This window comes from Amycolatopsis marina (assembly GCF_900111885.1).
Lineage (GTDB): Bacteria > Actinomycetota > Actinomycetes > Mycobacteriales > Pseudonocardiaceae > Amycolatopsis > Amycolatopsis marina.
Genome location: NZ_FOKG01000009.1, coordinates 1 through 57,671, shown reverse-complemented (window position 1 = coordinate 57,671; position 57,671 = coordinate 1). Strand labels below are relative to the sequence as shown.

The 57,671-nt window shown below is 69.7% G+C and carries 51 protein-coding genes (1 of these 51 running past the window's edge); 30 read left to right on the top strand and 21 right to left on the bottom strand.

Annotated features, from left to right (window positions below; genetic code table 11):
* Window positions 1-672: the 3' portion of an aldo/keto reductase family protein gene (locus tag BM199_RS16210; RefSeq protein ID WP_091674070.1), read on the top strand. The gene continues 318 nt to the left of window position 1, outside the view; the window shows 672 of its 990 coding nt (coding positions 319-990); the start codon falls outside the window, past its left edge; its stop codon occupies window positions 670-672.
* 6 nt (window positions 673-678) lie between these two features.
* Here the strand turns inward: BM199_RS16210 and BM199_RS16205 are convergent, their stop codons facing one another.
* Entirely contained in the window at window positions 679-1,395 is a 717-nt protein-coding gene (locus tag BM199_RS16205; protein WP_091674252.1) for an IspD/TarI family cytidylyltransferase, read from the bottom strand.
* Between the two features lie 71 nt (window positions 1,396-1,466).
* Between BM199_RS16205 and cobT the strand changes: the two genes are divergently transcribed.
* Entirely contained in the window at window positions 1,467-2,546 is a 1,080-nt protein-coding gene (gene cobT / locus BM199_RS16200; protein WP_091674251.1) for a nicotinate-nucleotide--dimethylbenzimidazole phosphoribosyltransferase, read from the top strand.
* Between the two features lie 3 nt (window positions 2,547-2,549).
* On the opposite strand, the gene BM199_RS16195 is transcribed toward cobT, so the two are convergent.
* Window positions 2,550-3,653, bottom strand: coding sequence for a branched-chain amino acid aminotransferase (locus BM199_RS16195; protein WP_091674069.1), 1,104 nt, complete (start codon window positions 3,651-3,653; stop codon window positions 2,550-2,552).
* A gap of 101 nt (window positions 3,654-3,754) precedes the next feature.
* Here BM199_RS16195 and BM199_RS16190 point away from each other — a divergent pair, with 101 nt between their 5' ends.
* On the top strand, window positions 3,755-4,057 hold the full coding sequence (locus BM199_RS16190; protein WP_091674250.1) for a hypothetical protein: 303 nt from the start codon (window positions 3,755-3,757) through the stop codon (window positions 4,055-4,057).
* 40 nt (window positions 4,058-4,097) lie between these two features.
* Here the strand turns inward: BM199_RS16190 and BM199_RS16185 are convergent, their stop codons facing one another.
* Complete coding sequence (locus BM199_RS16185) at window positions 4,098-6,899, bottom strand: AfsR/SARP family transcriptional regulator (protein WP_143101841.1); 2,802 nt, start codon at window positions 6,897-6,899, stop codon at window positions 4,098-4,100.
* Window positions 6,900-7,059: 160 nt separating this feature from the next.
* Here BM199_RS16185 and BM199_RS16180 point away from each other — a divergent pair, with 160 nt between their 5' ends.
* Window positions 7,060-7,467 carry a peptidase inhibitor family I36 protein gene (locus tag BM199_RS16180; protein ID WP_091674067.1) on the top strand — a complete coding sequence of 136 codons (408 nt, stop codon included), beginning with the start codon at window positions 7,060-7,062 and terminating at the stop codon, window positions 7,465-7,467.
* A gap of 59 nt (window positions 7,468-7,526) precedes the next feature.
* Entirely contained in the window at window positions 7,527-8,396 is an 870-nt protein-coding gene (locus BM199_RS16175) for a hypothetical protein (protein ID WP_091674066.1), read from the top strand.
* 88 nt (window positions 8,397-8,484) lie between these two features.
* On the opposite strand, the gene BM199_RS16170 is transcribed toward BM199_RS16175, so the two are convergent.
* Window positions 8,485-9,162 carry a ribonuclease FAU-1 family protein gene (locus BM199_RS16170; protein ID WP_425425533.1) on the bottom strand — a complete coding sequence of 226 codons (678 nt, stop codon included), beginning with the start codon at window positions 9,160-9,162 and terminating at the stop codon, window positions 8,485-8,487.
* A 54-nt stretch (window positions 9,163-9,216) separates the two neighbouring features.
* On the bottom strand, window positions 9,217-10,185 hold the full coding sequence (locus tag BM199_RS16165) for a hypothetical protein (RefSeq protein WP_091674065.1): 969 nt from the start codon (window positions 10,183-10,185) through the stop codon (window positions 9,217-9,219).
* 108 nt (window positions 10,186-10,293) lie between these two features.
* Here BM199_RS16165 and BM199_RS16160 point away from each other — a divergent pair, with 108 nt between their 5' ends.
* A complete protein-coding gene (locus BM199_RS16160) occupies window positions 10,294-11,799 on the top strand; it encodes a leucyl aminopeptidase (RefSeq protein ID WP_091674064.1) in 1,506 nt (501 codons plus the stop codon).
* A gap of 11 nt (window positions 11,800-11,810) precedes the next feature.
* On the top strand, window positions 11,811-12,899 hold the full coding sequence (locus BM199_RS16155; RefSeq protein WP_091674063.1) for an SMI1/KNR4 family protein: 1,089 nt from the start codon (window positions 11,811-11,813) through the stop codon (window positions 12,897-12,899).
* Window positions 12,900-12,991: 92 nt separating this feature from the next.
* On the opposite strand, the gene BM199_RS16150 is transcribed toward BM199_RS16155, so the two are convergent.
* Window positions 12,992-13,354 carry an oxidoreductase gene (locus BM199_RS16150; protein ID WP_177242650.1) on the bottom strand — a complete coding sequence of 121 codons (363 nt, stop codon included), beginning with the start codon at window positions 13,352-13,354 and terminating at the stop codon, window positions 12,992-12,994.
* Window positions 13,355-13,566: 212 nt separating this feature from the next.
* Here BM199_RS16150 and lpdA point away from each other — a divergent pair, with 212 nt between their 5' ends.
* From lpdA to BM199_RS16115, 7 genes are all read left to right on the top strand, one after another.
* Window positions 13,567-14,940, top strand: coding sequence for a dihydrolipoyl dehydrogenase (gene lpdA / locus BM199_RS16145; protein WP_091674061.1), 1,374 nt, complete (start codon window positions 13,567-13,569; stop codon window positions 14,938-14,940).
* 50 nt (window positions 14,941-14,990) lie between these two features.
* Window positions 14,991-16,835, top strand: coding sequence for a 2-oxoglutarate dehydrogenase, E2 component, dihydrolipoamide succinyltransferase (gene sucB, locus BM199_RS16140; RefSeq protein ID WP_091674060.1), 1,845 nt, complete (start codon window positions 14,991-14,993; stop codon window positions 16,833-16,835).
* A 69-nt stretch (window positions 16,836-16,904) separates the two neighbouring features.
* Window positions 16,905-17,789 carry a TIGR01777 family oxidoreductase gene (locus BM199_RS16135; RefSeq protein WP_091674059.1) on the top strand — a complete coding sequence of 295 codons (885 nt, stop codon included), beginning with the start codon at window positions 16,905-16,907 and terminating at the stop codon, window positions 17,787-17,789.
* Window positions 17,786-18,436: a phosphatase PAP2 family protein gene (locus BM199_RS16130; protein WP_091674058.1), complete on the top strand. Its 651-nt coding sequence runs from the start codon at window positions 17,786-17,788 to the stop codon at window positions 18,434-18,436. The genes BM199_RS16135 and BM199_RS16130 overlap by 4 nt, the downstream gene beginning before the upstream one ends.
* Before the next feature lie 19 nt (window positions 18,437-18,455).
* Window positions 18,456-19,220 carry a lipoyl(octanoyl) transferase LipB gene (gene lipB / locus BM199_RS16125; RefSeq protein ID WP_091674057.1) on the top strand — a complete coding sequence of 255 codons (765 nt, stop codon included), beginning with the start codon at window positions 18,456-18,458 and terminating at the stop codon, window positions 19,218-19,220.
* A 362-nt stretch (window positions 19,221-19,582) separates the two neighbouring features.
* The gene (locus BM199_RS16120) at window positions 19,583-20,470 is read left to right on the top strand and encodes a hypothetical protein (RefSeq protein ID WP_143101840.1); all 888 of its coding nucleotides are present in this window, start codon (window positions 19,583-19,585) and stop codon (window positions 20,468-20,470) included.
* A gap of 396 nt (window positions 20,471-20,866) precedes the next feature.
* Window positions 20,867-21,850: a hypothetical protein gene (locus BM199_RS16115; RefSeq protein WP_091674055.1), complete on the top strand. Its 984-nt coding sequence runs from the start codon at window positions 20,867-20,869 to the stop codon at window positions 21,848-21,850.
* Between the two features lie 81 nt (window positions 21,851-21,931).
* Here the strand turns inward: BM199_RS16115 and BM199_RS16110 are convergent, their stop codons facing one another.
* From BM199_RS16110 to BM199_RS16090, 5 genes are all read right to left on the bottom strand, one after another.
* A complete protein-coding gene (locus BM199_RS16110; protein ID WP_091674054.1) occupies window positions 21,932-22,585 on the bottom strand; it encodes a winged helix-turn-helix domain-containing protein in 654 nt (217 codons plus the stop codon).
* A gap of 62 nt (window positions 22,586-22,647) precedes the next feature.
* Window positions 22,648-24,306: a right-handed parallel beta-helix repeat-containing protein gene (locus tag BM199_RS16105; RefSeq protein ID WP_091674053.1), complete on the bottom strand. Its 1,659-nt coding sequence runs from the start codon at window positions 24,304-24,306 to the stop codon at window positions 22,648-22,650.
* On the bottom strand, window positions 24,306-25,040 hold the full coding sequence (locus BM199_RS16100) for a helix-turn-helix transcriptional regulator (RefSeq protein WP_091674052.1): 735 nt from the start codon (window positions 25,038-25,040) through the stop codon (window positions 24,306-24,308). The genes BM199_RS16105 and BM199_RS16100 overlap by 1 nt, the downstream gene beginning before the upstream one ends.
* Window positions 25,037-26,299 carry a type VII secretion protein EccE gene (locus BM199_RS16095; protein WP_245788396.1) on the bottom strand — a complete coding sequence of 421 codons (1,263 nt, stop codon included), beginning with the start codon at window positions 26,297-26,299 and terminating at the stop codon, window positions 25,037-25,039. The genes BM199_RS16100 and BM199_RS16095 overlap by 4 nt, the downstream gene beginning before the upstream one ends.
* A 10-nt stretch (window positions 26,300-26,309) precedes the next feature.
* Entirely contained in the window at window positions 26,310-27,809 is a 1,500-nt protein-coding gene (locus tag BM199_RS16090; RefSeq protein WP_091674051.1) for an AfsR/SARP family transcriptional regulator, read from the bottom strand.
* 62 nt (window positions 27,810-27,871) lie between these two features.
* Between BM199_RS16090 and BM199_RS16085 the strand changes: the two genes are divergently transcribed.
* The 6 genes from BM199_RS16085 (at window position 27,872) to BM199_RS16060 (ending at window position 36,112) form a co-directional block, all read left to right on the top strand.
* Window positions 27,872-28,570, top strand: coding sequence for a response regulator transcription factor (locus BM199_RS16085; RefSeq protein ID WP_177242641.1), 699 nt, complete (start codon window positions 27,872-27,874; stop codon window positions 28,568-28,570).
* Window positions 28,567-29,823, top strand: a complete 1,257-nt coding sequence (locus BM199_RS16080) for a sensor histidine kinase (RefSeq protein WP_091674050.1) — start codon at window positions 28,567-28,569, stop codon at window positions 29,821-29,823. Before BM199_RS16085 ends, BM199_RS16080 begins: the two co-directional genes overlap by 4 nt.
* Before the next feature lie 70 nt (window positions 29,824-29,893).
* Entirely contained in the window at window positions 29,894-31,813 is a 1,920-nt protein-coding gene (locus BM199_RS16075; RefSeq protein ID WP_091674049.1) for a fibronectin type III domain-containing protein, read from the top strand.
* A complete protein-coding gene (locus BM199_RS16070) occupies window positions 31,810-32,769 on the top strand; it encodes an AAA family ATPase (protein ID WP_091674048.1) in 960 nt (319 codons plus the stop codon). Before BM199_RS16075 ends, BM199_RS16070 begins: the two co-directional genes overlap by 4 nt.
* Window positions 32,770-32,792: 23 nt before the next feature.
* Window positions 32,793-33,938: a DUF58 domain-containing protein gene (locus BM199_RS16065; RefSeq protein ID WP_091674047.1), complete on the top strand. Its 1,146-nt coding sequence runs from the start codon at window positions 32,793-32,795 to the stop codon at window positions 33,936-33,938.
* The gene (locus tag BM199_RS16060; protein ID WP_091674046.1) at window positions 33,935-36,112 is read left to right on the top strand and encodes a transglutaminase TgpA family protein; all 2,178 of its coding nucleotides are present in this window, start codon (window positions 33,935-33,937) and stop codon (window positions 36,110-36,112) included. Before BM199_RS16065 ends, BM199_RS16060 begins: the two co-directional genes overlap by 4 nt.
* 48 nt (window positions 36,113-36,160) lie before the next feature.
* On the opposite strand, the gene BM199_RS16055 is transcribed toward BM199_RS16060, so the two are convergent.
* Window positions 36,161-36,727 carry a TetR/AcrR family transcriptional regulator gene (locus tag BM199_RS16055; protein WP_091674045.1) on the bottom strand — a complete coding sequence of 189 codons (567 nt, stop codon included), beginning with the start codon at window positions 36,725-36,727 and terminating at the stop codon, window positions 36,161-36,163.
* Between the two features lie 96 nt (window positions 36,728-36,823).
* Here BM199_RS16055 and BM199_RS16050 point away from each other — a divergent pair, with 96 nt between their 5' ends.
* Window positions 36,824-37,243, top strand: a complete 420-nt coding sequence (locus BM199_RS16050) for a TIGR03618 family F420-dependent PPOX class oxidoreductase (RefSeq protein WP_091674044.1) — start codon at window positions 36,824-36,826, stop codon at window positions 37,241-37,243.
* Between the two features lie 117 nt (window positions 37,244-37,360).
* On the opposite strand, the gene BM199_RS16045 is transcribed toward BM199_RS16050, so the two are convergent.
* The 4 genes from BM199_RS16045 to eccCa form a co-directional block, all read right to left on the bottom strand.
* Window positions 37,361-38,776 (bottom strand): serine/threonine-protein kinase, encoded by a 1,416-nt coding sequence (locus BM199_RS16045; RefSeq protein WP_245788395.1) that lies wholly within the window; start codon window positions 38,774-38,776, stop codon window positions 37,361-37,363.
* Window positions 38,777-38,869: 93 nt separating this feature from the next.
* Window positions 38,870-40,237 (bottom strand): WXG100 family type VII secretion target, encoded by a 1,368-nt coding sequence (locus tag BM199_RS16040; RefSeq protein ID WP_091674043.1) that lies wholly within the window; start codon window positions 40,235-40,237, stop codon window positions 38,870-38,872.
* A 2-nt stretch (window positions 40,238-40,239) separates the two neighbouring features.
* Complete coding sequence (locus BM199_RS16035) at window positions 40,240-40,566, bottom strand: hypothetical protein (protein ID WP_091674042.1); 327 nt, start codon at window positions 40,564-40,566, stop codon at window positions 40,240-40,242.
* 14 nt (window positions 40,567-40,580) lie between these two features.
* Window positions 40,581-44,552 (bottom strand): type VII secretion protein EccCa, encoded by a 3,972-nt coding sequence (eccCa, locus tag BM199_RS16030; RefSeq protein ID WP_091674245.1) that lies wholly within the window; start codon window positions 44,550-44,552, stop codon window positions 40,581-40,583.
* Window positions 44,553-44,743: 191 nt separating this feature from the next.
* Here eccCa and BM199_RS16025 point away from each other — a divergent pair, with 191 nt between their 5' ends.
* The 6 genes from BM199_RS16025 to BM199_RS16000 all read left to right on the top strand — a co-directional run bounded on the left by BM199_RS16025 (window position 44,744) and on the right by BM199_RS16000 (window position 48,801).
* Window positions 44,744-45,226 (top strand): WXG100 family type VII secretion target, encoded by a 483-nt coding sequence (locus BM199_RS16025; protein ID WP_342741714.1) that lies wholly within the window; start codon window positions 44,744-44,746, stop codon window positions 45,224-45,226.
* Window positions 45,227-45,282: 56 nt separating this feature from the next.
* Complete coding sequence (locus tag BM199_RS16020; protein ID WP_091674040.1) at window positions 45,283-45,573, top strand: hypothetical protein; 291 nt, start codon at window positions 45,283-45,285, stop codon at window positions 45,571-45,573.
* A 171-nt stretch (window positions 45,574-45,744) separates the two neighbouring features.
* Window positions 45,745-47,409, top strand: coding sequence for an SPOR domain-containing protein (locus BM199_RS16015; RefSeq protein ID WP_091674039.1), 1,665 nt, complete (start codon window positions 45,745-45,747; stop codon window positions 47,407-47,409).
* 37 nt (window positions 47,410-47,446) lie between these two features.
* The gene (locus BM199_RS16010; RefSeq protein ID WP_091674038.1) at window positions 47,447-48,076 is read left to right on the top strand and encodes a hypothetical protein; all 630 of its coding nucleotides are present in this window, start codon (window positions 47,447-47,449) and stop codon (window positions 48,074-48,076) included.
* Window positions 48,077-48,079: 3 nt separating this feature from the next.
* Complete coding sequence (locus BM199_RS16005; RefSeq protein WP_091674037.1) at window positions 48,080-48,463, top strand: YbaB/EbfC family nucleoid-associated protein; 384 nt, start codon at window positions 48,080-48,082, stop codon at window positions 48,461-48,463.
* On the top strand, window positions 48,460-48,801 hold the full coding sequence (locus BM199_RS16000; protein WP_091674036.1) for a hypothetical protein: 342 nt from the start codon (window positions 48,460-48,462) through the stop codon (window positions 48,799-48,801). Before BM199_RS16005 ends, BM199_RS16000 begins: the two co-directional genes overlap by 4 nt.
* A gap of 213 nt (window positions 48,802-49,014) precedes the next feature.
* Here the strand turns inward: BM199_RS16000 and mycP are convergent, their stop codons facing one another.
* From mycP to BM199_RS15975, 5 genes are all read right to left on the bottom strand, one after another.
* The gene (gene mycP / locus BM199_RS15995; protein ID WP_091674035.1) at window positions 49,015-50,316 is read right to left on the bottom strand and encodes a type VII secretion-associated serine protease mycosin; all 1,302 of its coding nucleotides are present in this window, start codon (window positions 50,314-50,316) and stop codon (window positions 49,015-49,017) included.
* 79 nt (window positions 50,317-50,395) lie between these two features.
* The gene (gene eccB, locus BM199_RS15990) at window positions 50,396-51,808 is read right to left on the bottom strand and encodes a type VII secretion protein EccB (protein ID WP_091674034.1); all 1,413 of its coding nucleotides are present in this window, start codon (window positions 51,806-51,808) and stop codon (window positions 50,396-50,398) included.
* A gap of 1 nt (window position 51,809) precedes the next feature.
* Window positions 51,810-53,192, bottom strand: coding sequence for a type VII secretion integral membrane protein EccD (gene eccD / locus BM199_RS15985; protein WP_091674033.1), 1,383 nt, complete (start codon window positions 53,190-53,192; stop codon window positions 51,810-51,812).
* Between the two features lie 137 nt (window positions 53,193-53,329).
* Window positions 53,330-54,265, bottom strand: coding sequence for an LLM class F420-dependent oxidoreductase (locus BM199_RS15980; RefSeq protein WP_091674032.1), 936 nt, complete (start codon window positions 54,263-54,265; stop codon window positions 53,330-53,332).
* On the bottom strand, window positions 54,256-54,897 hold the full coding sequence (locus BM199_RS15975) for a TetR/AcrR family transcriptional regulator (RefSeq protein ID WP_091674031.1): 642 nt from the start codon (window positions 54,895-54,897) through the stop codon (window positions 54,256-54,258). Before BM199_RS15975 ends, BM199_RS15980 begins: the two co-directional genes overlap by 10 nt.
* A gap of 164 nt (window positions 54,898-55,061) precedes the next feature.
* Between BM199_RS15975 and BM199_RS15970 the strand changes: the two genes are divergently transcribed.
* The 3 genes from BM199_RS15970 to lipA all read left to right on the top strand — a co-directional run.
* Entirely contained in the window at window positions 55,062-55,589 is a 528-nt protein-coding gene (locus BM199_RS15970; RefSeq protein ID WP_091674030.1) for a hypothetical protein, read from the top strand.
* Between the two features lie 62 nt (window positions 55,590-55,651).
* Window positions 55,652-56,629, top strand: a complete 978-nt coding sequence (locus BM199_RS15965; protein WP_091674029.1) for an oxidoreductase — start codon at window positions 55,652-55,654, stop codon at window positions 56,627-56,629.
* 44 nt (window positions 56,630-56,673) lie between these two features.
* On the top strand, window positions 56,674-57,671 hold a 998-nt coding region (gene lipA / locus BM199_RS15960; protein ID WP_091674244.1), incomplete at its 3' end, for a lipoyl synthase.

Sequence of the window (57,671 nt, the reverse complement as noted above, 5' to 3'; positions counted from 1 at the left end):
TCACTGAAGCGCCTGCAGACCGACTACATCGACCTCTACCAGGCCCACCGGTTCGACCGGAGCGTGCCGCTGGAGGAAACCTTCCTCGCCTTCGCCGACCTGGTCCGCCAGGGCAAGGTGCTCTACATCGGTGTCTCCGAGTGGAACGCCGAGGAGATCACCCGCGGCGCGGCGATCGCCCGTGAGCTCAAGGTCCCGTTCATCTCGAACCAGCCTCAGTACAACGCCCTATGGCGGGTCATCGAGTCGCAGGTCATCCCGGCGTCCGAGCGGGAGGGCTTGAGCCAGATCGTCTGGTCGCCGATCGCCCAGGGCGTGCTGACCGGCAAGTACAAGCCGGGCCAGCCCCTGCCGGAGGGCTCGCGCGCCACCGACGAAAAGGGCGGTGCGAACTTCGTCAAGCGGTTCCTCAACGACGACGTGCTCGAGCGCGTGCAGCGGCTGGAGCCGCTGGCCAAGCAGGCTGATCTGACGCTGGCACAACTGGCGGTCGCCTGGGTGCTGCAGAACCCGAACGTGGCCTCCGCGATCATCGGCGCCTCACGCCCCGAGCAGGTGCACGAGAACGTCAAGGCCGCGGGCGTGAAGCTCGACGCCGACCTGCTGGAGCAGATCGACGCCGTTCTCGAGGACGTCGTCGAGCGCGACCCGATGCAGACCAAGAGCCCCTGAGGGACCTCAGCGGTGGCCGAGCACACGCTCGGCCACCGCGAGATCGTGGGCATATGTGATCTTGAAGTTCTCCTGCTCACCCGGGATCCACCGCACCCGCACCGAGGAGAATTGCTCCATACAGGACGCGGTGTCGGTGCCGGCGAAGTGCGCTCGCTCCGCCTCCTCATAGGCGGCCAGGAGCGGGCCCGCGCGAAAACCCTGCGGTGTCTGCACCCGCACCAGTTCACCCGCCGGTCTCCCCGTCAGCCTGCTACCGTCCGCGGTAGCGGCATGAATGTCTACTCCGGACAGACCGGGTACCGCTCCCCCGTGTTCCCGCGCGACTTCCAGCACCGCGGTAACGAGTCGTGGGGTGACGAGTGGACGCGCGCCGTCGTGCAGCAGGACGACGTCGATGGAACCGTCGGCGATCCGCCCGGCCAGGTGGCGCAGCGCGTTGAGTTCGGACTCCTGCCGTGTCGCACCGCCGTGCACGACCTCGATCCGTGCCCCGGGATGGTCCGCCCGTACCCGCTCGACCAGTTCGCCGTCCTGTGGCCGCGTGACCAGCAGCAGGACGCCGATCGACGGCACAGACGCGAACGCGTCGAGCGACCAGGAGACGAGCGGGCGCCCGGCGAGTGGCAGGAACACCTTGTTCAGGCTCGCTCCAACCCGTGTCCCCGCGCCGCTGGCCAACACGACTCCTGCGGCGAGCGGGGCTGTTTCGGTCTCCGGCACGGCGGCGATCTTACGGCCGGTCGGCGTGGCCGTCGCTCGCTCCCGGTAGCGTTCCACCCGTGAACGCGGAAATCGGATCACCGGACCCTGACCGCTCTCTCGCCGACCTCTCGTTCGACCAGGTCGCGCAGCCCGACGAACTCGCCAGGGCGGAAGCACTGCGGCGGCACAGCATGCTGGTCAAGCCGCCGGGCTCGCTGGGGCGGCTCGAGGAACTGGGCGCGTGGATCGCCGCCTGCCAGGGCAGGCCGACGCCGCGCCCGTTCACCAGGGCCAGGGTGATCGTGTTCGCCGGCGACCACGGGGTCGCCGCCCGAGGAGTTTCGGCCAATCCGCCCGAGACGACCGGTGAACTGCTCGGCACCGTGCTGGCCGGCGGCGCGGCGATCAACGTGCTGGCTTCGACGGCGGGTGCGACTGTCCGGGTGGTCGACATCGCGGTGGACACCGACGGCGCGGAGTCCGCCGTTTCGGAGTTCAAGGTGCGGCGAGGCAGCGGCAGCATCGACCGCGAGGACGCGTTGAGCGACGCCGAGGTGCACGCGGCTCTGCTGGCGGGCAGGCAGATCGCCGACGCCGAGGTGGACGGTGGCGCCGATCTGCTCGTTGCCGCCGATCTCGGGGTCGGGGGGAGCACGGTGGCCTCGACCCTGGTCGCGGCACTGACCGGTGCGGAACCGGTGGCCGTGATCGGGCGCGGGTCGGGTGTGGACGACAACGGGTGGATGCGCAAGGCCGCCGCCGTACGCGACGCCCTGCGCCGGGCCCGTGCGGTGCTCTCCGACCCGGTCGCCCTGCTGCGCACCTCCGGCGGCGCGGACGTGGCCGCGATGGCCGGTTTCCTGGCGCAGGCGGCCGTCCGCCGCACCCCGGTGCTGCTGGACGGGCTCACTGTCGGCGCGGCGGCGCTGGTCGCCGAGGAACTCGCGCCCGGCGCCCGCTCCTGGTGGGTGGCCGCCCACCGTTCCAGCGAACCCGCGCACGCCATGGTGCTCGAACACCTCGACCTGGAACCGTTGCTGGACCTGGACATCCGCCTCGGGGAAGGGGCCGGTGCCGCCGCGGCGCTGCCGCTGCTGTTCATGTCGGCCAGGCTGCTGGCGGAGGTGGCGACCCGCGAGCAGGCAGGCGTCCCCGACCCCGAGGCGTAAAGATCAGCTGAGGGGCTGCATCCAGTTGTGTGGATCCGGGCGGGTGCCCTCCTGGATACCGGTGAGTTCGTCGCGCAGCTTCATGGTCAGCTCGCCGGGCTCGCCGCCGCCGATGGTGAATCCGCCGCCCGTGTGCTTGACCCGGCCGACCGGCGTGATCACCGCGGCGGTGCCGCAGGCGAACACCTCGGTCAGCTCGCCAGAGGTCGCGGCCTTCTCCCACTCCTCGGTCGAGATCCGGCGCTCCTCCACGGAGTGCCCGAAGTCCGCCGCGAGCTTGAGCAGCGTGTCCCTGGTGACACCCGGCAGCAGCGACCCGGTCAGCTCCGGGGTCACCACGCGAGCGTCGGAGCCGGACCCGAAGACGAAGAACAGGTTCATCCCGCCCATCTCCTCGACCCAGCGGCGTTCCACGGCGTCCAGCCAGACCACCTGGTCGCAGCCCTGATCCACGGCCTGCGCCTGGGCAACGAAGGACGCGGCGTAGTTGCCGGCGCACTTCGCGAACCCGGTGCCCCCGGGGGCGGCACGGACGTACTCGGTGGACAACCACACGCTCACCGGCTTCACCCCACCGGCGAAGTAGGAGCCCGCGGGCGACGCGATCAACGAGTACAGGTAGGAGTTCGCCGGACGGTTCACGCCGAGTCCGGCCTCGGTGGAGATCATGAACGGCCGCAGGTACAGCGTCTCGCCCTGCTTCGTGGGCACCCAGCGCTCGTCCACGGCGAGCAGTTCACGAATCGACTGCAGGAAGACCTCGTCCGGCAGTTCGGGCATCGCGAGCCTGCGGGCGGAGTTGCGGAACCGGGCCGCGTTGGCGTCCGCCCGGAACGACGCGATCGAACCGTCCGGTTGCCGGTAGGCCTTGAGGCCTTCGAAGATGGCCTGTCCGTAGTGCAGGACGGAGGTGGCTGGATCGAGGGTGAACGCCTCGTACGGTCGGACCTCGGCGTGGTTCCAGCCCTGTTCGGCGTCCCACTTCACGGTCACCATGTGGTCGGTGAAATGTGTGCCGAAGCCCGGCGCGGCCAGTACCTCCGCCACGCGCTCCGGCGTAGCCGGGTTCGTGTTGGTGACATGGGCGAAGGGCATCGGTTTCGTCATGAGCAGAGGGTAACTCTTTGTAGGACGTCATAACATTCCCAGCCCCCGTCGGACGCATCGTGCACAACCGCCCATCCACGAACCTGCCCTACGATGGTCGTGTGACCTACCAACCCGCCCAGCCCGCCCGCGGCGGCAGCGTGTCCGCAGGTGCGGCCTCCGACGCCAAGACCTTCGGCGCCGCCGCGCTGCTGACCTTCTCGGCCGGCATGGTGGTGCTCCTCGGCTACCTGCTGGTCGGCGGCTTCGGCGCCTTCCTCGGCATCATCGGCGCCGTGTTCGGCATCGTCTGGTGGAAAGGCCTGCACGGCAAGGTCTTCCCCCGCGACCTGCCGAACTCCTCGGTCCTCGGGGCCGCGGTGGCCTCGGCCGTGCTCGCCCTCGTCGTTGTGATGCTGGCCTAGGAGCTGTTTCAGAAGGCGACCGCGCGCTCATGAACACCGCCTAACCGGCCGCGGCGACACGCGCGAGCTTCTGCCGGAGTTCCCGCGCTTCGGCATGAGCCTGCCCCGCGTCGACGAGCGCCAGCGCGCGCTCCCAGGCGAGCCGCGCTTCGAGGTGCTCGCCGAGCACGTGGTGGACGTCCCCGAGCTGATGCCAGACGTGCGCCTGCATGGCCTCGTGCCCCAGCGACCTGGATGCGGCCACCGCCTCCGAGAAGTGGATCACCGCCTGCCGGTGCTCCCCGAGCCGATGACAGATGAAGCCCAGGCTGTCCAAGGTGGCCGCCTCGGCCTCCAGGTACGAGTTCTGCGTGGCGATGGCCAGTGCCTCCGCGCAGCGGGTCCGCGCGCGCTCGTACTCGCCGAGACGGGCGAGGTACCAGCCGACGGAGTTGAGCGAGTTGGCCTCCTGCAGCGCGTCACCGTTGTCCCGGTACAGATCGCGGGCGTGTGCGGCATGCGAAAGGGCTTGCTTGTCGTCGCCGCCCAGTTCGTACAGATAGGCCAGGGCGAGGTGACTCCGGGCCTGCGCCGCCAGATCGCCGCCGCGCTCGGCGAGCTCGATACCGGTGCGCAGGTGGTCCAGCCCCTTCTCGTGATCGCCCGTTGCGGCGCAGACCGGGCCGAGATGCCGGTAGACCTCGGCCCTGACGTCCTCCCGCCCCAGCCTTCGTGCCGCTTCGACCGCCAGGTTCCACACGTGCAGGCTGTCCCTGGCACGGCCATGCCGATCGTGGAAGCAGTGCATCGTCCAGGCCAGTTGCCACACGGCCTCGTCCCACCCGTTGTCCGCGGCGAGGCGCTGCACGGCGACGAGGCAGGCGTGTTCGACCTCGAACCACACCAGCGCGGAATCGCGGTCGGGCACCTGGTGCTGCCCCGGGTGCCCGGCGTCGCACCGCGTCGGCTCCCCGGCCGGAATCGTGGACCGGTGCGGATACAGCAGGCGGTCGGCGGTGAACGCGGTCCGCAGATAACCCGCCACCACCCGCCGCGCGGCCACTGCCCGGACCTCCGGCGCGACCTCCCGCTCGGCACACTCGGCCGCGTACAGCGCGACCAGTTCGTGCAGGCGGTATCTCCCCGGCGTGGCCTCGAACAGCAGGTGCGCCGCCACCAGCACCCGGACGCGCCGCTGTGTCTCCGAAGTGGAGAGTCCGACGAGCGAGGCGATGGCTGGCAAGCCGAAATCCGGCAGCGCGACACAGCCCAGCAGCCGGAAGACCTCGGCGGCCTGCTCCGGCAGGGCCCGGTACGACCAGGAGAAGACGGCCCGCAGGTCCGCACCGAGGTCGTGGGTCGCGAAGGAGTCCAGCCGGGCGGCGGTCTCCCGTAGTTCGGTCACCAGTTCGCGCAGCGGGAACGTGGGAGCGACAGCCGCTCGCGCGGCGACGATGCCGACAGCGAGCGGCAGCCCCGCGCACCACCGCAGCAGCTCCTCCACCGCGGTGGCCTCGGCCGCGACCCGAGCCGAGCCGAGGTGGCGTGCCAGCAGCTCGCAGGACTGCTCGGCAGTCAGGAAGTCCAGGTCGAGAAGGCCTGCGCCCTGAATCCGCAAGCCGCTCAACTGGTTGCGGCTGGTCACCAGCGCCGCACAGCCGGCGCTGCCCGGCAGCAAAGCGGTCAGTTGGGCGGAATCGCGTGCGTCGTCCAGAACGACCAGTACGCGCCTGTCCGCCAGGAGGCTCCGGTAGAGCCCTGCCTGGGCACCCAGGTCCGCCGGTACGGCCTCGGGGGCAACACCCAGCGCCTCCAGGAATCCGCGCAGGACCGATTCGGCTGATCTCGGTTCGCCGGAGGCGGTGAATCCCGCGAGGTCGGCGTAGAGCTGGCCGTCGGGAAAGCGCTCGACGTTGCGATGCGCCCAGTGCAGCGCGAGCCAACTCTTCCCGATGCCGCCGACTCCCCCGAGCACCGCGATCGGCACGCTCGTCCCGTCGTGCTTTCGGGGATCCACCAGCTCACCGAGCGCGGCCAACTCCTGGTCCCGGCCTACCAGCCACGGTGGGGCAGGCGGAAGCTGCCGGGGCACCGGTACTTCCCTCGGAACGGGCGGTTCCACGACGGCGCGCTGACGATGGTGCAGTGAGTAGTCCGCCGCGAGGATCCGAGCGTGCAGAGTGGACAGTGCCTCACCCGGTTCGGTGCCCACTTCCGCGACAAGGCGCTGACGTGTCTGCTGGTAGTGCACGAGCGCGTCGGCCTGGCGGTCACAGCGGTAGAGGGCCAGCATCAGCTGTCCGGCCACCCGCTCGTCGAACGGGAACCGCCGCGAAAGCACAGCCAGTTCCGGCAGGATCTCGGTGTGCCTGCCCAGTCGCAGCGCGGTGTCCGCGCGGTCGATCATCGCGGCACGCCGCTCCTGGTGCAACGTCTCCCGCATCGCCCGCAACCACGGGGTGTCGATCCCGGAGAACGCGTCCCCGCGCCAGAGTCGCAGCGCTTCGTCGAACGTGTCGAGATCCTCGTCCGCGCGCGCCCGGCCCACCAGTGACCGGAACAGGTGCACGTCGATCACCTCCGCGGCCACCTGCAACAGGTAGCCACCTGAGCGCCGGAGAATCCGTGCGCCTGCGACATCGAGGACCGCACGCCGAAGCCTCGACACATAGCTGGCCAGCACCCGCTCGGGTTGCCGTGGTGTCGCACCGGCCCAGATCCGGCCCGTCAGTTGGTCGACAGTGACCACCCGGTTGGCATCCAGCAACAGCGCCGCGAGCACCGACCGCTGTCGCGCGTGCCCCAGATCCACCGATCGCACGGCATTGCTCGCGTGAATACCGCCGAGCAGGCGAAATCGCACAGCCGTCGATTCCAATGAACTCGCCCCCCGATCCGAACAACCTGTCTCCCTGAATACCCGCTTTCCGCAGCGGATTCAACAGAGCTACAACAGCCCCGCAAACCGCGGCGTCCACAGTCGTGCACTGAACAACCAGAACGACAACGGACGAAGGAGCAACATGCGCAAGACTGCTGGGGTGCTGGTAACCGTCGCTGCGGCCGGAGGTCTGGCTCTCATGGCCACACCCGCATCCGCGGATACCGCTGAAGTGCTGGCTGGGAGTTGTTCCAGCGGAAACATCTGTCTCTTCGAGAACAACGACTTCAATCAGGGCAACACGAACCACTGGCGCGACTTCCGCGGGAATGTCAGCAATTTCAACAACTACAACTGGGTCGGTTCGAGCGACAACATGGACAACGAGACCAGTTCGATCAAGAACCGGGTCGGCTGCGGCGTGACCCTCTACCAGCACGTCGGCTACGGCGGTGACAGCACCTACTTCCGGAACGGCGCGAACGACGGATTCCTCGCCAACAACAAGGTCGGGGACAACCGCGCGAGCGCGGTCAGGAAGCACTGCTGATCGACGAACGGGCGGGGCCACACCGTGGTCCCGCCCTCTTCGAGGTGGAGGACACTGACATGGACCGCAAGCCGCGGAAGTTACTGCTCGGGGTGCTGCTGTGCACGGTCCCGGTGCTGCCGTCCTGTGCCGGGGCACCGGCGCAGGACGCTGAGGTGAGCGCCGCTTTCGAGTCGCGGTACGAACTGCCACTACCGTTCGACGAGTACAAGTGGAGCCCGCAGGACCAGTGGCTCCTTGAGCAGGCCAGGCATCGCCTGGTGAAGCACTGCGTCGAAGCACGGGGGGCGACGTTCACCCTGCCGGAACAGGATGGTTCCGAGAGCAGGCGCACGACCGTCGACAACAGCAGACGCTACGGAGTTCTCGACCCGGCCGCGGTGCACCGGTTCGGCTACCACGTGCCGACCGATCCGGCGAGTGAACGACGCGAGGCGGTGACCGAGCGGTGGGTCGCCCAGGTCGGCGCCGGCGAGGAGGCGGCCATTTACGGCACAGCCGACGACCCCGGCTGCTACGCCGCCGCCGACGAGAAACTCGCGGCTACCGCCCCGGCCGCCGACGCCGAATGGCTGGGCGCGCAGAGCGCTGACTCCGTGGACCAGTCGATGAGCACACCCGAGGTGTCCCGCACGCTCGCGGACTGGCGCCGGTGCATGACGGAGCACGGTTTCGACTACGCCGATCCCTATGCCGCGCTGGGGGACGAGCGGTGGAACCTGGACGCTCCGGAGGTCACGCCACTGGAGCTACGTGCAGCCGAGCTGGACCTCGACTGCAAACGCAGCTCGGACCTGACCTCGGCATGGCAGCAGGCGGAGACCAGCCGGCAGGAACGGATCATCGACGAGCACGCGGATCGTTTCGAGCGACTGCGCGTGGCCAAACGCGCACAACTGGACCTCGCCCGGCAGGTGCTCGCGGACTGAACCGTCCTGTCCCACCCCCCAACGAGACGCTCCGCGTCCTAGCCCACCCGTCACCCAACCACCACCCCCCAACGAGACGCTCCGCGTCCTAGTGTTCTGGCCCGGTCAGCACGTCCGGTGGGAGCGTGGGCAGCGGCCAGGTCGGGTCGGGGCGGAAGTCCGTCCAGGTGCCGTCGAAGGGGAACTCGCCCGCGTCGGCCAGTGCGGCATTGCGCTCCCCCTCCGCCCGCAACGAACGGAGCTGAGCCTCGGTGATCCGTCCTGCCCGCACGGCGCAGGCCGCCTCGTCCTCGTCTTTCCAGCGCCACTGACGATCGGGGCCCACGACCAGGTCGAGCACCCCGTCGATCCGGTCGGTTCCGCCTGCCGTACGACCGAGCGGCACCTCCAGGTTCACGTACCAGTTACGGAACGTTCCGTCCGGTTCGAAGAACCACCACACCGAGGACCAGTTCCGCTCACTGACCAGCCGGAGTGTCGACGTCCCGTGCCAGCGGTCGCGGAACTGCCGCCTCGGCACCCGGAACCGCTGCTCGAGCGGAAGGTCCCGCAGCAGGCCGCCATCGGCCGGACCGCTGCCGACGATCTCGGTTCCGGCGGGCAGCCAGCCGAGCAGGGTGTCGCCGTCGTCCGAGACGACATGCAGCGGCTGATACCGGGCACCGCTGCCGTCCGGTCGGAGGAAGCGGAGAACGGCGGTGCTGTCCGGTTGCCAGCACACGGTCTCGGTGTCTGGTTCGGGCTCACGCACGGTGCTCGCCAGCACGAGTTCTCGGGGGCACCGTCACCACATAACTCCAGTTCACCAACAGGCTCTCACTCACGACAGCAACGGTAACGAGAGACCGGCGAGCAGCAGCGCGGTGAGCACCACCGTCACCCGGCCGGTCGGCGTGCGCAGGCTCATCCCCGCTGTCAGCACCTCCGCCAGTGTGAGGACGGCGGCGAGCACCAGCGCGGCGGCAGGCCCGAGCGCGACCGCGAGGACGGCGGCGGGCAGACCCGCGGGAACCGCTGTCACCAGCCGTCCGCGCACATCCGGCGCGGAGTCTGACGCCACCTCCGCCACTGCTTCCATGGCCGCCACGGCCGCCCCCAGGGTCGCCAGCCCGATGACGACCGCGAGCACGGGGACGAGGAGCTGGGCGTCGGCCGCAGCCAGGACGTCGCGCATCGAGGTCGGCGCGAGGCCGAGGCGGAAAGGACCCGACTGGTACAGCGCCGCCACCGCGACGAGGAGGCCGAGCCCGGCGGCGAGGGCCAGACGCCACGACCGCAGGAGCACGCCCCCACCCGCGAACATGGGCAACGCCACCGCGGCCGCGAACAGCACCCCGGAGGGCCCGCCGCCGTTCGGCGCGGTCACCGCCTGCGCCGGGGCGACGGCGAAGCACACCGCGACGAACACCAGCCCGGCCACGACCAGCAGGCCGCCGCCCCAGCGCAGGAGTTCCGCGGGAATCGTCACCCCGGCCACGCGCGCGACCACGACCAGCAGGACCAAAGCCACCGGCCCCAGCGGGCCGAGTCCTGGCACGGTGTAGGCCCCGAACATCGCGGCGCACACCGCGAGAACCGCGACGGCGGACGCCACGCGCAGGGCCGTTCGCAACCGCACCGACCCGCTCGGCGGCCCGTCCTGGGCAGCCGGAATCCGTGGCAGGCCCGCTCGCTGCGCGCAGTACGCGAGGCAGGCCGCCAGCACCAGCCCGCCGAGCAACCACCAGCCCGCACCCGCGGCCGCGACCGCGAGCACGACCGGGATGAACGCCGCAACTCGCCCGAGCACCCGCCCTACCTCCCCTGCCGACCGACGTCGTCATTAGCATGGCTCACGATCCGGTGGGACAACCGCCCGCCCACGTCAGTGCCGATGCGACCGCGCGAGGAGCCAGAAGTGACCGTGCCCAAGCTTGCCCTGTCCGACAACAGCGAGGCCGCTCTCGCCAAGACCAAGGCCGACGTCATCGTCATCGGCACGGTTCAGGGCAGCGACGGCCTCGAGCTCGCGGCAGGCACTGACGCCGTCGACGCCGCCCTCGGCGGGACCACCGCCGACACACTTCGCGACCTCGGCGCGTCCGGCAAGGCCGAGGAGGTCGTGAAGCTGCCGACCATGGGCAAGCTGCCCGCGAAGGTCGTGTTCGCCGTCGGGCTCGGCAAGCGGGACTCCGACGGCGCGATCACGCAGGAGCAGGTGCGCAGGGCCGCCGGTGCCGCCGCACGCGCCCTCTCCGGCACCACCAGGGCGCTGACCACGCTGTCCGCCGTGGACCTGCAGGGTGCGGTGGAGGGCACCGTGCTCGGTGCGTACACCTTCACGCAGTACAAGTCCGCACCCGGCGACGGGCCCGTGGCCACGGTGGACGTCGCGGCGCCGGAGTCCGGCACCACGAAGGAGCACAAGGCCGCACTCAAGGCAGCGACCGCGATCGCCGAGTCGGTACTCATCGCACGCGACCTGATCAACACCCCGCCGAACGACCTCTTCCCGGCCTCCTTCGCCGACCGGGCGAAGAAGCTGGCCGACGCGGGTGGCCTCGAGATCGAGGTGCTCGACGAGAAGGCCCTCAAGCGCAAGGGGTTCGGCGGCATCCTCGGCGTCGGCACCGGCTCGTCGCGGCTGCCCCGGCTGGTCCGGGTGACCTACCGCGGCGCCAAGGCCAAGAAGAAGATCGCGCTGGTCGGCAAGGGCATCACCTTCGACACCGGCGGCATCTCGATCAAGCCCGCCGCGAACATGGACAACATGACCTCGGACATGTCCGGGGCGGCGGCGGTGCTGGCGTCGGTGGTGCTCGCGGCCAAGCTGAAGTACCCGCTCGAGGTGACCGCGACCATCCCGCTCGCCGAGAACATGCCGTCGGCCACCGCGTACCGGCCGGGCGACGTGCTGACAATGTACGGCGGCAAGACCGTCGAGGTGCTCAACACCGACGCGGAGGGCAGGCTCGTGCTGGCCGACGCGATGGTCCGGGCAGCCGAGGACGAGCCGGACTACCTCATCGAGACCTCCACCCTCACCGGCGCGCAGATCGTCGCGCTCGGCAACCGCACGGCGGGCGTCATGGGCTCGGACGAGTTCCGCGACCGGGTGGCCGGAATCGCGCGGGCAACCGGCGAGGGCGGCTGGGCGATGCCGCTTCCGGAGGAGTTGCGCGGCGAACTCGACTCCCGGCTCGCCGATCTCGCCAACGTGACCGGCAGCCGGTGGGGCGGCATGCTCGCGGCGGGCGTCTTCCTGCGTGAGTTCGTCGCCGAGAACCTGCCGTGGGTGCACATCGACATCGCGGGCCCGTCGTACAACACCTCCGGCCCGTGGGGCTACACCGGCAAGGGCGGGACCGGTGTTCCGGTGCGCACCATCGCCGCGGTCCTCGCGGACATCGCCGACAACGGCTGATCCGCACCGCGATGAGCGGAACGTGGCCTGCCGAGGAGTACCTCGAGGCGCTCACCCGGGACGTGCTCACCGCCGAGCACGCCCGGGCGGGTGCCGCGGTGAGTCACGCCGCGCTGCTGCTCGCGGCGACCGCCTGCACGGCCGAGTCGGACCGGCTGGTGCGCCGGTGGTGTGTGCGCACCGAGCAGCCCGCGTCCGACCTGCTCGCCACCGACGCGGTCCGCGGCCGGGCATGGGCGATGCTGCTCGACGGGCGCGACCCACCGGACTGGGCGCGGTCGCTCACTCCGCTGGATCTGGCGCAGGCCGAGCGGGACCACCGTGCCCATCTGCGGACCGGCGACTCCGGCTTTCCCGGCGGCCTGCTCGGCGACAGCACGGCGGCCAGGGTCATCTCCGGGGTCGCCGAGACGCTCGACCCGGAGCGGCCGCCGCATCCGCTGCGCGCACTGGCCGCCGAAGCCGACACACTGGCGGCATCCGGGGACGAGGCCGGGGCAGTGGCCGCGATCGGCAGATGGGCGGAGCGGGCCTCGAGCACACCGCGGCCCGACGTCGCCCTCCTCGCCGGATGCCGGAGCCTGGTGCCGCTGTTGCGCGCGGGAGCACTCGCCGACGCGCTCCACCTGCCCGCGGGCTGGGGTTCGGACTGTGCCGGCGCCCTGGTGGCCGCACTGGGCACGCGGTTTCCGCCCGACCCGCCCGACGGGAACTGGGCCGAGCTGATCGACCGGGTACTGCGGGCCCGCGAGGCGCGCGCACCGCGACCGGAGCCCGCCCCGCCGCAGCGCCTGGACCGGCTGGAACGGTCGCTCGGCGCGCGGCTGCCGGGCGACTACCGCGAGTTCCTGCTGACCTGCGACGGCCTGCCCGCCGACGTGGTCTTTCCCCGGCTGCTCAGCGCGGGGGAACTCGTCGCCGGCCCGGGCGGCGCGGTGACGGTGAGCGATCCGGCGAGCGGGTACTCGGTGATCACCCTCGTCCCCACCGGCTCGGGCTGGCGCGCGGTCGAACGGGACGAGACGCTGGGCACCACCGTGCACGGCGGTTTCCGCGAGCTACTCGAGGAGCACCTCCGCCTGCTGGAGGAGAGCCGGTGATCCCACCGAGCGCGAATGCGGCGTCCGGGACGTTGGAGTTCCCCAATGTGGCATTGGGGACGTTCAAGTTCCCCAAAGCCACATTGGGGACATCAGGCTCCGCCGGGGCGGCGCTTCTGGCGTTCGGTGTAGTCGCGCATCCGCTGGGGGTAGCCGACCTTCGCCACCTCGTACACCGGCATCGAGCGCTTCTTGCCGAACTGCTGCGCGGCCTCGAGGCTGTCGATCCTGCGCCGCGTCCACTCGCCGTCGTGCGCGATCAGGACGATCGTGGTCTCGGTGACCGTCGTTCTCGGCTCCACGAAGCCCTCGACGCCCTTGCGCGCGTCCGCCCACTCGTCCAGGTGACGTGTGTCCGCCGAGCTGGCCTTACGCAGCGTGCCGGGCTTGCCGCCACCCTTGCCGCCGCTCTTCCGCCGTCTGCGCAGCGAGTCGAAAAGACCCACCTCGACCACCTCACCTCTCACGTCGACCTCGGCACTGCCCACGATCATTATCCCGTGCATCCTGTGGGTCACGCCGCCGCCGTCCGAGGCCCCGTCGTGACCTCGCCGAAGGCAAGTCGCAACGCCTGCGGACATAGTGACAAGATGAGGAGTGTTGCGGGGCCGAACGGCTCAGGGCAACACCCCACTAGCACCACCGATGCCAGCCGAGGAGTTCTGAAGTGACCGACACCTCCGCCGACCTTGTGATCCTTGGTGGCGGATCGGGCGGCTATGCCGCGGCGTTCCGCGCGGCCGAGCTGGGCCTTTCCGTCACCCTGATCGAGAAGGACAAACTGGGCGGGACCTGCCTGCATCGCGGGTGCATCCCGACGAAGGCCCTCCTGCACGCGGCGGAGGTCGCCGACACAGCCCGAGATGGCGAGCAGTTCGGCGTGAAGTCGAGCCTCGACGGCATCGACATCGCCGGCGTCAACAAGTACAAGGACACCATCGTCGCCCGCCTCTACAAGGGGCTGCAGGGCCTGGCCAAGGCCCACAAGGTCAACCTGGTCGAGGGCACCGGCACCTACAAGGGCGGCACCACGGTCGAGGTCGACGGCACGAGCTACACCGGCAAGAACGTGCTGCTGGCCACCGGTTCGTACTCCAAGACCCTGCCCGGCCTCGAACTCGGCGGCCGGATCATCGCCAGCGAGGACGCCCTCGCATTGGACTACGTCCCGGAGAAGGTCGTCGTGCTCGGCGGCGGCGTCATCGGCGTGGAGTTCGCCAGCGTCTGGGCGTCCTTCGGCGTCGACGTCACCATCGTCGAGGCGCTGCCCCGGCTGGTCCCGAACGAGGACGAGTTCGCGTCCAAACAGCTCGAGCGCGCGTTCCGCAGGCGCAAGATCGGCTTCAAGACCGGCGTGCGGTTCACCGGGGCCAAGCAGGACGACAACGGCGTGAGCGTGTCGCTGGAGTCCGGCGAGACCCTGGAGGCCGACCTGCTGCTGGTGGCCGTCGGCCGCGGACCGAACTCCGCGGGCCACGGCTACGAGGAGGCGGGCGTGACGATGGAGCGCGGCTTCGTCCGCACCGACGAGCGCCTGCGCACGAACCTGGACAACGTCTACGCGGTCGGCGACATCGTCCCCGGCCTGCAGCTGGCGCACCGCGGGTTCCAGCAGGGCATCTTCGTGGCCGAGGAGATCGCCGGGCTCAACCCCAGGGTGATCGACGAGGACGGCATCCCCCGCGTCACCTACTCCCACCCCGAGGTCGCCTCGGTGGGGCTCACGGAGGAGCAGGCGAAGGAGCGCTACGGGTCGGACGTGACCACGTTCACCTACGATCTCGGCGGCAACGGAAAGAGCCAGATCCTCAAGACTTCCGGTGCGATCAAACTGGTCAAGGCACCGGACGGACCGGTGGTCGGCCTGCATCTCGTCGGCGACCGCGTCGGCGAACTGATCGGCGAAGCACAGCTGATCTACAACTGGGAGGCGTTCCCCGAGGACGTCGCCCCGCTCATCCATGCCCACCCGACCCAGTCCGAGGCTCTCGGCGAAGCACACCTTGCCCTCGCCGGCAAGCCGCTGCACGTGCACAGCTGACGCCGCAGAACAACGTCATCAATTTCCACACGCAAGGGAGTCAGCGAACGATGGCCTACTCCGTCACATTGCCGGAGCTCGGCGAGAGCGTCACGGAGGGCACCGTCACCCGGTGGTTGAAGCAGGAGGGTGACAGTGTCGCAGTGGACGAGCCGCTACTGGAGATTTCCACCGACAAGGTCGACACCGAGGTTCCGTCCCCGGTTGCCGGCACAGTCATGAAGATCAGCGCCCAGGAGGACGAGACCGTCGAGGTCGGCGGGGAACTCGCCGTCATCGACGACGGCTCCGGCGGCGGCGCGGAGACAGGCGGTTCGGCGGCGTCGTCGGAATCTTCGGGCTCCGCACAGCCGCAGCAGGAGCAGGAGGCGCCGCAGCCCGCACAGGAGCAGGAACCCGCCCCACCGGCGGCCCAGCCCGAGCCGGAGCCTGCCCAGCAGGCCCCGAGCGGAAGCGGCTCCTCCGACGGTTCCGGCACCCCCGTGAAGCTGCCCGAGCTCGGTGAGAGCGTCACCGAGGGCACCGTCACCAGGTGGCTCAAGCAGGTCGGCGATTCCGTCGAGGTGGACGAGCCGCTGCTGGAGATCTCCACCGACAAGGTCGACACCGAGGTTCCCTCACCGGTGGCGGGCACTGTCCTGTCCATCGAGGTGAACGAGGACGAGACCGTCGAGGTCGGCGGCACGCTGGCCACGATCGGCGACAAGAACGCGCAGCCCGCGCAGGAAGCACCCGCTCCGAAACAGGCACAGCAGCCGGAGCAGGCGGAGCCCAGGCAGGAAGCACCGGCACAGCAGGCCCCGCAGTCGCAGCCCGCTCAGCCGGCACAGCCTGCCGAGCAGAAGCAGCCGGAACCGCAGCAGGCACCGCCGAAGCAGCCCGAGCCACAGGCACAGGCGGCACCCGCCGCTTCGGACAGCGACGGCGCAGGCACGCCCTATGTCACGCCGCTGGTGCGGAAGCTGGCCGCCGAGCACGACATCGATCTCGCGAGCCTCAACGGCAGCGGGGTCGGCGGGCGCATCCGCAAGCAGGATGTGCTGGCGGCGGTCGACGCGAAGCAGAAGCAGCAGCCCGCCGCCGCGGCAGAGCCCGCACAGCCCGCGACCCAGTCCTCGGCTCCGGCCGCGGCGAGCGCACCGGCGCCGGTGTCGGATTCGGAGAAGGCCGCCCTGCGCGGCACCGTGCAGAAGGCCAACCGCATCCGGCAGATCACCGCGATCAAGACCAGGGAGTCGCTGCAGGTCTCGGCGCAGCTCACCCAGGTGCACGAGGTCGACGTGACCAAGATCGCCCAGCTCCGGCAGCGGGCGAAGGCCGCCTTCAAGGAGCGGGAGGGTGTCAACCTGACGTTCCTGCCGTTCTTCGCGAAGGCGACGGTCGAGGCACTGAAGCAGCACCCGAACGTCAACGCCTCGTACAACGAGGACACAAAGGAGATCACCTACCACGGCGCCGTGCACCTCGGCATCGCCGTGGACACCGAGCGCGGTCTGCTCTCGGTGGTCATCAACGACGCGGGCGAACTCAGCCTCGCCGGGCTCGCGCACCGGATCGCCGACCTGGCGCAGCGGGCGCGGACGAACAAGATCAAGCCCGACGAGCTGACCGGTGGCACCTTCACGGTGACCAACATCGGCAGCAACGGCGCGCTGTTCGACACCCCGATCATCGTGCAGCCGCAGTCCGGCATGCTCGGCACGGGCGCGGTCGTGAAACGCCCGATGGTCATCGCCGACACCGACGGCAACGACACCATCGCCGTCCGGTCGATGGCATACCTGCCGCTCACCTACGACCACCGCCTGATCGACGGAGCCGACGCGGGTCGCTTCGTCACGACGATCAAGCAGCGGCTCGAGGAAGGCAACTTCGAGTACGAACTCGGGCTCTGACAAGAAGTTCGGGTGAGGGGGCGTCCGCTCGGCGGGCGCCCCCTCGTCGTTTCCGCATAGGGTGCTCATATGCGAATCTTGATCGCGGGCGCGAGCGGCCTGATCGGTCATGCCCTCGGCACACGGCTGCGTGCGGCCGGGCACGAGGTGCGCCGCCTCGTGCGCAGGGAGGCCTCGGCGGCGGACGAGTCCGGCTGGGATCCGCCCGCGGGCCGGGTCGACGAGGGCGCCTTCGACGACGTTGACGCTGTGGTGAACCTCTGTGGTGCCCCACTGGCGTCCGGCCGGTGGAGTGCCGCACGCAAGCAGGTCCTAACCGACAGCAGGCTGGAACCCACTGAGGTGCTCGCGGAGGCGGTCGCCGAGCACGGCGTGCCGATCCTGATCAACGCGTCGGGGATCAACTACTACGGCGACACCGGCAGTGCCGTCGTCGACGAGTCGGGCAAAGCGGGCACCGGGTTCCTGGCCGAACTCTGTGTCCTCTGGGAGGCGGCCACGGCGCCCGCCGCGCAGGCCGGCGCGCGGGTCGTCCTTCTGCGCACCTCTCCCGTGCTCTCCGGCAACGGTGGTCTGCTTGGCACGCTCCGGCCGCTGTTCCGGCTGGGTCTCGGTGGCCGACTGGGCGACGGCGCCCAGTACATGCCGTGGATCAGCCTCACGGATGAGGTGGCCGCGATTCAGTTCGTGCTGGAACACGACGAGGTCAGCGGCCCGGTGAACCTGGCGGCGCCGCAGCCGGTGACGAACAGCGAGTTCACCCGGGCCTTCGGCCGAGCCCTGCACCGCCCGGCTCCGTGGTGGGTGCCGGGGGTGGCGCTGCGCCTCGTTCTGGGTGAGACCGCCGACGAGATGGTCCTGACCGGCCCGAGGGCGGTCCCCGGGGTGCTCCAGCAGGCAGGGTTCGAGTTCACGCACCCCGACCTCGAAGCAGCCCTCGCCGCCGAACTGTGAACCGCAGGCCGGCCACGCTCGCGCTGGTGGGCGTGTGCCTCCTCGTCGCGTTCGTCGCACTCGGACTCCTGGTCCGGCAGCGGCCTCCTGCGCTGGACGCCGCGATCGCTTCCGGCCTGCACGGGCAGTGGCGCTCGCCGCTCGGCCCGGCCGCGGGGCTGCTCAGTGACGCGTTCGGACCCGTGCTCCCCGCCGTGCTCGCGGTGGTGCTGGTGCTGGCCGCCCTGTGGCGCAGGGCGGCGGGCGACGGCGAACGAGCATCGCTGCTGCTGCGCGTCACCGCGGTGCTCGTGCTGTGCAGAGCGACCAGCTTCGTGTTCAAGCCGTTGTTCGCGAGGGACCGGCCGCGCGAGTACCCGGATCTCAGCTACCCCAGCGGTCACGTGGTCTCGGTGGCGAGCGTCGGCTTCGCACTCGTCCTGCTCTGCGGCTGGCTGGTACCGCACGTGCTGCGGACCGTGATCGCCCTCGCGGTGCTCGCCACCCTGATCAGCGCGGCGTTCCGGGTGTATCTGGGCGTGCACTGGCTCACCGACACGGTGGGCGCTGTGCTCGTCGTCACCGGCGTCGGGCTGCTGGTCAGCGCCTGCCTCGGCCTGCTGTCCGCGAAGCGGGACCCGGTGTCGGCCCGGCGCGGGACGGCGTAACCTCGGCGCTGTGAGTGCTGTGAATGCATCGGCGAACGCATCAGCTGAATCCTGCCGCGCAGCGACCGGCGCCGTGGACGTCAGAGAAGTCGGCACCATCGACTACCTCGAGGCGTGGGAGCTACAGCGGTCGCACGCGGTCGCACGCGCGGACGACATGGGCCCCGACACGATGCTGCTGCTCGAGCATCCCTCGGTGTACACGGCAGGCAAGCGCACCGAGGCCGCGGACCGGCCCAGCGACGGCACCCAGGTGATCGACGTCGACCGGGGCGGCAAGATCACCTGGCATGGGCCCGGGCAGCTCGTCGGCTACCCCATCCTCAAACTCGCGGACCCGATCGACGTGGTGCACTACGTGCGGCGCCTCGAGGAGGCGCTGATCGCGGTGTGCGAGCGGTTCGGGGTCAGCACGGGAAGGGTCGAGGGCCGCAGTGGTGTGTGGATTCCCGCCGATGACCGGGGGCCGGAGCGCAAGATCGCCGCGATCGGGATCCGCGTGCAGCGTGGCGTGACGATGCACGGCTTCGAACTGAACTGCAACGCCGACCTCGCGGCGTTCGACAAGATCGTGCCCTGCGGCATCCGGGACGCGGGTGTCACCTCGCTCAGCTTCGAACTCGGCAGGAACGTGACGGTGGCCGAAGCCCTGCCGGTCGCGCGGGACGCGGTGCTCGCCGCCGTCGACGGGGAACTCGCGGTGCGCGACGACCGCTGGCTGCCGAGGCCATCGGCTCCCGAATCTCCCACTGCCCCCGGCGTCACCTTCGCTCTACGCTCCTGACCCGAGTGCCCGGGGCCGGCAATCCGGCATTCGGGCATTGAAGGTGGCCAAAACATTCGCCAACATTGTGACAGCAGCATTTGGCCGATTTTAGCTTCCGAATTCTTTTCTCAACAATGAACTAAGAGTGCCTCTCGCCGGTTACGTTCACCCCTCGACGTCAACCGTTTCAGGAGGCAGATATGAAAACTCTTCATCGACGCAGAGGTTCGACATCTCGTGTTTCCGTTGCGCTGACCGCGACACTGGGGATCCTGCTCACCGGAATGCCCGCCCTCGCCTCGTCCCCGGCCGACCCGGTGCCGGTAGCACCCGACTGCGCGTTGGAACGACTGCCAGAGCCCAGCGGCTACGAAGCGAGCGTGGTGACCGAAGGCGACCCAACCGGCCGTTACCATACCGGCCGGGGCTGGCCACGCGGCGGTGGACCCAAAGGCTGGGAACACGTGCTATGGGACAACGACAAGGTGTCCGTCATATCATTCGAAGACAGGTACGCACGAGTGGCAGGAGTCAATTCCAGCGGTACGGTCATCGCGTCAGGGAGCATGGCGCCGACGGTGCTCCAGAACGGGGCGACCATCAAACTTCCGTACGACGAGGAGACGATCGATCAGGTCAATCTGACCGACATCAATGAACGCGGCGATATTTCAGCGAGTTTATGGGTCAAACCCGAATCCGGCACACGGGCGACATTGGTACCCGCCTACTACCCGGCCGGTAAGTACGACTCACCTCCGGTGACTTTGCCGCTCCCGGACAAGACCCGATCCGGGGATACGGAGGGCATCGACGACGACGGCACGATGGTCGGATCGATCGAGACTGACGAAGGCACGCGCGCCTACGTCTGGCATCCCGACGGCAGCCACGGCTTCCTTCCCGCTCCGGAGGGCACGGTCGCACTGACAAGTGCAAGCGGGATCCGTGACGGATGGGTTGTCGGCAGCGCCGACATCGACGGTGAGTGGAAGACCCCTCGCTGGCGGTTGGACAACGACACGGTCGAGGTGGTGCCCGGCGATGCGTATTGGGCCGTCAACGCGCAGGGCTCGTCGGTCGGCACGTACGACCGGTGGCACGCCGCCGTGGTCATCTCCGGAAAGCTGTTCGAGCTTCCCGGGTTGAACCAGCAGGAGCCGAAGAACGAGGCAATGACGATCAACGACGACGGCACGGTGATCGGCGGTTCCGCCAATCTCCCTGGTTCGAAAAGCTCGCACGCCGTACGTTGGACATGCGGCTGACCTGTAATTCGACTCCCGGCCACTGGCCCACGGCTCCGTCACGGAGACGTGGGCCAGTGGTTCGCCTATCAGACGAGACCGGACGCGACGGAGCGATCGGGATCCGCGTGCAGCGTGGCGTGACGATGCACGGCTTCGAACTGAGCAATCGGACAATCGGGTGCCCACCATGGCCAAAACTTTCACCAACATTGCGACAGTAGCATTCGGCCGATTTTAGCTTCCCAGTTCTTCTGTCAAACAAATAGCCAATACCATCTATTGCCGGTTATGCTTGCCGCTCACCAGAAACCATTTTCCGGGAAAGTGGACATGAAACCGATTTCTCAACGCATACGTTCAGCATCCCGCGTTTCCGTTGTTCTCCTCACGACAACGGGGGTTCTGCTCACTGGAATGCCTTCTGGCGCCGCCGCCACGACCTCGGCCGATCCGGTGCCGGTGGCACCACACTGCAAGATAGAACGACTACCTGAGCCCGGAAACTACCGGCAGAGCCTGGTGTTCGGCACTGACCCGACTGGCCGCTATCTGGTCGGCCGGGGCTACGGGCGCGACGGGGACGACAAGGCGAGAGTCCCCCTGCTGTGGGACAACGGCAGGGCGTCCGTCCTACCGTTCGAGCACAAGTACACCGAGGCGACGGAAGTCAATTCGAACGGAACAGTCATCGCCTGGGGAACCGAACCGGAGATGTTCCAGGACGGCGTGGTGACCGAACTTCCGTACGACAAGGATACGGTCAGTTCAGTAACTCTTTCCGGCATCAATGAGCGCGGCGACATTTCGGCGAGTTTGTGGCTCAAAAGTGACAACATTCGAGAGAAAACTGTCCCCGCCTATTACCCGGCCGGAAAGCATGATGCTCCTCCGGTGACTCTGCCGGTCCCGGACACGAAACGATCCGGCTATACGCTCGACGTTGACGAAGACGGCACGATGGTCGGATGGGTGACCACCGCCGAAGGCATGCGCGCCTACGTCTGGCATCCCGACGGCAGCCACGGCTTCCTTCCCGCTCCGGAGGGCTCGGTCACGAGAACAACGGCACATGAGATCCGTGACGGATGGGTTGTCGGCCGCGGCAAGATCGATGGTGAGCCGAGAACTCTTCGCTGGCGGCTGGACGACGACACGGTCGAGGTGATGGCCGGCTCGACGGGTTTTGACATCAACGCGCAGGGCTGGACGGTCGGTACCGACGACTCCAACCACGCCGCCGTGGTCATCTCCGGGAAACTGCTCCAGCTTCCCGGTTTGAACCCGCAGGAGCCGAACGACGAGGCACAGGCGATCAGCGACGGCGGCAAGGTGATCGGGGGCGCCGTCACCCTCCCTGATTCGACCGAGCGGCACGCCGTACGTTGGGAATGCCGCTGACCTGTCGGTGATTCGACGCCCGACAATTGGCCCACGATCCGTGCCGGAGTCGTGGGCCAATGGCTCGTCGCGCAGACGAGTTCAGCGAAGGACATAGCCGACCCCGCGCACGGTGTGCAGCACCGGTGGCTGTCCGAGCTTGCGGCGCAGTTGCGCGATGAGCACGTCGAGCACGTTGGAGGCGGGCGGGACGAGTTCGTCCCAGGCCGCGGCGATCAGTTCCGCCCTGTGGACCGGTGTGCCGTCCGCGGCCAGCAGCCGTTCGAGGACGACGAACTCCTTGGCCGTCAGGATCAGCAGGGTGCCGCCCCTGCGCGCCTCGTGTCGCCCGGTGTCCAACTCGACGTCCCGTAGGCGCAGCACCGGTGCCTGCCCGCTTCCACCCCGCCTGCACAGGCTGCGTACCCGGGCGATCAGTTCCACCACGGCGAACGGCTTGACCAGGTAGTCATCGCCCCAGCGCAACCCGGCGATTCGGTCAGGAACGGTGTCGCGGGCGGTCAGGAACAGCACCGGCACCTGCCAGCCCGCGTTTCGGCGGGTCTCCACGTAGCGTAGGGAGTCGCCCGACGGCAGCATCCGGTCGAACACCACGCTGTCGTAGGCGTTGACGCTCAGTGCCTCGTCCGCGTCCGGCAGGTCCACGGCTACGTCCACCGCGAAACCGGCCCCGCGCAACGAAGCCTCCACGGCCACCCGGAGATTCTCGTCGTCCTCGGTGACCAGCACGCGCACACACGAACTGTAGCGTGATCGCCCCGCTCTGTTGAACGGCCGCGTCCGTTTCGTGAAAGTGCCTAACGCCTGATCGCCAGGAGCACGTCGTCGACGCACAGCGCCCGCAGTTCGGCAGGCTGGGGAATTCGCCCCGAGCCACGCAGGCGGCTCGACTGCGCCGTGCGCATCCCCTCGAACAGCCTGCGGGCGGCACGGGCGTTGCCGAAGTTGACCTCGTCCGTGTGCCGGGCGAAGTGCTCGGCCAGGACCGGGTGCGACCGCGGGTCGAGGTCGTACTCGCCCGCCGCGACCATGCGCTCGACGATGTGCACCAACTCGTCCGGGCTGTAGTTCTCGAACTCGACGGTTCTGGAGAACCGCGACGCCAGACCCGGGTTCGCGGCAAGGAAGTCGTCCATCTCACGGGTGTAGCCCGCGACGATCACCGCGATGTCGTCGCGGTGGTCCTCCATCAGCTTGACCAGCATGTCAATTGCCTCCTGGCCGAAGTCGCCGCCGCTGCCCGCGAGCCGGGACAAGGTGTACGCCTCGTCGATGAACAGCACCCCACCCAGCGCCCGCTCGAACACCTCCGCGGTCTTCTCCGCGGTGTGCCCGACGTACTGGCCGACGAGATCACGGCGTGACACCTCGGTGAACTCGCCGCGGGCCAGCACACCCAGCTCGCCAAGAAGCTTTCCGTAGGTGCGCGCCACGGTCGTCTTTCCGGTGCCGGGAGCGCCCGCGAAAACCAGGTGGTTGCTCACCACGCCGGTCGGCAGTCCGGCCTGTGTCCGCCACGTGTTGACCTGAATCTCGTCCACAAGCGACCGCACCTCGGCCTTCACCCCGCGCAACCCGACCATACCGTCGAGCTCAGCGAGCAGAGTGTCCACTCTGGACCCACCCGATCCGGGCCCCGTACCACCCCGCGCGGTCCGCAGACGTGCCGTACTCCCCTGCGCCAGCAGGATTCCCGGCTCCGCCGTGTTCTCGACGTCGCACGCCTCGATCGAGCCCCCGCAGTCCGCGCCGACCTCGATGCCGACACCTCGTGTGTCGAGAACCGAGTTGTGGCTCAGTTCCGGCGCAGCACGGTGGGCCACGGCGATCCCCGCCCTGCCGGTCCGGCTGATCCGGCAGTCCCGGACGACGGGCCGCGAATGCTGGTACACGTAGAGTCCTCGATGGCCACAGCCGGAAATCGTGCACGAACGGATCTCCGGATCCGCGCCCAGTCCGATGATCATGCCGTCCCCGGACACGTTGTCGACGGTCACGTTCTCCAGCACGCCCGACGCGCCCTCCAGTACGACGCCGTGCTCGGCGCCGTCGATCGTGGTGTCGGTGATGGTCACCGGCCCGCTCCCCTGGACCAGCACGGCGGGGCCGTATCGCGCCCGGAGAGAACAGGCCGACATCGTCAGTTCGGCGTGGTCGGCGCGCACGGCGGCCACGCCACCGGCTCGCAGGGTCAGTCCGTGCAGACCGACCCGGCCACCGTGCGCGAGCACCACGGGACGATCCGCGCCGGTGCCGTCGAGCACCACGTCGGCACCCTCCAGCGCGCGAATGGTGAGCGCGCGGTCCACGATCTCGAGTGTCTCCGCGTAGGTGCCCGCGGCGACGGAGACGACCGTGCCGTCAACCGAGTCGACGAGGGCCTCGCCGATACTGGAATAGGCACCGTGCCGTTCCGGGTCGACCAGCACGGTGCGGTCGCGTGACGCCGTCGTCATCAGCCCGTTCCCTCCACCAGCCAGCCGCGGTCGGCCGCCTTCACCCCCGCCTGGAAGCGGCTGCGGGCGCCGAGCCGGCTCATGATGCCGGAGACCATTCGCCGCACGGTGCGCACCGAGATGTCCAGCCGCGCCGCGGCCGACTCGTCGGTGCACCCGGCCGAGAGCAGTGTGAGCAGTTCCCGCTCCCGTTCGGTCAGACCGGTGCCGCCAGGGACCTCGTCCGCGACCAGCGGCACCGCGGCCGACCACACCCGCTCGAACAGCCCGACGGTCGCCGCCACGACGCTGGGCAACCGGAACATCGCGATCCCGCCCTGCCGCCCGTCCTGCCCTTCACTGGGCAGTACGGCGAACTTCCCGTCGATCACGAGTGCGTCCATCGGCACCGCACCTGTGGTGCGGACCTCGGCACCGGAGAGGGCGAGCGCGCTCAGCCGCGCGGCGACGAACGGGGTGACGCGGGCGCGGTCCGGGAAGAGCACGCGATAGCGCACCCCGCGACGGAGGTTCTCGTGGTCGATCCGGCGGAACAGTGCGATCGGGTCGGCCGCTGTCGCGCTCATCGAGCTGACGACGACGACCTCCCTGGTGGCGGTTGCCAGCTTCGCGTCGAGTCCGGCGTGCGCGGACACGGCGACCTGGGGCGTGGCGTGATCACGCACCACGGTAAGGCGGGGGTGGCTCGGCGGGCTGGAGTGGTGGCTCCGGAACTCCGGTGCGTGGACGGTCATAGCGGGTTTCCTCCGATCGGCAGAGTGGCTGCGGTCGCGGGCCCGTGCAGCCCGTCCAGCCGGTCGATTCGCATGTCGAGCGCGGGGCCGAGACCGGTGAGCCGCAGCGCCGCCGCGTTCACCACCGCCTCGCTGGTGGACGCGAGGCGCAGGACGAGGCCCGGCTCCCCGGGAACGAGCGCGGCCGTGAACGCCACACCCGGTACGGCGGCGAGCAGGTTTCCGACGAGACGCACCCGGTCCCGGCCGGGCGTGGGCCCGGAGAGGCGCAGTCCCACCTGCGCCACCGGCCCGGTGCGCCAGAAGCTCCAGTCCTCCCGGATCGCTCCCCGTCCCGGTCCGACGTGGGTGAGCGCGGTCAGGGTCGCGAGCATGTCCTGCTCGGCCAGCACCGCGGCCTCCAGACCGTGGTTACGCAACCGCCGCCGCATGCGCCGGATCGTGTTGCTCAGGGCCGTCCGCAACTCGGTGTCGTCGGCGACGTCCACCTGCCGCAGCGCGCGCACCGCGAGCCACGCCCTGACGGCGGGCCCCTGCGGTCCCCTGTGCAACACGAGTTGCAGCCGCAGGACCGGCAGGGCCTGATCGGGATCGGGCAACAGGGAACCCGACAGCGCGGCGCGGGCGAACTCGTCCGCGCCCGCCCGGACCGGCCGCAGGATCGCGAGCAGCTCGGAGTCCCGGCTGAGGACACCGCACGGTGAGCCGGCCAGCTCGGCCGTGCCCGTGCTGATCCTGGTTCCCGGCGCCAGCAGTTCGAGCAGCGCGGCGGGTGCACGGGCGTCCGTCAGGTCCCGACGACGGTTCGGCAGGAGCAGCCGCAGCCACCTGCGCAACAGCGTCGAGGCCCAGCTGCCGCGCAGCCGTACCGCCGTCACCGCGAGCAGGGCCGTCGCCGCCACCCCCAGCGCGAGAGCCACCGGCCAGGGACGGCCGATCGCGACGAAGCCCAGCACGAGCGCGAGTTGCCAGCAGACGATCCGCAGGACGGGAAGTTCAGCGTCCGCCTGCGTTTCCCGGCTGGGCTCGGGTGGGCACGCGGCGGTCGTGCTGGGCATCGACACCGCCGGATGACTTCCCGTGGGAACAGGCACTGGCGCCGTTTCCGGCAGGACCGCGGTGGTGAACCGGGGCACCGCGCGCACACTCGCCGCGGCCGCAACGGTCCGGAGCGGCCGGCCCTGCGACCGCTGTCCGCGTTCCCGCGCGGGAACCGCCTGCGGGTGCACGAGCGGCGGGGGCTGATGTCTCGTCGTCATCGCCATTTCCTCACGCGACCCTGTCCTGGTGGTCGTGTTCCCGCCGACGCGGTTCCTGCGGCCTTTCCGTGGCCGCGAGCTCGGCGGCCAGCCGGCGAACCGTCCACCGCGGGCGGGTCCGCAACCGGATCCCCGCGTCTCGCAGTGCGTGCGGCACTCCCCCGCAGTGCCGCACGACCGCGGCGACGTCCGGCGAGTCCACCCGCTCGCACCGGTCCCCCGCCGCGGCGCGGAACATCGCCACAGCATCCGGAAAGGGCAACGGCCCCAGATCGATGCGGGCAGCGCCGTCGAGGTGCCAGTCACGGTTGCGGGTGGTGACCAGCGCGATGCTCGCCCCCACCGCAGGCAGTAACGGCTCGACCTGCTCGGCGTCCGCGGCGTTGTCGAGGACCAGAAGCACGCTCCGGTGCGCGAGCTCGGAACGCCACAGCGCCGCACATTCATCCACATCGGACGGTGGCTGCGGGACTCCGATCCCGCGCAACAGGCGCGCCAGCGCAGCGGCGGGACCCACCGGGCCTCGCCGGCCGGTGGCGTGCAGGTCGAGGAAGAACTGGCCGTCCGGAAAGCGATCGGACAACTCGTGTGCCGCCTGCACGACGAGAGCGGTTTTGCCGACCCCGCCGATTCCGGCGACCAGAACCGTGGCCGAGGGACTCGCGCAAGCGGTGCGCAGCACGTCGAGCTCGTCGGCCCGGCCGGTGAACCAGGGTGCGGCACGCGGCAGCTCGCGCCGCGTTGCTCCCTCGGCGCTGTCTTCGGGACAGTCGTCTCCGCTGCGCACCAACCGCTGGGCAGCGGCGAGCTCGGGCCCCGGCCGGACGCCCAGCTCGTCCGCCAGCACCCGCTGTGCCCTGCGGTAGGTGGCGAGTGCCTGGGCGGGCCTGCCCATGGTGTGCAGCGCCCGCACCAGCATGGCCCATGCGCTCTCCCGCATGGGGTCGTCGACGGTGAGTTCGTGCAGCGTGGCCACCGCGTCGCCGGTGTGTCCCAGCGTCAGCTGGGTCTCGGCGAGGCTCTCCCACAGCTGCCGCCGCAGTTCCTCGAGCCGGTCGACGGCATCGGGAGCGCGGACACCGACCCCCTCGAACGGCGCACCGCGCCACAACCGCCGTGCCCGCAGCAGGAGAGCGAGCGCGGAAGCCGGATCGCCGTCCTCGATCGCCCCCCTGGCCGCCACACCGAGTTCGGCGGCGCACCGCGAGTCGAGTTCGTCGTCGCCGACACTCAGCCGGTAGGCGCCGGCCCTGCCCTCGATACGCGGGCCGTCGTCGTGCTCGGGCAGCAGCCTGCGCAACTGCCACACGTAGGTCTTCAGGTTGGCCTCCGCCGACCTCGGCACGGCCTGTTCCTGCCAGGTGGCCTCGATCAGCTGATTCCCCGGGACCCACGCGTTAGGCTCCAGCAGCAGGGCGGCCAGCACCCTGGCCGGCTTTCCGGCACCGAACCGGTGCGTGACGCCGTCGCGGCCACGAATCTCGAGTGGCCCCAGTACCTGGAAGAGCATCGTGTTCCCACCTCCCCTCGCTCTGTCTCGCCCTACGATCTCCCGGTGCACATGAGGTTCCGATGACAGCCGACGACGAACCGCGCTGGCGGGTGCTGGTGGCGGAGGACGACGAGGATCTGCGCGTGGCGATCACGGCGGAACTCACCGCCACCGGACTGCGCGTGGACGAGGCGGCGGACGTCGCGAGCGCCGACGCGGCCCTGTCCGCCGGCCACCATGACTGTGTGGTGTTCGACCGGATGTTCCCCGACGGTGACGCGACCGAGTACGTGCACCGGCGCAGGCAGTCGGGCTGGGCGGTGCCGGTGCTGTTCCTGACCGCGCGCGACAGCCTCGCCGACCGGGTCGCGGGTTTCGAGCACGGCGGCGACGACTACCTGGTCAAGCCGTTCGCCGTCGCGGAGATGACCGCACGAGTGCTCGCCCTGTGCCGCCGCTCCGGTGCGGGCAGACCGTCCATCCTGCGGCACGCCGATCTGGAGATGGACTGCGCCCGCAGGCAGGTGCGCCGCGGCGGGGTGCTGCTCACCGTGAGCGACAAGGAGTTCGCCGTACTGGAGTACCTGCTGGCCCGGCCGGAGCAGGCCGTTGGGCGGAGCGAGCTGATCGAGCACTGCTGGGACTCCAGCACCGATCCGATGTCCAATGTGGTCGATGTGGTGGTGCGGCGGTTGCGCCTGAAGCTGCGCGAACCCGAACTGATCCACACGGTGCGCGGTCGCGGGTACCGCCTCGCGGCGGGACGGCAGGACTCGTGAAGGGATCGGCAGCCGATCGTCTGCGGCGACTGCGTCTGTTGCTGACCCTGCTGTTCACCGTCCTGAACGCGGCCGGGCTGGTCGTCCTCGCCTGGCTCGTCATCCAGGGGGACGGGCAGCAGCGGGACCAGCAACTCGACGGGGAACTGCGCAGGGTGACCTCCACCGTCCTGCGCCTGGTGGGGGCCGAGGGCGCCATCGTCACCGCGTACATCGGCGAGGACCAGATCAACACGCAGTGCCCGCAGTTCGCGGTCCTGCCCGGCGCCGCGGGGCAGTTCACCGGACATGTCAGTGCGCGCACCTGCGTCCCGGTGGACATCGGCGTGCTCAGCTTTCACGCCGAGAACGCCGCGCTCAGCGGTCGCATCCTCAGCGGCTACATCCGTGGCAGCAACGGCGAACTCGTGCGGATCGCCGCCGAGCCGTTCCGGAACGACAACGGGCAGTACGTCGGGGCGGTGGTCGCGGCAGCGGACGCGCGGGCGGCTGAGGCAGCGCACGACCGGCTGATCCTCTGGGTCGTCGGTGGTTGCGTGCTGCTCGTCGCGGGGCTCGGCGTGACCGGCCACGTGCTGGCGGGTCGCGCCATCCGGCCCGCGACGGCGGCGCTGGAGCAGCAGGAGACGCTGCTCGCGGAGACCGCACACGACCTGCGCACTCCGGTGGCGGCGCTGCGCGCGCTTGCCGAGACCGCGTTGCGCAACCCCGCCGAGCGCCCCGACCTCCTGCCGCGGACGGTGCGGCTGGCCGCGCGGATGGGCGGCATCATCGACGGTCTGCTGGTGCGGGCACGGCTGGCCGCGGGAGTGGAGATGCCGGCCATCCAGCCGGTGTGGCTGGACCAGTTGGTGACCGGGGTCGTCGAGGAGACCCCGACCGACGGCGCGCAGGTGACGGTGACGACGGCACCGACGCAGGTCAACGTGGATCCCGCCCTGATGCAGCGCGCCATCGGCAACCTGCTGGACAACGCACTGCGGTACGGGCGCCAGCCGAACTCGGCGGCGATCGTGCACATCACGGTCGCGGGCGGCAGGGTGACGGTCGCCGACCACGGCCCCGGCATCGACGCCGCCGTGGCCAAGGAGACGTTCGACCGGTTCAGCAGCGGCGGCGGTTCGAGCGGCCTCGGTCTCTCCATCGTGCGCTGGGTCGCGCAGGCGCATGGCGGGGTGTTGCGGGTCTACAACGCCGAAGAAGGCGGCGCGATCTTCGAACTGGTGCTGCCGGAGAACGGGGGGCGTTTATGAGGTCGAATCGGAAACGGATGTACCTGCGATTGACCGAATCTGTACCGCGTTCTTCTATGCTCGTTGCGTGATGGGGACCAATCTGCGACGGCGGCTGCCGCTGGTGGTGATCATCGCTGTCTGCGCGGCCGCGGTGACGGCCGCGCTCTCCGCCGCGACCAAGCCGGTCACCGGTCTCGAGTTCGCGCAGTCGGGACACTGGGTCGCGAACACGGAACTCGGCTCGGTGTTCCACGTCAACGGCATCGCGAAGGGTGTGGACAGCCAGGCAGAGATCCCCGGCATCGAGCCCGGCAGTCAGGTGGTGCAGGGCGAGACCAGCGGTTTCGTGGTCGGCCGGTCGAGGATCACCGAGTTCGGCAAGTCGAGCCTCACGGTCGAGCGCACGATGACACCGCCCACCGGCGAGCGCCCGTTCGCCATCGAGGCGGAGGGCGGGCCCTATCTGGTGTACCGGGAAGCCGGTCAGGTGGTGCGACTGGGCAGCCCGTCCGCGACGATGTCGGCCGGCACGGCGGTCGGAGACCCGGTGGCCACGCCGGACGGCACGCTGTGGCTGCACCGGCTCGACTCCGGTGTGCTGTGCCGGTTGCCGAAGGACGCCGACCAGATCACCTGTCCCGCCGTCACGCCCGCCGGGCACACGGGCTCGCTGACGGTCGTGGGTGAGCGCGCGGTCTTCCTCGACACCACCGCGGACCGGTTGCTGCCGCTGTCCGACGACGGCATCGGCAGACCGACACCGACGAAGGTCGACGTCACCCCGGCCGCGCGGGTGTCCCCGGCCGACACGTCGGGACGGATCCCGGTGCTCGAGCCAGCCGCGCGGAAGATGCACCTGCTCGACGCATCCGGCCTCGACACGGATACCGAACCCGCGACCCCCGTCACCGTCACACTGCCCGACGGCGAGTACTCGGGCCCGACGGCGAGCGAGTCCGCGGTGGTCCTGCTCGACCTCACCCGGGACACCGTGCTGACCTACGGTCCCGACGGCGAACAGCAGCAGTCGACGCCGGTGCCGCCGGAGTCGGGTGATCCCAAGTTGACCCGCGGCGAGGACAAGCGGGTGTACGTCGACGGTGCCGAGGGCAAGCACGTGATGGTGGTCGACCCCGACGGCGCGGTCAGCAAGGTTCCCGTCGTCGGCACCCAGGAGCCGGACGAGCGGCGCGGACCCGTGGCCCCTCCGCCCGAGCGCGCCCCGGAGCCGGAGCCGGAACCGAACCCCGAACCGCAACCCGACCGGCAGCCCGATCGCCGACAGGACACACCACGCGACGTGCAGGCCGCGGACGAAAACGCCGGGGAGCAACGGCAGCAGACACCGCCCGCCCGGCCGGACCCGCCGCCAGAGCCGAACCCCGAACCCCAGCCGAAACCCGAACCCAAGCCGGTACCGGCGAGCCCACCGGGTATCCCCGCCAACCTGGCCGCGGACCTCCGCGGCGAGGACGCGCACGTCGATTGGGGCGCGGCGAGCCCGAACGGCGCCACCGTGAGCGCCTATCACGTGTCGTGGCAGCCGGGAACGGATGCGAGTACGCGCTCGCTGCCGGGCAGCGCACGCTCCACGGTCATCTCCGGTCTGGAGGTCGGCGTGACCTACACGATCACCGTCGTCGCGCAGAACAGCGCCGGGCGCGGCACACCGGCGACGACGCAGGTGACAGTGCCGGATTCGAGGTCGGTCACCGTGTCGAGAGGCAGAACTGACGACTACGAGGGCTGCGAGGTTCCCGAGTGCGGTCTGATGCTGGTCGAGATGCGGGGCTTCGAACCGAACACGAGGTACAGCATCACGCCGTATGCCGACGATCCGGATTACAACAACCCGGGTTCCGGGCAAACCACCGACGAGAACGGCGACGTCACCTTCGAGGCATTCCACTTCGAAGGGGTCGGGATGAACGTCTGGGTCGTGGTGGAGGCCTCGGACGGTTCGGGCGACAGCGTGCAATCCAATCGCTACCGGTGGGAGTCAGGGTGAGCAGTACGCGGGCGGGCGAGGTATCGGCGCTCATCGCAAACAACGTGCAGCAGGTGATCCGGGGCAAGCCCGAGCTGGTCCGGCTCGCGGTCGCCGCGCTGCTCGCCGAGGGACATCTGCTGATCGAGGACGTGCCCGGTCTGGGCAAGACAACACTGGCGCGGTGTCTCGCACGCAGCATCGGCGGGCAGTGGAGCCGGATCCAGTTCACCCCCGACCTGCTGCCCGGCGACATCACCGGGGTGAGCGTGTACCACCAGCGCGAGGAGAAGTTCACCTTCCACCGCGGCGGGGTGTTCGCGAACATCGTGGTGGCCGACGAGATCAACCGGGGCACGCCGAAAACGCAGTCCGCACTGCTCGAAGTGATGTCCGAGCGCCGGGTGACGGTGGATTCGGTCGCGCACGACGTACCCCGGCCGTTCCTCGTGGTGGCCACCCAGAACCCGATCGAGATGGAGGGCACCTATCGGCTGCCCGAGGCGCAGCTCGACCGGTTCCTGATGCGGCTGTCCGTGGGCTATCCCGACGTCGCGTCCGAGGTGCTGGTGATCATGAGTGACTGCGCGGGCGTCACGCCCGACGACCTGCCGACCGTCGTGGACATCGACACGTTGCGCACCGCGATCGAGGAGGTCCGGAGGTCGTACATCGACCGCGCGGTGTGCGAGTACGCCGCCCGGCTCACCGCCGCGACGAGGGAGCACGCCGCGGTGCGGTTCGGCGCGAGCCCACGGGGCAGCATCGCGCTCGTCCGTACCGCACAGGCGCTGGCCGCCTCCGACGGCCGAACCTTCGTCACGCCGGACGACATCAAGGACGTCGCCGAGGCGGTCCTCGGGCACCGGCTCATCCTGACCGCGGACGCCGAGTTGAACCAGCGCGGCAGCGTGGACGTCGTGCGCGAGGTGCTGGCAGCCACCCCGGCACCGGCGATCAACGCCACTAGCCGCTGAACGATGACCGGACCACTCGGACGATGCGTCGGATAACCCCGCGCGGCCTCGCGGTGCTCGTGCTGGCCGCGCTGTTGCTCGCAGGCGGTCACTGGGGCGGCTATCCGCTGCTGTGGACGCTGGGCGCGGTGTTGCTCGGCGCCGTGGTCGCCGCCGTCCTCTTCACCGCTCGCGGGATCCGGGTAGCGGTGCACCGCTCCGTCTACCCGGACCGGGTCGAGCGAGGTAGGCCCGCGCTGGCTCGGCTGCAGGTGAGCAACCCGGCCGGAAAGCGGCAGGCCGCGTTCCTGGCCACCGACGGTGTGAGCGGCGGTACCGAAACCGTCCGCGTTCGCGGCCTGCAGCCGGGAGGGAAGGCCACCTATCACTACGAACTGGCGACCACGAGGCGCGGCAAGGTGACCGTTGGCCCCCTGACACTGCTGCGGGTGGACGCCTTCGGCCTTGCCCGCAATCACGTGCCGACAGGAGAGACCACGGTGCTGTGGGTGTATCCGCGAAAACTGCCTGCCCGCGCCCTCGTCGGCGGGCACCCTCGGCATCACCACGAGGGCAACACCACGGACGACGGGCTGCGGGGTTCGGTGGATCTGAAGGACGTGCGGGAGTACGTCCCCGGTGACGAGGTACGCCACCTGCACTGGAAGGCGACCGCACGAACCGGCAGGCTGATGGTCCGGGATCTCGCCGACCCGCAACAGCCGCGGTTCACCCTTGTGCTGGACGACCGTGCCGGCGCGCTGCCCTCCGACGACTTCGAGGAGGCCGTCGACGTCGCGGCCGCACTGCTCAGCGCGTCCGCACTGGCGGGGCAGCACAGCAGGCTGGTCACCTCGTCCGGGCTCGACGTGCCCACTTCGGGCGGAGCACCCGCGACCCGTCGGCTGCTCGACGAACTGTGCGAACTCGGCCAGACCGGGGAGCACGACGCGGCCGTGGTGCCCGCGGCACTGTCCGTGGGCCGTGGCTCCGGCGGCTGCCTCGTCGTCGTCACCTCCGGTACGGCCGAACTGAACACGCTGTCCTTGGTGCGGCGCCGGTTCGGCACGATCCTCCTGATAGCACTGTCGGCGACTGTTCAGGGACAGTCCTCAATGGCCGGTGCGCGGGTGCTGGGAGCCGCGACCGCGGCGGAGGCGGTGCGTCGTTGGAACGAGGTCGCCGGGTGAGCACGTTCTCCCTCCGCGCCGTGACCACGGGATGTGTGGTGCTGGCCGCCGCCGTCGCGGGTCTGCTGTTCGCTCCCGTGTTCGGTCTTCCCGCGCTGCTGCTTCCCCTCGGCCTGCTAGCGGTGGCGGTGTTCGCGGTCGCCGTGCTCTGCTCCCGCCACGAGGCTCTCGTACCGTGGCGGCCGCTGCTCGTGACCGGCGCGGGCCTGCTGGTCGTGACCGAGACCGTGCTGTGGCCCACCACGATCGCGGGACTGCCGAGCGGCGAGACGGTGCGTGCGCTCGTCGCCGGGGCCACCGACTCCTGGCAGCTGGCCCTGCAGTCGACCTGGCCTGCCCGGCCGGACGCGGCGCTGCTGCTCTTCGTGCCGTTGCTGGTTCTCCTCGCCTCGGTGCTGGGTATCGAGTTGCTGTACCGGCTCGGGGTCCCCCTGCTCGCACTCGCCCCGAGTCTCGCCGTCGTGGTGCTGAGCCAGCTCTACGCCGCCCTGTCGGGTCCGGCGGCCGTGCTCGCGGCGCTGGCCTACGCGGCGGCCGCGGGGGCGGTACTGGTGAGCACGCGGGCCGATCCGGTGGGTGGCACGACATCAGCTCTCGGGAAACCCGAACCACGCCGGGTCGGTCCCGCGTTGCTGCGCGCCGCTCCGCCGGTCGTCCTCGCGGTCGCGTGCGCGATCGTGGCCGGGGTGCTGGCCCCCACCACCGCGCCCCGGTACTCGTTGAAGCACGACCAGTTGGCTCCCGTTGCCCAGAGCAGGGTGACCAGCCCGCTGGAGCAGATCGCCTACCGGATGGCGCATCCGGGTGCACCGGTGTTCGAGGTGTCCGGCGCCGCCGGTGTCGACCGGTGGCCCGTGGTGGTGCTGGACAACTTCGACGGCGTGAACTGGACGCCGGGCGCGCGGTACCGCAGGCTGGGCACCGAGTTGGCCCCGAGTCCCTCGATCACCTCGGACGTGCGGGCAAGGTCGGCACGAATCGACCCCGTGCAGCTGGACGGGCCGTGGCTGCCGAGCCAGACCTGGCCTGCCGGGGTGCGCGGGATCGACCTGCTCGTCGAGGAACAGCAGGGCACGCTGCTGGCGCCGCAGGCGGGCGGCGCGCCCTACACACTGACGTGGTGGGAACCGGAAACGGCGCCCGGCGAACTCATCGGGTCCGCGATCGATCCGCACGCCCCCGGCGGCCTCGGCGCCATCGGGGACGTGCCCCCCGGGGTGGCGGAACTGGCCAGGGACGCGGTACACGGAATGCGGCCGACCTTCCAGTCCGCACTGGTCCTGGACGACTTCCTGCGCAAGAACTACCGGTTGGCGACGGGACAGCATCTGCCGACGGGGCACTCCTGGCCGCAGTTGACGGAATTCCTGTTGCGCGACAAGCGAGGTACGAGCGAGCAGTTCGCCGCCGCGTACGTCGTGCTGGCCCGCGTCCTCGGCATCCCGGCACGACTGGTCGTCGGATTCCGGGCGCCCGCGCAACGAGGGCCCGACGGTCGGTACACGGTGCGCAATGCGGACGTGCTCGCGTGGCCCGAGGTGGCGGTCGACGGCGTGGGCTGGGTGCCGCTGGATCCGAGCGGCGCGGCGACCACGTCCGGGCAGGCGGCCGGCGCCGGACTGGCAGCGGCGGCGGCACAGGCTCGCGCCCAGCTGCCGCCGCAGGAGGACCTGCGTGATCCGCCGGTGGCACCGCAGCAACAGGAGGTCGCAGGGCCGGAGTCCGACAGCCCGGTAGGCCCCGTCCTGGTGGGTGTGCTGGCCGGGATCCCCCTGCTGGTGTTGCTGGCCTGGGTCGTCGGCGTCCCCACGGCCACGGCGTGGCGGGCGAGGCGTCGTCGTCGCAGAGCGGGGACGGGAGCGGTCATCGGCGCCTGGGAGGAGGTCCGCGACCGGTTGCGCGCCCATGGCGTCGCGGTGTCGGCGGGAATGACCGTCCGCGACCTGGCCACCGCTGCGGCAGGTGTGTTCGACCGGACCACAGTGGAGGGAGTCCGGTCGCTCAGCTCCACAGTGGATATAGCGCTGTGGAGCGGGATGGAGCCGGACAAGCAGCGGGGTCGTGAAGCGTGGGCAGCTGTGCGAACCGTCCGCCGAGGACTGGCGGGGCGCGGCTGGCGAGCGCGCATTCGCGCGGCCGTCGATCCCCGCGTCCTGCTCCCACCCCGCCCCTGACCGGGAAGCGATCGCACGGCGAGGTGGACCGGAACATGTCCGGCGCCGTCAGCCCCGCGCGATCGTGGCGATCGCGTCCGCCAGGTCGCTGACCACGCGCTTGCCCTGGGACTCGTTCCGGCCGAGCGGCAGGTCCAGCTGCAGGCCCATGAAGGCGGCGTCGAGCAGCGCCACCGCTCGCCCCGCGCGTGCCCGTGCGCAACCGGCGGCGACCAGGTGGTCCGCGAGGGCATCCACCCAACGCTCGTTGGCCTCGCGGACCACCGACACGTAGGGTTCACACCCGAGTAGCCCCAGGGCCGCGGCCTCGACGTACAACCGGTGGCAGTGGTCCGACTGCTCCGACGTGCTGACCCGCCAGAGATCCAGGACCGCCGTGCGCACGCTCCTGGATCGCGGCAAGGACCGGACGGTCCGGACCGACCGGTCGTTGGCCACCCGGAGCATGGTGGCGACGAGGTCGTCCTTGCTGTCGAAGTGGTAGAGCAGCATCCGGTCGCTGGTGCCGATCGCCGATGCGAGCGGTCGCAGGCTCAGCCCGATCAGGCCTTGGTCGAGCGCGTAGTCGGTCGCCAGCTCAGCCAGCTCCTCACGTCGTGCGGTGTTCCGGACCATGACGCCTCCTCGTCCCGTTGAACGGAAGTGTAGCGGGTGCTACGTTGTAGCAGTCGCTACATATACCTGAACCATGAGAGGCAAGAGACCGTGAGCATGAGCGAGACGGAACTGGAAAAGTTCCTCGCCCAGACCTTTCCCACCCCACTCGGCGTCATCTCCACCTTGCGCCGGGACGGATCACCACACATCGTCCCGGTCTGGTTCCGGTGGAACGCAGGCTTCGTGACGGTCTGGACGACGGACACTCGTGTCTGGGTACGCAACCTGCTGCGCGACCCGAGGGCGGCTTTCTCCGTCCAGACTTTCGAGGACCCCTACCCGGCGGTGATGATGCGGGGACATGCGACCGTCGCGACCGCGGACGACGACACCACGGTCGAACAGGCTCGGGAGATCGCCCGCCGCTACCTCGCTCCCGAGGACGTGAACGGATACGTCACAGACTGGCCGGACCTACGCACCATCGTCACGATCACCCCGGATCACGTCGTGTCCTGGTCGGTCGGAGGCTGAGACGCATGTGCGCTCGCAATGTCACTTTCCCGGGAAAGTGACATGGTTGCGCGCGCGGGGTATGACACTTTCCCGGAAAAGTGCCGCACATGCGACCGGGCCCACGGATCTGACGATCTACTTGCTGCAGTTGGCGTCCCGGATTTGCTTGGCCTGGCTCTCGAAGGTCTGGCGTCCGTCGTTCGCGACGCCCTGGACGAGGAAGCAGTACTTGAGCACTGGATCCACCGGAACGCGGTAGGTGGTGTTGCGCTGGACGAAGATGGTTTCGTTTTCCTTGCCCTCAGGCGCGACGATCACCGCATAGTCCAGCGGCTCCGAGCTGCGCCAGGACAGTTCGACGTAGTTGCCCTTGTCGACGGGATTGTTCAGTTCGAGTTGGACCGCCGCGGCCGACGCGGTTGCCGGGGTCGGCGTCTCCGTCTCGGCCTGCGCTGGTGGCGCGTCGAGTTCGTCCGGGCGGTACATCAGGAGCAGTACCGCCACGACGGCGAGCACCGACAGTCCGCCGACGATCGCCAGGATCAGCCCACCGTGCGATTTGCGGCGGCGGGCGTCGTTCGGCCCGTACTCGAGGATCGGCTGTCCGAGTGCGCGAGGTGGCGCGGGCGGCGGCCCGACGGGATATGGCACGGGCGGTGGCGCCGTGGTCGCGGCGGGCCGAGGAGGCGGGACGGCCGCCGCGAAGTCGTCGAACGCGGGCCGGTCGAGCTGGGTCTGTGTGCCCTGCGGCCCAATCATCATGCTCAGCCGGGAGGCGACGGTCGCGGCGTCGAGCGGGCGGGCGTCGGGGTTCTTCTCCAGCAACGCGGACACCAGCTGCCCGAGCCCGGACGGCAGGTCGGCGCGCTCGAGCGGGGGAACCGTGCCACCGAGTACCCGGAGCATGAGCTCGCCCGGCTGCTCCCCCGTCCGGCCCTGGTGCGGGGACCGCCCGGACAGTGCGAGGTACAGAATCGCACCGAGCCCGTACAGGTCGGCGCGTTCGTCGGCGGAGCCGTCCCGCACCGTCTCGGGCGGCAGGTAGTCCACGTCCTGTTCCGGGTCACGCGGGAATGCCCTGCGCAGGGTAAGACCGAAGTCCGACAGCACGGGGGCGCCGGACGGCCGGAACAGCACGTTGCCCGGGGTGACCCCACCATGCACCAGCCCTGCGCGGTGCGCCGTCGCCAGCGTCACCGCGAGCGCCTCCCCCAACGCGAGCGCGTCCGCGATCGACAGCGGGCCGAACGCGTTGATCAGCTCCGGCAGCGACTGCGCACACAGTTCCATGTGCACCGCGAGCCGCCCGTCAGGAAGATCCTGCACGCGGTGCGGCACGAGAACCGCGGAGTCCTCGCGAATCGCGGCCTGCGCGGACAGTTCGTCGTCCAGCTCGCCACGGGATCTGCGGTCCAGCCTGCCGGGATAGACCTTCAGTGCGAACGCCTCGCCGGTCGCCTCGTGCACCCCGGCCAGCACGGTGGCGACCGGGCCCTCGCCCAGTGGTACCAACTCGCCGTACTCCGGGACCGTGGCCATCGCGGTGCTCATCCTCGTGCTCTCCATCACGCCGTCCGGTGAAGTCTTTCATCCCGCAGGTGCCCCCGCCGAGCCGCCGTCCGGGTGTGGCCGCGGGAACCGGCATCAGAACCCCCGATTACCCGCTCTCCTGACACGTTCCGGTCGCTCCGGCCGTTCCGGCCGCAGCGGCGACGCCGCCACGGACTCGTCGACCTGCCACACCTCGTGGTCCAGAACCCCCGGGGCGCCGGAGTTGCCCGCCCCGGAGGTCCTGCTGGACATGGCAAGCGGCCGGAAGCCGTTCGCCGTGGGGTCGGCGAGGCCGGACCGGCCGCGCAGCCGCGCGGGAACGCCCGGAGTGGGCTGGGGGGACCTCGTGCGTCGCTCGTTCCCCCCGACAGGCCTCGCCGCACCGGATCGGCCACTGCCGGACGCTGCGCCCGCGCCCGGCGGCATCATCATCATCGGCGGCATCATCCGCCCGCCACCGCCCGAGGAGCCCGGTATGGATCCGGCGGACGACTCGGGCAGGCGCGGCGCTTCCGGCACGGTCGGTGGCGTGGTGCTCGCGACCGGCTTGGCGGCCTGCTCGATCCGCGGCGGCCCGGCCGCCGCGTCGGCGCCGGTGCCCGCACCTCCGGGAACGCCACTCGAGCCGATCCCGCCACCCGCTCCCGGCTGCCAGGACGAGCCGGGGCCAGCAGCGGCCGGCTCAGCTCTGCTGCCCGGCTTTCCGCCTGCGCCCGAGGCACCAGGCGGAATCGCGATGAGACCTGGTATCGACACACCGCCCGGCGGCAGGGCCGCGCCGGTGACGGGCCCTGGTCCCACGAACGGCGCGGGGAACGCGCCCGGAAGTCCGGCGAGTGCCGGGCCCGCGGGCAAGGCCACATCCGAACAGCAACCGGCGGCGGGTGCCGTGGACGTCGTCGCGTGGGGGTGCTCCGGTGCACCGGCCGGTGGGACCGCTCGTCGTGCGCCGCCGGAGCAGCCGTGGACCGCCTCCGCGGCCGCGTCGAAGTAGCGATCGAGTTCGGCAAGGTAGGCGGCGCCTTCCCGATGCAGGCCAGCGTCCTGGCGCGCCTGCCCGGGACCATCCGTCCCCACGGCGTGCCAGGCCTGCGCGTCGCTCCAGACCTGCACGAGCACGGACCGTTCCAGCGCATCGGCCAACCTCGCCTTGGTGACCAGCAACTGGCGGGCGAGATCGTCGAGAGCACGCCACGGTTCGCGATCCTCGATCCGCGCGAGCAGTTCGTCGATGGCGGCCCTGCGCCGCTCGACCTCGACGACGAACCCCGCGCCGGTGCTGTCGTTCCAGTGCGTCGCAAGCGAATCCAGCTCCCGGCGCATCGAATCGGACACGTCCCTGAGCTGCTCGGCGACGGCCCGCCACATGCGCGCGGCGTCCTGAACCCTTGGCAGATGGTGGTGCACCTCGGCACTGACCAGCCCGAACTGCGCCGCGACGGACAAGGTGGCGTACTCCATGCTCACGACTCCTGTTCCCCGGCACCGTGGAGAGCGTCGAGGATGTCCGCGGTTCCCGAACGGTCGGTCTCCAGGTAGTCCATTGCGGACAAAGCAGCGGCCGCCTTCAGCGCGTCGAGCGCTTCGTCCGTTTCGGCGAGGAATCGGGCGAGTGCCGTGGTCGCGACGCTTTCGACGGCGACAAAGTTGGCGCATCCGCGCATCCCGCCCGGACAGGGGTGATCACCAGCGTCGGCGCTCGCCTCCGGCAGCCGGATCGCGAGCACCTGACTCGCGAAGCGTCGCATGGCTTCCGGGTCGCCATCCAGCTCCCGGCGTGGTCCGCACATGGTTCCTCCGTCGGTCAGTCGTTCTTCGGCAGCCAGGCGAGCTGCACCAGCCGAGCCGGGTGCCGCCTGTTGGTCAGCCATGCCCTTCCCTGCGGCAGCAGTTCCGGCTTGAGGCCACCGAGCAGCGGCCCCTCGTCCTTGTCGCCGGACATCATCAAGCCCGGTGACCCCACGTCCCGCAGCCGCGAGACGAAGGGCTCGAACAAGGCCCGGCCCGCCCCTCCCGTGCGTCGCGTCAGCACCACGTGCAGCCCGATGTCCCTGCCCTGCGCCACGAAGTCCAGCAACGGCAGGAACGGGTTGTCCAGCTGGCTCGCCACGAGGTCGTAGTCGTCGATCAGGACGAACAACTCGGGCCCCCGCCACCAACTGCGTTCGCGCAGCTGATCCGGCGTGACGTCCTGTCCCGGCAGCCGCACCGCCATCTCGTCGGCGACCTGCCGCATCAGCCGGGAGGTCGTCTCCCGGTCCGTGCCATAGCCGATGAGGTGTTCGGCGTCGACGTCGCCGAGCAGGCCCCGCCGATGATCGACGATGATCATCCTCGCCCGCGTGGGCTCGTAGCTGCTGCTGATCCCACGGGCCAGTGCCCGGAGGAACGTGGTCTTGCCCGCCTCGGTGTCCCCCAGCAGAAGGAGGTGCGGGTCCACGCCGAAGTCCAGCAGCACCGGCTCGAAGTCGTGCTCCGCGATGCCCACGGCGATCCGGTGCGCCGCGGGGTCGTGGGCGCCCGCCAGCTGCTCGTACGGCAACGCGGCGGGCAGCAGCCGGACCGCGGGAGCGGCAGGTCCCCGCCAGGCGGCCGACACGGTGTCCACCAGCTGCCGGACCCCGTCGGACAGGTCGGCCGGATCGGTGTTCCCGTCGATCCTCGGCAGTGCGATCAGCAGCTGGTGTTTACTCATGGTCACACCGCGTCCCGGTGCGCCCTCCGGGACCTTGATCGCCGACGCCCTGTCGACCATGCTGTCGACCGGATCGCCTATCCGCAGCTCGACCTTGGTGCCGAACAGGTCCCTGATGTTCATCCGGAGATCGAACATGCGGGCACACGACACGACGACGTGCACGCCGTAGGAGAGGCCCCGTGCCGCGATGTCGGCCACGACGGCTTCCAGGTCGTCGAACTCGGTGCGCATTGTGGACCAGCCGTCGATGACCAGGAAGACGTCGCCGTACGGGTCCACACCGTCCTCCGCGTTCCGCCGCCGGTACGCCTGCATCCCGTCGATCTCCCGCTCCGCGAACGCACGTTCCCGGTGCGCGATCAGCGTCCGCACTTCCGCGATCGTCCGCCGCACCGCGCCCACGTTCTGCCGGCCCGCGACACCGCCGACATGTGGCAGTCCACGAATCGAGCCCAGCGTTCCGCCGCCGAAGTCGAGGCAGTAGAACTGCACCTCCTGGGGAGTGTTCGTCAGCGCCAGGCTGGTGATGACCGACCGAAGCGTGGTGCTCTTCCCCGACTGCGGTGCGCCGATGACCAGCACGTGGCCCGCCGAGCCGGACAGCTCCAGCACCAGCGGTTCCCGTCGCTGGTCCAGCGGCCGGTCCACGATTCCGACCACCGCGCGCAGCTTCCCGCTCAGCCGCTCGTCGCCGGAACCGAGCCCGCGCTCGTCGCGCGTGGCGAGTTCCGGCAGCAACTGGCCGAGAGTGGGCGACTCGCCCAGCGGGGGCAACCACACCCGGTGGGCAGGGTTGCCGCGCCCCCGCATGCGGTCGACGATGACGTCCAGCAGGGTCTCGCCCACCACGTTGTCGTCGTCGTCAACGTCGTCCGCCGTGTCCTCGGCGTCGGCCTGTGGAGCCAGGTAGCGGGTCGAGTACTCGAGCAGTGTCAGTGCGTCCCCGCGCCCCTCGTCCGCGATGTTCGCCGTCGCCGTCCGGTGCACACCGGACACATAGGCCGAACGGAATCGGACCATCGATTCCGTACCCGCCTTGAGAAAACCGTGTCCGGGTGCGCGCGGAAGCGTGAACGCGTCACCGACGCCGAGCACGGTCCGGCTCTCGAGATCGGAGAAGGTGCGCAGGCCGATGCGATACGACAGGTGCGTCTCCAGGCCGCGGAGCCTGCCCTCGTCGAGGCGCTGGCTCGCCAGCAACAGGTGCACACCGAGTGAACGCCCGACGCGCCCGATCTGCACGAACATGTCGATGAAGTCGGGCTTGGCCGACAACAGCTCGCTGAACTCGTCGCAGATCACCAGCAGGGTGGGCACCTCCGGCAGTGGTGCACCGGTGGCGCGGGCCTTCTCGTACTCCCGTAGCGAGGCGAAGTTGCCCGCCGCCCGCAGCAGTTCCTGCCTGCGCACCAACTCACCGTTGATCGCATCGGTCATCCGGTCCACCAGATGCAGTTCGTCCGCGAGGTTGGTGATGACCGCGCTGGTGTGCGGCAGCTTGTCCAGGGCCGCGAAGGTGGCGCCGCCCTTGAAGTCCACGAGGGCGAAGTTCAGCGAACTCGGCGAGTGGGCGACAGCGAGGGCGAGCACGATGGTGCGCAGCAGTTCGCTCTTGCCGGAGCCGGTGGCGCCGATCAACAGTCCGTGCGGCCCCATTCCGTCCTGTGCGGACTCCTTCAGATCGAGTTCGACCGGTGTTCCGTCGGCCCGGATCCCGAAGCGGATCCGCAGCCGGTCCCTGTTCGGTCGCTGCACCCACGTGTCATCGGGGTCGAACGTGTGCGGGTCACCGATCTCGAGGAGTTCGGCCAGGCCCAGGTCCGTGCTCATCGGTTGCTCTCCACGGATACCGGCTGTCGCCCGAAGCGGTGCCAGCTGCCGCGCGATTCCCTCCGCGGTGGGCACGTCCAGCGCGTCCGCGACGCCGAGATCGACCGCACCGTCCATCGTCTCGCTTGTGAGCGAACCGTCGGGGCCGACGTGCAGCACGATCGAGGAGGGATCGAGCGCGCGCGGTGGCCGGCCGCGGAGGTCGACGATCGTGACGCCTTCCAGTCCGCCCTCGGCCATCAGGTGGTCCGATCCGGCGATCGAACCGCCGTCCAGCATCACCACCACGTGCGGCAGGGCATCCCGGTTGTCCACAGTGGGATCGAAGCGGGAGCGCTTGCCGAGCAGATCGTCGAGCATCGCCTCGATCGTGACGATGGACGGTGCGACCAGCCGCAACGGTCCGGCCGCGTCGGTCCGCTCGGGATGCAGTGCGTGCGGCAACCACTTGAGCCACTCCCACTCCTCCTGCGCCCCTCCTGCCGGACACGCCGCGATCCGCAGGTCGTCGGGCGACTGCAGGGTCGCGAGCTGCGCCACGATCGCGCGGACCAACGCGACCGACCTGTCCCGGTCACCATGCACGTGGACACGGCCGAAGCCGTTGATCGCCATCGCCAGCGGGAGGTCGGGAATGGCCGAGTAGGTGGTGATGAACCGCCGGAGCGCCAGTGCCGACAGCGGCTCCAGTTGCTCGAGGGGTTTGGCCTCGGGGGGCACGAGGCCCATCGCAGGACGCTGCGGGCCGGTACCGATGCGGGCGACCCCGAAATCGGCGTCGAGGGGGCGACGCTCCCACAGCCGGTAGCTCCCGACGAGCGACAACAGCGCGACCGGTTCCGGATGGAGGTACACCATGGCGTCGCGTTGCCTGCCCACCGCACGGGTCAGCCGCAACCGGTGCTGCGCGAGGTGACGCAGGTAGCTCCTTCTCTCGTGGCCCATCTCGCGTTTGCTCGGGCCCGAGGAGTTGAGCAGCGCGACACCCAGCATGCCGAGCATGCCGACGCCGAACAGGCCGAAGATCACCAGCCGCAGTGAGCCGGAGCCGGAGCCCGCGCCCATTCTGCCCGAGAACATCAGCATCATCGCGGCCATCATGGCGACCATCGGGATGACCATGAGGAGCTGCGTCCACTGCCTGCCCGAGGGCTTGGGAATCTCCGGTGGCGCGTCCAGGACGAGCTCCCCCGAGGGTTGTTCCGGGGCGGGACGACGCACTGGCCTCCGAACCACGACCGTAGCCATCGCGAGCACCCTCTCTTCCTGCGGCAACTGGAGACGATTGTGGACGGTTTGGTTCCACTCCCAGTGGACCGTGGCAGGAAGGTGCCGCGCGGCCGCGCCCTGGCGGAGAACGGACCTAGTGTCCTGGCGGTATCCGCGGCACGGCTGGCTTGTGCCTGGCGGTCGCGGAGCACCGGACGGCGTGCAGCCGTATGAATGGAAAGGAGAATCCGATGGTCGCTGGTGGCGGTCTGATGGATGCCAACACAGACACACTCGCGCGAGCAGCTCAGATGGCGGCCGTGGTTGTCCAGGAGATCGAAGGACACCGGAAGAACCTGGACGGCCAGGTGAACTCGGTCATTCCCGGGCAGTGGAACATGGACCAGTCCACCGCGCTGCTCAACGCGTACAAGAAATGGGAGACGGCGATTCGCAATCTGTGCGGAAAGCTGGAAAAACTCGGCGGGGACACGATGTACGCGATGAACGACTACGCGGACGTCGACCAGCAGGGCGCCGCGTGCTTCAACGGTGTCGACGGCGGCGGGTCCGACGGTGGCGGCGACCACGGCGGCGGGTCGAGTGGCGGATCCGGCGACAGCGATGACGGTGACGGCGACGGCAAATCCGCCGAGCTGGCAGGGGGATCGCCGAGTTCGCTCTTCGCCTTCGGCGGCCTGCTCCGCACGTGACGCCGCTCGTCGACTGACCGGCGGGCGGAAACAACAAATCAGAGAGGAGTTCGAGTATGCCGCGCAAACTTGCGATGTTCGGCGCTCTGGAATCCCTGGCATCGGGCATGAACGGCTGCGTCGGGGGTGTGCAGGGGTCGATGGACAACTGGCGCCAGGCCTCGGGGATGACCGAGGCCGACTGGCTCGACCAGGCCGGCGGCCAGTTCAGCGAGATCAGTCAGGCCTGGCAGCAGGCCCTGCAGGCCGGGCAGGACCTGATGCAGGCGATGAACCAGGGCGTCATGTCCTGCAACCAGGAGAACATGGGTGCCGTGCAACGTTCCTGTGGACGGATGGGTGCCTGAGAAACACCGGCACGAAAGCCCCGGTACGAGTCGATCGTGCCGGGGCTTTTCGTTGCGCACTCCGGTTGTCCGGAACCGGCCACCAACCACTGTGGATGGTCTCGACCGCCCGAGACTGGTCTTCGGCGGTGAACGACCCGAGTTTGGAACAACACACTGAGGAGTTCTGGGATGGCCGAGGAACCAGGCGAAGGCGGCGGTGCACCACCGGCTCCAGCGGACCCACCCGCTGCGCCCGATCCCGCACCATCCGCTCCCGCTGATCCCGCACCGGCCAGCAGTGAGCCCGCAGAACCCGACCGGTCCAGTGAGTCCGGCGAGCCGGAGCAGGCGCCTTCACCTTCGGAAGAGCCACCGGCCGCGGCCGAGGAGAAGCCCGCGGACGCACCGGCCGCAGAAGAACCGAAGGCCGAGGAGAGCGAGGCCCCGCCACCGGACGATGCGAAGACGCAGGACGAGGCCGCGGCGGACAAGGCGGACGAGTCGGAAAGCGAGCCGACGGCCGAGAACAGCAGCACCGGCAACGGCGACACCGCCAAACCCGGCACCTCCGAGTTCGAGGCACGGGTGCGGGAACTCGTATCGACACCGGACACGAACACAGGGGTGATTCGTGAGATCGCCGACAACCTCAGAAAGACCGCCGAAGGCGCGCAGGGCGCGGCCGACGACGCCGCGAAGGCAGCGGAGGACACCACCGCCGAATGGGCGGACCCAGCCGGGCAGCAGTTGCGCGAAAAAGCCACGGAACCGGTGGATGCGACGCGGGCGGTCGGCTCCGACGCGGCAAGACTCGGCGAGCAGGCCGAAACCTTCGCCGGCGACGTCGACCATGCCAACAACCAGATCGACAACGAGATCAGTCGCGGTCAGCCGATCTATGACACCGCCGACACGCTGCCCGACGGCGAACGAGAACTCGCCAAGCAAAGCTTTGTCGAGGACACGGCAGGCCGAGTCCGGGATTTCCTGGGCGCCACGCGGGAGAAGATCAAGAGCGACACCGGCTGGGAGATCAACGGGGAGATCGACCAGGAGAATGTGGACACCTTCAACAGGTGGACCGGAGAACTGGGCAGTAAGAACACGTCCCAGGGCGAACGGTTCGGCAGGCAACTGGGGAACAGGGAACTGCCAGCGGACTCGCGCGTGGGAAACGCGGGGAAAACGAGGATCTACGAGGACGTCGCGGACGCGTCACTGCGCGTGGACTCCGGTCTGCGCAACCTCGAACTCGCAGGCAACGACGTCGCCGTTCGCTCCACGGGAAAGGGCACCGTGTGGGCGAGCACCGCACCTTCGACCGATTCGCTCTACGGAGAATCCGCGACGACCTGGACAGACAAAGGTAAGAAGTTCGAGGAGATGCGGGCTTGGGGGGTGGGGGCGTCCTACGACGCCACGCTCGACGTGGGCGAGGCTTCCGTCAAGGGAACGTTCGAGACCACACTCGGTTACCAGGCCGAAGGCGAGTTCGAGGCGGGCCCGGACTACGTGAACGCGGGTGGAGAGGTCTTCGCCGGACACAAGGCCAGCCTGGCCGGATACGGCGAGTACAAGGGATTCGGCGCGGGTGGAAGAGTCGAACGGTGGACCGGTGTCGGGGTGGATGCCGGAATCACCGCGGGTCAGCGCGCGGACGGAAAGTGGGTGCTGGGCGGAAGCCTGGGGGCCGCGCTGGGAACCGGCGGCAAGATCGAGGGGCACATCGTCATCGACCCCGAGAAGGCGGTGGCAACGCTGAAGGACGCGGGTACCGCGATTCAGGAAGGCGTTGGCAGCGCCTTCGACACGGTGAGCGGGGGCGCCGACCACGTCTCCAGCTGGTTCCACTGATCGTCGACCGTCCGCAGAGGCTCAAGGAGGATCCACAGTGCACACCGCATTACCGGTGCCGATCGAGTTCGCCGTACCGGAAGGCTGGCGAGCCCCGCACCCAGAAGAGGCCGGCGCTTCCAGTGGCGCCGTGGTCGCCGTCCACTCCGGAACGACCGGTGATGTCACCTCGAACATCACCGTCAGCTGCGAGTTACGGTCCGATGACGCACAGCTGGTCGACATCGCCGACGAGTCCGTAGCCGGGCTGCGAGAGTCCGGTGCTGCCGTCGAAGTGCTGACCCGGACCGAGGTCGGAACCTCCGACTCTCCTGGCTTCACGCAGATACTCGACATCACCGATGCCAGGAACGCGGCGGAGGGCCGGGTCCGATGCCAGGTCTTCCTCGCGATGCCGGACATCACCGGCAACAGCAACCGTGCGGTGCTGCAACTGGCGTTGACCACGACAAGAGCACAGGTCTCCGGACTCGCCGACGATTTTCAGCGGTTCCTCGGCAGCGTCCGGCCGGTGAGCGAGCACGCCGACCATCCCAACGCGGAGCCCGGAGCGGCCGAAGGCGAGTTCACCCCGGCCGCGACACCCGTCCCCCGGCACACCCGGGCCGCCGCACCGGACAAACACGACCGATCCGGCACGAGAAGTCAACGGGAGAGCGAGGAGTAACCCATGGAACGGCCGAACATCGACGCGGCGGCAAGAAAGGCGAGCTACGAAAGCCTTCGCGACGACCTGCTGAACATCAGATCCCGGATCGCCGACATCACGGCGACCGCCGACTCACCGAACGGTCTCATCAGCGCCACGGTCGTCGGCCGCGGTGAGCTCAGGGAGCTCTACCTCGATCCGCGCATCTACCGGACCGCGGACTCGAAAGCACTCGCGGAAGCCATTGTGGACACCGTTCACGAAGCCGTGGAGATGTCCCGCGAACAACTGTTCGCGATCACCCGGCAGTTCCTGCCGAAGGACGCGAAACTGCCCGCGACGGACGTGCACACGGACCCCTTCATGCACCAGCTCGACAAGGAGATCGAAGGAGTACGGTCATGACCGGCTACGACATGAACCCCGACGGCGTGACCAGGGGTGTCAACCAGCTCCGCGCGGCAGGTGAGACGTTCGGCAGCGCCTGGGCAAGACGCAAGAAGGCGATCTCGGCGAACGAGCCGGGAATCGGCAGCGACCTGCTGGCCCAGGCCTTCCTGGAGAAGTACCGGCCGCTGGCGGAAAAGCTGGCGGCCAACGCGGATTCGATCCCCAAGGCGTACGGCGCCCTGTGCGATGACGCGATGGGGTGCGTCGCGGAGTACCTCGCCGCGGAGACACAGGGAACTGGCACGGTCAACCGGCTCACCGGCACGAGCTCCGCCACCGGACACGGGGCCTAGGAGCTGTTTCAGAAGGCATCTGTATGAGGTGATGTGTGGCGCGCCTGTGGCCGACGACCTCGCGAATCCGGCTGCGGACCGCTCGCGTGCCAAGGTTCGGATCCTCACGCGGGTCACGCTCCGTAGACGGGTTCGCGACCGCGCGCTTATGAAACACCGCCTAGTGCCGGATGCGGCCGGGGCCCGTCATCCGACGATGACGGGCCCCGGCCGTCATCTGTCCACGGGTGGCGGGTCGAGCAGGAACAGCTGCTCGGGTGGCTCGTCCCGGACAGGCTCGGCGGTGGGCGGCTCGACTCGGCCGGGTGCCCAGCGACGCCGCCTGCCGAGGGAGACGGCGACCACCACGACCAGCACGACGACGGCAGAGCTCAGCAGGCCGATCGTCCATCCGCGAGTCGTCGAACCCGTGTCGCTCCACCAGGCCGCGACGCGGATCTCGGCGGGATCGGGGGCGGGCTTGACGATTCCCGGCCGCTCACCGGGCGGGTTGTCCGTCAACCCTTCGGTGACCGCACGGTACGGGTTCACGATCCCTGCACCGTAGGACCGGCTGCCCTGCCCGCCCCGGGCTGGGCTGGCCGTCGCGAGCAGTCGCCGGGCGACCTCCTCGGCGCTGAGCTCCGGCCATGCGGAGCGGACGAGTGCCGCGGTTCCCGCGACGAAGGGCGCCGCGAAACTGGTGCCCTCCCAATAGGTGTGGCCGGCCGACCTGGTCGCGGCGAGCACTCCGCCACCGGGAGCGACGAGGTCGACATAGCGACCGATCTGCGACCCGTCGATGCGTGCGCCCGCGATGTCGACGGCTCCGACGCCGAGCACTCCTTCGTACGCCGCGGGAAAGGACGGGAGTTCGGCGCTGCCGTCTCCCTGGAAGTTGCCGGCCGCCGCGATCACGAGGGCGTCCTTGCCCTGCGCATACGCCACCGCGTCCCGCACCACCACTTCGTCCTTCGTGCCCGCGAGAGACAGGTTGATGACCTTGGCCCCGTTGTCGGCCGCGTACCGGATTCCCCTGGCGAGCACGTTGGGGTCGATGCTGGTTTCCTTGCCCCGGGACTGGTCGGCGTCGGTGACCCGCACCGGCAGGATGCGCGCCGACGGCGCGACCCCGTGAAAGCCGATGCCGTCGACCACAGCCGCGGCGACGATGCTGGCCACCGCGGTTCCGTGCGACACGCAGTCGAAGCTTCCCGGCAGGTCACCGACGAGGAAGAAGTCCTGGCCCCGCAGCACCTTGCCGTCCGGCCGCAGCTGCGGGTGGTCCACGTCGACACCCGAGTCGACGACCGCGACCACCACCCCGGCGCCCGTGCTGTGCGTCCAGACGCCGCGGGGGTCGAGTACCTGCTGCGCCCAGGGGAGTTTGCCGATGGCCGGGCGGGCGGGCTCCGGGTCGCGGCAGGCTCCCGCGGGTGGAGCCGCCACGGCGCTGAGGGGAGCCAGCACCACGGCGAGGACACAGATCAACACCGCGGCACCGGCTCGCGCGACACGTCGCTTCACATCAGTCATCGTCCGGAGCCGGAGCCGAACTCGCGGCCTCGTGACCGGAAACGGCCAGCGGCCGGAGGACGGGCAGGAGCAGGCGACATCAGGGGCGCATCGCGGCGCTCGCGTCCAGGCCGGGGCCTTCGGGAATCCGCGCCACCAGCCCGGCGGGCATGCGCACCGGCCGCACCCCCTCGTAGCCGAGCACGCCGAGCAGCGCGGGATCGGCCAGCGGGTGGCGATAGCCGAGGTCGGTGACCACGGAGATCGTCCCGGCGGGCGCGTCCGTGCTCGGCATGGCCTCGACCACGGTCGCCGAACCGGGTGCGACGATCACCGCATCGGTCAGCGGCGTGCCGTTCTCCGTGCTGCCCGCGGTGACGATCAACTGATCGGTCCCGGCGGGCGCCGGCGACAGGGCCAACCTCGGCACCGCGGCACCCGGCTCGAATCCGGCACACACCGAACCGCCGTCCCCGCCCGCGAAGTCGGGCCTGGTCGCAGGCGGGTTCGCCGGGGCGGGACTCTCCGGTGGCGACTGCGCCGCGGCGCTCGCCGCGGCGGGCCCGAGCGGCAGCCCGGCCGGTTGCGCGTCGCCGTACGCGTCGGCCGTCACGTCCGCGGCCAACTGGATGTCGTACTGCAGCGCGGAGATCGGCCGCAGCCGCTCCTTCTCCGCGAGGAGATGCTGCACCTCGCCGCCCGACGTCCGGACGACGAACAACTGGCCGACACGCACGTCGGCGGCGGACGGCACGGCCGAGGAGGCCGCGCCGACGTCCGCGGGCCGTATCGGCGATATGGGCGCGCCCGCGGGGAGCACGTCGATCAGCGACATCCCGACCGTCATCCACGGTTCCGACTGCAATGCCAAGCCGGCGGCGACAGCAGGGTAGTCGTCGATCACGTGTCGATAGCCGTTCCAGACCAGATAGCGCTCCCCCGTTTCGGCCACCTTCACCAGCAGCGCGCGGTCGGCGAGCGTGCTGCCACCGATCGCGTCTCCCACCCGCAGCACGGTCCGGATCAGGGCCGCGCCCGCCTCGTCGACGCCCGGCGACGAGCACATCGTCCACGCGCCCTGCCGAAGCCGATCCATGGCAGGCAGCGAGTCGGGCGCGCCCACGATTCCCACCCTCGGTCCCCTCGGCGCCCCCTCAAGGGACGCACGCGACACGGTGCGCGGCTCGCCGTGCTGCCCCAGGATCAGCAGCGCGGACGTGAAGTTCGCGACGGGATGCAACCGGTCGTCGACGTAGACATACCGGGTGCCGGTCTCCTTCTCGACGATCACCGCGTCACCCGAGCGCCAGGAATCGTTGCCACCGGGCACAACGAGGCCGTACACCCACACTGCGAGCACTGCGACGACGGCGAGGGCGACGCTGCCGAAGGCGGCCCCGGACGGCCGCCGGAACGGTGGCTGCTCGGGGTCGGTTTCCCTGGTGACGAGCGCCGAGACGACCCGCTGGACGAGAAACTGGTGGGCCTGGAGTTGGTCACGTTTGGACGCCACGTCAGCCGCCCAGCCCGCGCACGTAGGCGTACAGATCGAGCACCGCACACGCGACAGGCACGACCGCGAGGACCACGATCACCTCGGCGATCTCGGCGTAGCGGCCGAGGAAGGGAGTGGGGGCACGTCTGCTGTGGACCAGTCCGGCCGCGAGCACGCACGCGCCCACCGCGATCGTGACCGGGCCGCCGAGAAGCAACACGGTGCCGGGGCTCCGCAGCAGCGGCCCGAGCACCAGACAGGCCACCCCGGCGAAGCCGGCCGCGAGCAACGGCACTCGCTGCCAGAGAATCGGGTACAGCCGGGCCCGCAGCAGGAAGCCGAGCGTGAGGACCAGGACGAGCACCGTGGCAGACGTGCTGCCGGTACTGATCAGCAGTACCTGGCAGACCACCACGACCAGCGCGCTGCCGAGCAGCATCCCGGTGAGCAATCCGTCCGCCCGGACAACGGCGCCGTAGACCGCCTTTCTCGACGGTAGGGGATCGTCTCGCACGAGGTCGGCTGTCGTTCTCGGCAGCACCGGCATCGGCACCCGGCTCAGCCTGAGGGACAGGGGTGCGAACATCGGCGAGAAGGCGAGCAGGAACCCCGCGACGACGGCCGCGGACTCGTGACCGTCGAGGCTGTCCGACGTCGTCAGCCACGCCGCGATGACGCCGAGCAGACCGACGGTGGCCGCACCGGTGAACAGGGCGGCGTGTGCGACGACCCCGAGGTAGCCCAGCACCGCGACGAGCACCATCGCCGCGCTGCCGAACAGCAGTTGCGGAGCGCCCAACGCGGAGATCGGCCAGTCACCGGCGAACACCAGGGCACCGCCGGTGAACGCGAACGGCAACGCCAGCCCGGCAGGCACCGCGCCCGCGCCGGAGTCACCCATCGACCTGGCGAGTCCGACACCGGCGAGCACCAGTAGCGCGGCCAGCCCGAGCGCCCAGAGTCCGGCCGCATGCCACGGCGGGCCCGCCCGCAACACGGCGCCGAGACCGAGCGCGATGACCAGCCCACCGCACACGAGTCCGCCGAGCCGGGTGTGCAGCGGGCTCCACCCCCTGCCGATGCGGCCGGAGCCGGTGGCGATCGCATCCACCAGATCGTCGTACTCCAGCTCCGGCCACTCGGTTCTGCGCAACGCGAGATGCAGCACCTCGCCGTCCCTGACCCGATGGGCACCGAGCGATCGGCCGAGGTCGAGCGGCTTCCCGTCGGCCCGGCGCAACAGCCAGCCGCCGTCGGCCACCCCGTCGTCCGCGGTGTGCTCACCCGCGTGCCTGAGCAGTCCGGGCAGGATCTCGGCGACCGAGGAGTTCTCCGGCAGCGCGAGATCGATGCTGCGGTGCGGGGCGGCGATGGTCACCCTGACCAGCCCTGTGGTCGTCATACCGGCCTTCCTCCACCTGACTGCGCGATCGGCTGCGCTCAGCCTGGGTGGAGGAAGGGGCCAGCCTCAAGACGCTCGGCAGGTTGTGGCCACGCACGTGTGGCCACATCACGGCTCGGTGCCCGTCGGCGCGGTTCTCAGTCGAGCTGCGGCATGACCTCGGTGGCGATGAGCTCGACGTGGTCGAGGTCGGCGAGGTCGAGCACCTGGAGGTAGAGCCGGGTGATCCCGGTGCGCTCGCGCCACTGCCCGATCCGGTCCACGGCCTCGGCCGGGCTTCCGGCGATGCCGTTGGCCCGCAGCTCCTCGACCTCGCGGCCGATCGACGCGGCCCTGCGCGCCAGTTCGGCCTCGTCCCGGCCGATCGCCACCACCTGGGCGGTCGAGCGGACGATCTCCTTCGGGTCCCTGCCCCCGGCCTTCGCCGCGGCGTCCACCCGTTCGAACTGCGCCAGCGCGGTGTCGGGGTCGGTGAACGGCAGGTTGAACTCGTCGGCGTAGCGGGCGGCAAGCGCCGGAGTCCGCTTCTTGCCGCCGCCGCCGATGATCACCGGCGGGCGCGGGCGTTGGACGGGCTTGGGCAGTCCGGGCGCCTCGGACAGCTGGTAGTGCGCACCGTCGAAGGAGAAGGTCTCCCCCTCCGGTGTCTCCCAGAGGCCGGTGACAATGGCCAACTGCTCGCTGTAGAGGTCGAAGCGCTCGCGGATCTCGGGTAGCGGCAGGCCGTATGCGGTGTGCTCGTCGGCATACCAGCCGGACCCCAGGCCCAGCTCGATGCGCCCGCCGGACATCTGGTCCACTCCGGCCACGGAGATCGCCAGCACCGAAGGGTGTCGGAAGGTCGCGGCGCTGACCAGCGTGCCCAGCCGGATCCGCGAGGTCTCCCGCGCCAGTCCGGCGAGCGTCACCCAGGCATCGGTGGGGCCTGGCAAGCCGGACACTCCCCCCATCTTCAGGTAGTGGTCGGAGCGGAAGAACGCGTCGAATCCCGCGTCCTCCGTCGCCCTCGCGACGCGCAACAGGTCGTCGTACGTGGCCCCCTGCTGGGGCTCGGTGAAGATCCTCAGTTCCACGACCGCAGCGTAACCGTCCCGGCCGGGCTCGCGCTGTCGTCACCGGGGCGGCGAATCCGGTTGAGCAGTTGCACGATGACGGCCTCGACCTCCGCGCCGACCTTCTTGGGGTCGGCCGAGCCCGCGATCGCGGTGGCCGCCGAGGACAGCGCGCCGAACAGCAGCCGCGCGGTGATCTCGACCGGGACCTCGTCGACCTCGCCCGCGTCCACCAGTGCCTGCAGGTTGCTGCGGATCAGGCCGAAGCTGAACTGGTCCTCCGCCTCCCGCCACCGCTCCCAGCCCATCACCACGGGGGCCTCGTGAATAACTATTCGTTGATAGGTGGGATCCAAACAGTTCTTGATAAATTCACGTAAACCATTAATTGCGCGATCCCATGGCGACTCCGGACCGGCGAGAATCTTGTGCAGTCGTTCGAGGAACCTCGTCTCGACAGCGTCGAACGCGGCCTCGAACAACGCCTGCTTGCCGCTGAAATGGTGGTACAGAGCCCCCTTTGTGACCCTCGCGCGCTTCGCGATCTCGTCCAGCGAGGTACCCGCGTAACCACGCTTGGTGAACAGGTCCACCGCACTGTCCACCAACGCCGCACGGGTGGACTCGGAATAGTCGAGCCGCCTTGACTTCATTGTCGCCACCCTCACAACCCTACGCCAATCCTGGAGCCCCGTACTCGTGGTATGTTGGCCACATCGGGTCCGTACCGAGAGTATGCAGCAAACCCGCAGTATGACTCGGGTCACGGAACGGGCTCCTGTCATTCAAGGGGTCACTTTCATGGAGGGGATGAGCCATGAGCTGGAACGACTTCTACCGACGTCGTGACGTCATCGACACCGTCCTGACCCTGGCCCGGCGGGCCCCGGAGGGGGAACTCCCGTTCGCCGAGGTGCCAGGCGCGGAGCAGGCCTTCGGCTCGCGGGAGAACCTGCTACTTGCCCTGCACTACAAGTGGACGCAGGTACTGAGCGGGTACCTGCGAGCCGAACTGGCCGGCCCGGAGGACGTGCCCGACAGCGACCGTGACCGGGTGGACGCCGTCACGCGGGCATGGCACCGCGCCGTGCGGGAGCACGGCACGCTGCGTCGCCTGCTCGACGCGAATCTGGACCGCTACCCCGCACTGCACCCGCTCGACGAGGCCGAGAAGCGGATGCTGGCGATCAGCACGGGCCTGGCCGACCCACACGAGCCCGCGGACGAGGTACGCAAAATCGGCGCGGCCTTCGTGGCACTGCTCCACCACTCGCCCCGGAGCGCACCCGCGCGCCGACGCAATCCCGTGGGTCACCTGCTGCGGATGCTGGCGCCTGCGGGCTGAGCCCACCGCCTTACCTACTCGCCGGTATAGCGAGTTCGGGACTCCTGTAGTTAGCTGACGCCATGGCTGCAGTGACCGCGAAATGGACCGAGGACCAGATTCCCGACCAGTCCGGGCGCACCGCGCTGGTGACCGGCGCGAACTCCGGCCTCGGCCTGCGCACCGCACAGGTACTGGCCGCGAAGGGCGCCAGGGTACTGATCGCCTGCCGCTCACAGGAGCGCGGTGAGCAGGCCGCACGCGGGGTCGCCGCGGTCGCGGCCACCAAACCCGAGCTGGTCCGGCTGGATCTCGCCGACCTGTCCTCGGTCCGCAGCGCCGCCGAGCGGACGAGGGAGCTGACCGGGGACTCGCTCGACCTGCTGATCAACAACGCGGGCGTGATGGGCACTCCTCGCGGAGTGACGAAGGACGGCTTCGAGACGCAGTTCGGCACCAACCATCTCGGGCACGCGGCACTCACCTGGTTGCTCATGCCGGCGGTGCGCGGCGCGGCCGGGCAGCACGGCGAGGGCGAACGCCCCAGGATCGTCACGGTGTCCAGCATGGCGGCGGGCACGGGACGGTTCGACCTCGACGATCCCAACTTCGAGCATCGCCGGTACAGCCCTGCCGCCGCCTACGGACAGGCCAAGCTCGCCAACCAGATTTTCGCCATCGAACTCGACCGCAGGCTGCGCGCCGCCGGTGACGACATCCTCAGTGTCGCGGCTCACCCCGGTTACACGCGGTCCCAACTCGGTTCCTCGATGGCGCGCTCCTACGGCAACCGGCTCCTCCGGACGGCCGTGGCAACCGGTATCCGCATCGGCGAGTTCGCCCTCGCGCAGACCACTCGGATGGGCACGCTCCCCCAGCTCTACGCCGCGACCGCCCCCGGCGTCGCGAGCGGTGAGTACGTGGGGCCAAACGGCCCGCGCGGGATGCGCGGCCACCCAGTCATCGTCGCGCCGCTCGGCCGCGCGCTTCCCGCGGAAAGCGGCTCTGGCCTGTGGGAACTCACCGCCCGACTGACCGGCATCACGCCGGATCCGGCCTGAACCACCACCCGCCCCACGCTGTGGGACGGGCGTACGCTGGCTGTGTGAGTGCATCGCCTGATGGTCGGAAGTTGTTGCGGCTTGAGGTTCGTAACAGTGAGACGCCGATTGAGAAGAAGCCGTCGTGGATTCGGACTCGGGTGCGGATGGGGCCGGAGTTCACGGAGTTGAAGGGGTTGGTGCGTCGGGAGGGTCTGCACACGGTGTGTGAGGAGGCTGGGTGCCCGAATATTTATGAGTGTTGGGAGGATCGGGAGGCGACGTTCCTGATTGGTGGGGATCAGTGCACGCGGCGGTGTGATTTCTGTCAGATCGATACGGGTCGTCCGGCGGAGTTGGATCGTGAGGAGCCGCGGAAGGTCGCGGAGAGTGTGCGGGCGATGGGTCTGCGGTATTCGACGGTGACCGGTGTGGCGCGGGATGATCTGGCTGATGGTGGGGCGTGGTTGTATGCCGAGACGGTGCGTCAGATTCATGCGGTGAATCCGGGTACGGGGGTGGAGTTGCTGATCCCGGATTTCAATGCGGATCCGGATCAGTTGGCGGAGGTGTTTTCGTCGCGGCCGGAGGTGTTGGCGCACAACACCGAGACGGTGCCGAGGATTTTCAAGCGGATCCGGCCCGGGTTCCGGTATGACCGCTCGTTGCGGGTGATCACCGCTGCCCGGGAGGCGGGGTTGGTGACGAAGTCGAACCTGATCCTGGGGATGGGTGAAACCCCCGACGAGGTCACCGCCGCGATGCGGGAGTTGTTCGACGCGGGGTGTGAGATTTTGACGATCACCCAGTATCTGCGGCCCTCGCCGCGGCATCATCCGGTGGATCGGTGGGTGAAACCGGAAGAGTTCGTGGAGCACTCCCAGCACGCGGAACGGATCGGGTTCGCCGGTGTCATGGCCGGGCCCCTGGTCCGCTCCTCCTACCGCGCGGGACGGCTCTACGCCCAAACCAAACACCACCGCGGCGAAACCCTGCCCGACAACCTCACCCACCTCCTCACCAACACCACCCCCGCCACCCAAGAAGCCAGCAGCATCCTCAG

Coding starts and splice junctions, on each gene's coding strand:
- BM199_RS16195 (WP_091674069.1), bottom strand. CDS start 3,653: ATGACGAAACCGATGCCCTTCGCCCATGTCACCAACACGAACCCGGCT.
- BM199_RS16180 (WP_091674067.1), top strand. CDS start 7,060: ATGCGCAAGACTGCTGGGGTGCTGGTAACCGTCGCTGCGGCCGGAGGT.
- BM199_RS16175 (WP_091674066.1), top strand. CDS start 7,527: ATGGACCGCAAGCCGCGGAAGTTACTGCTCGGGGTGCTGCTGTGCACG.
- BM199_RS16155 (WP_091674063.1), top strand. CDS start 11,811: ATGAGCGGAACGTGGCCTGCCGAGGAGTACCTCGAGGCGCTCACCCGG.
- sucB (WP_091674060.1), top strand. CDS start 14,991: ATGGCCTACTCCGTCACATTGCCGGAGCTCGGCGAGAGCGTCACGGAG.
- BM199_RS16135 (WP_091674059.1), top strand. CDS start 16,905: ATGCGAATCTTGATCGCGGGCGCGAGCGGCCTGATCGGTCATGCCCTC.
- BM199_RS16115 (WP_091674055.1), top strand. CDS start 20,867: ATGCCTTCTGGCGCCGCCGCCACGACCTCGGCCGATCCGGTGCCGGTG.
- BM199_RS16105 (WP_091674053.1), bottom strand. CDS start 24,306: ATGACGACGGCGTCACGCGACCGCACCGTGCTGGTCGACCCGGAACGG.
- BM199_RS16100 (WP_091674052.1), bottom strand. CDS start 25,040: ATGACCGTCCACGCACCGGAGTTCCGGAGCCACCACTCCAGCCCGCCG.
- BM199_RS16095 (WP_245788396.1), bottom strand. CDS start 26,299: ATGACGACGAGACATCAGCCCCCGCCGCTCGTGCACCCGCAGGCGGTT.
- BM199_RS16090 (WP_091674051.1), bottom strand. CDS start 27,809: ATGCTCTTCCAGGTACTGGGGCCACTCGAGATTCGTGGCCGCGACGGC.
- BM199_RS16085 (WP_177242641.1), top strand. CDS start 27,872: ATGACAGCCGACGACGAACCGCGCTGGCGGGTGCTGGTGGCGGAGGAC.
- BM199_RS16075 (WP_091674049.1), top strand. CDS start 29,894: ATGGGGACCAATCTGCGACGGCGGCTGCCGCTGGTGGTGATCATCGCT.
- BM199_RS16065 (WP_091674047.1), top strand. CDS start 32,793: ATGCGTCGGATAACCCCGCGCGGCCTCGCGGTGCTCGTGCTGGCCGCG.
- BM199_RS16055 (WP_091674045.1), bottom strand. CDS start 36,727: ATGGTCCGGAACACCGCACGACGTGAGGAGCTGGCTGAGCTGGCGACC.
- BM199_RS16050 (WP_091674044.1), top strand. CDS start 36,824: ATGAGCGAGACGGAACTGGAAAAGTTCCTCGCCCAGACCTTTCCCACC.
- BM199_RS16045 (WP_245788395.1), bottom strand. CDS start 38,776: ATGAGCACCGCGATGGCCACGGTCCCGGAGTACGGCGAGTTGGTACCA.
- BM199_RS16040 (WP_091674043.1), bottom strand. CDS start 40,237: ATGGAGTACGCCACCTTGTCCGTCGCGGCGCAGTTCGGGCTGGTCAGT.
- BM199_RS16035 (WP_091674042.1), bottom strand. CDS start 40,566: ATGTGCGGACCACGCCGGGAGCTGGATGGCGACCCGGAAGCCATGCGA.
- eccCa (WP_091674245.1), bottom strand. CDS start 44,552: ATGGCTACGGTCGTGGTTCGGAGGCCAGTGCGTCGTCCCGCCCCGGAA.
- BM199_RS16025 (WP_342741714.1), top strand. CDS start 44,744: ATGAATGGAAAGGAGAATCCGATGGTCGCTGGTGGCGGTCTGATGGAT.
- BM199_RS16020 (WP_091674040.1), top strand. CDS start 45,283: ATGCCGCGCAAACTTGCGATGTTCGGCGCTCTGGAATCCCTGGCATCG.
- BM199_RS16015 (WP_091674039.1), top strand. CDS start 45,745: ATGGCCGAGGAACCAGGCGAAGGCGGCGGTGCACCACCGGCTCCAGCG.
- BM199_RS16005 (WP_091674037.1), top strand. CDS start 48,080: ATGGAACGGCCGAACATCGACGCGGCGGCAAGAAAGGCGAGCTACGAA.
- BM199_RS16000 (WP_091674036.1), top strand. CDS start 48,460: ATGACCGGCTACGACATGAACCCCGACGGCGTGACCAGGGGTGTCAAC.
- mycP (WP_091674035.1), bottom strand. CDS start 50,316: ATGACTGATGTGAAGCGACGTGTCGCGCGAGCCGGTGCCGCGGTGTTG.
- eccD (WP_091674033.1), bottom strand. CDS start 53,192: ATGACGACCACAGGGCTGGTCAGGGTGACCATCGCCGCCCCGCACCGC.
- BM199_RS15975 (WP_091674031.1), bottom strand. CDS start 54,897: ATGAAGTCAAGGCGGCTCGACTATTCCGAGTCCACCCGTGCGGCGTTG.
- BM199_RS15970 (WP_091674030.1), top strand. CDS start 55,062: ATGAGCTGGAACGACTTCTACCGACGTCGTGACGTCATCGACACCGTC.
- BM199_RS15965 (WP_091674029.1), top strand. CDS start 55,652: ATGGCTGCAGTGACCGCGAAATGGACCGAGGACCAGATTCCCGACCAG.